Raw genomic sequence first — 57,671 nt, 5'->3', positions numbered from 1 at the left:
CGTAGAGCGCAGCTAAATCCGTCGTCAAATCTAACTGTAGGAAATGAAAGTTTTCATTTTGAATCTCAGGCGCTTGTGATTTATCAACGCCGTATACCGCACAGCCATTTTCTAAAAAAAGTCGTGCTTGAGCAAGCCCAATCCCTGAGCTGACACCTGTAATAAGTACCTTAGTCATTTACTTCAACCCAGTCAGTAGCTAGGACATCACACGGAGTTGGTGACCACATTGAAAAACCTTCACCTTCTCCTGACACATTGATCAAAAAGTATGGTGTCACTGGTAATGCCACACCATCTTGTTCAAGAGTATCAAAAAGCTGAACATAATTTTCAGCCCCTCCCCAACCAGTACGTACATATTTTTTCTTAGCCTTCAAACCAGGCAAAATTTCTTCAAAAGTCATTTTTCTCTCCTTGATAATTAATACCACTAGTATACCAAAAAACGAGCACCTAGGCTCGTTTTGGTTATCGTCTTAAGATTTTCTTGATTAAGGCTACAACTTTATGAAGTAGTGGGCGTGGGTAATAACGGAATGTTCCCATCTTGCGGACAATGTAGCCATTGAAGTTTTGTTTGAAACGTAACACACCGTCACTACCATCAAAAATTCCTTGAATACCAAGGAAAGTATAGAAATTAATTCCTCGTTTCAAAGATTCTGTCATCACGTGTTCTTGAAGTGCAACAGGAGCATAGAATTTGTTAAATTCAGTATATGAACCACTAAAAAGATAAACAGCTTCTTGCGGTGTGTAGACAAAGAGGCTACCTGCTAACACGACATCTTCTGAGCCATGTTTTGCAATTAATTCTTTAGCTTCATTGATTCGGACTTCAAAAGTTGCAATTTGCTTATCCAATTGTGCTTTTTGTTTGTTGACTTTGGCTGAGTTGACGCCGTTAGCGATTTTTTGATTTAAAACAGCTAATTCAGCAGCAATCTTATCATAGCTGTCCTGAAGATTTTTAAGATAATCTTGGAAATTAAGTGTTGCAATCATGAATTCACAATTCTCACCAAAACTATCGTAAAAAGCTTCATAATAATCTAAAGGTTTGTCCGTGTATTCTCGTCTAGCAGATGTTGATGCGGTAATGGCTTTAAAAATATAAAGCTCATCACGTTTCAAACGTCGTACTTTAATACCAAATGAATTGGTTTTATTGACTAGCGGACGACCTTTTTTACTAAAGGATTTTTTCAAAGTCTCTGGTGCTAGTCCTGTCAAATCCTTCACATAATGCCAATCAGGCTCACCACCAGGATAACCTGTTTGAAGCCCATCAAAATGATAACCAAGCTCAGTCAAACAAGTAATTAATCCTGGTCTTTCATCATCATTTGGCTTTCCGTGACTATCAAAACTTTGATAAGTATCATAAGGTTTAACGATAAGTTCAAAAGCACCATTTGCCTTGGCATAAGCCTTTAATTCTCTATAAAACTCTGAAAGATAAGCGGTGTCTGTTGAAGCTGGTCCAGAATTAATTTCCATATGAAGCCCACCGGTCATTGGCATGCTGTATAAAACACCTGCCACTTGAATAGCTCCATCAGCTTCTAAACCTAAAAAAGTAATATCAAAGCCACGCTTTTCAAGCAAATCAGCCATTTCGACTGATTGCATGAAAGAACGTTCTTTAAATGAGAGTGTGATTTGTTGATAATCATCTCTCGATAATATTTTTAACGTCATTTTATTAAAACTCGATTCTAAAAAATTCTATTTTTTACGCTCCAAAAATATCAAATAAAACTTAATTGAAAATTAATGGTTTATTTTCAGAATTTCCAGTATCTTTTCAATTTTCTTTTCATTTAAGAGCAACATAAATACCCAGTATCTACAAACTAAATTAGTTTTAGATACTGAGTATTTTTATTATCTATGCTGACAACAATTAACCGATTTGGCTACCGTTTGGTACGCTTGGATCAACTGTTAAAACAGTTAAGTTTCCATCATGTTCAGCTGAAAGAATCATACCTTGGCTGACAAGTCCCATCATTTTACGTGGTTTCAAGTTTGCAACGATTTGCAATTTTTTACCAACTAATTCTTGTTCATTTGGATAGAATTTCGCAATTCCTGAAAGGATTTGACGATCTTCGCCGTCACCAGCATCAAGACGGAATTTAAGAAGTTTTTCAGAACCTTCAACTTTAGAAACTTCTTTGACTTCAGCAACACGAATTTCAACTTTGTCAAAGTCATCAAATTTGATAGCTTTCTTTTCGTTTTTAAGTTCTACTTCAGTTGGATCCCATTCTTTTTCTTCTGCAACGACTGCGCCAGCGCCCATGTTAGCTTTGATGTAATCAATTTCAGCTTCCATATCAAGACGTGGGAAGATTGGTGTTCCTTTGGCAACAACTTTAACACCTTCTGGGAAACCAGCTAAAGTAAGATTTTCAAGGTCAAAGTTATTTCCAAGACCAAGTTGTTCCATGATTGCATTTGATGTTGTCATCATAAATGGTTGAATAAGGTGAGCTACCACACGAAGGCTAGCTGCCAAGTGAGCCATTACTGCTGCCAATTCATCACGTTTCGCTTCATCTTTAGCAAGCACCCAAGGAGCTGTTTCATCGATGTATTTGTTTGTACGTGAAATAATGCTCCACACAGCATCAAGGGCACGTGGATAGTCAACGGCATTCATTTGTTTATGATATTCAGCGATTTTTTCTGCTACAAGCGCAGCTAAATCAGCATCAAATTCTGTGACGTTTTCAACGTAAGCTGGAACATCACCACCAAAGTATTTATTAATCATGGCAACTGTACGGTTAAGAAGGTTACCAAGGTCATTTGCTAATTCGTAGTTAATACGTCCAACATAATCTTCCGGTGTAAATGTTCCATCAGAACCAACAGGAAGTGAACGCATGAGGTAATAACGAAGTGGATCAAGACCAAAGCGTTCTACCAACATTTCTGGGTAAACCACATTACCTTTAGATTTAGACATTTTACCGTCTTTCATGACAAACCAACCGTGGGCAATCAAGCGTTCAGGCAATTTCAAGTCTAACATCATCAACATAATTGGCCAGTAAATTGAGTGGAAACGAAGGATATCTTTACCAACCATGTGGAAGACTGTTCCACTCCAGAATTTATCAAAGTTTGCGTGATCTTCTTGACCATAACCAAGGGCAGTTGCATAGTTAAGAAGAGCATCAATCCATACGTAAACAACGTGTTTTGGATTTGAAGGAACTTTAACTCCCCATGTAAATGATGTACGGCTGACAGCCAAATCTTCAAGACCTGGTTCAATGAAGTTTTTAATGATTTCGTTCATACGACCATCTGGTTGGATGAAGTCTGGGTGTGCATGGAAGAATTCTACCAAGCGATCAGCGTATTTTCCAAGACGTAGGAAGTAAGATTCTTCAGAAACCCACTCAACTTCGTGTCCAGAAGGAGCGATACCACCGATAACTTTACCGTTTTCATCACGGAATACTTCTTCCAATTGGCTTTCTGTAAAGAATTCTTCATCTGAAACTGAGTACCAACCAGAATACTCACCTAAATAAATATCATCTTGTGCCAACAATTTTTCAAAAACTTCGGCAACAACTTTTTCGTGGTAATCATCAGTTGTACGGATGAATTTATCATATGAGATATCAAGCATTTTCCAAAGTTTTTTAACATCAGCAGCCATACCATCAACGTAAGCTTGTGGTGTAATGCCTGCTTCTTCAGCTTTTTGTTGGATTTTTTGTCCGTGTTCATCAAGCCCTGTCAAATAAAAGACATCATAGTTCATCATACGTTTGTAACGTGCCAAAACGTCACAAGCGATTGTAGTATAAGCTGAACCAATGTGGAGCTTACCTGATGGGTAGTAAATTGGTGTTGTAATGTAAAATGGTTGTTTACTAGTCATTTTCTTTCCTTTCAAATAGGAGCTAATGAAACTCCCTTATTGATAACACCTAATTATAACATAAAATTATAACTGATTATAGGTTAAATGATGAATCACACGAGAAAAAGCTGAGAATTTCATCTCAGCCTTTATCTCTTATTTTTCATTAGTAATCTCAAACTTAGTTAAGAAATTATCATCTTGCAATTCACCTTTGAAGTGATCACCAACACTAAGGAAAGGCAATTGGTCTGTGGTATCAGTTGTTGCCTTAACTTTATAAATCTCTCCTGATGAAGAAATGTAATAAACCGTTGAACCAGAAATCATTTGGCTAGCCAATTTATCAACAACACCTGTAATTTCCTTCACTTTTTTATCAGCTTTGCCAGAAGTACTTACAACACCAGAAAGAGCTGATGTGTCAGAATCTGTGAACTTAGCAATCAAGGTCTCAATATCATTATCAACCGTTACTTGTTGGTAATCCTCAGCATCAACAATGGCATAAGATTTAACCAAACCAGCGGCGTCTTTAAGAGATATTAGATAGTAAGCTTTGCCATCTAATTTAACTAAAGTTGGAGCTGTCGCTTCATAATGTTTTTCTTGAACTTCTCCTTCAGCTGATTCTTGTGCAGCTGATTCAGTGGCTGAAGCTAATTTATAATTGGTCACTTCACGTGTTCTCATATTGACTAGAATAAAGCCAAGATTTGAAGAATCCGCAGTTGCTGAGGTAATACCAGTGTAAAGATAGATATCAGAGCCAATAGAAATATAGTTATAGATATCCGTTGTCTTTTTAACGCCTGTTTGGCTAAAGACTGTATTCCAGAAACCTTTTTGATAAGTGTAGTAATCATCGACACGACTAATCACATTATCAGCAGAAAAGACACGGTCAACCCAGTCAGGAATGTCTTTAAGATCATAACGTTTGGTTTCACCAGTTACCGCATTAAGTAAAATAGCACCTGTTGGGTCGTTTGAGCTCAACATAAACTTAGGTTTATATGTTGTTGCAACATAATAAGGATTTCCTTTGTCATCCACTTCAAAAGATGGATCTCCAAAAATCACCGTTGGGTATTTCAAACGCAAATAGCGAAGGGTATCGCTAAAGAAATATTCAGAATCAGAATATTTCATGCCTTTATCAAGCTTGACTAATTCTGCTTTTCCTGTTGTCTGATTAACCTTGACGTAATAGCCGATTCCTTCTTTATGGTTGGTAAACCATTTCCAGAATGATTTGTATTCTAGAGGTGAGACGCGGTAAGGTTGCTCACCAATTGTAACCTGACGATAATCATCTGAAATACCAAATTGTGAGACTTTATCAATGGTTCCAAGATAAGTGTCACCAATTTTCTTAGCTGATGAACGGTCAAGCAAAGCCAAGTGAGAAATATCAGTCTCTGGGAAATCAGAAGTAAAATCAGCATCTTTGACCTTGATTACATTAGCATAACTTTTTGCTCTAAACAAACGAGAGTTAAGGAAAGTTGACGCACCAAGAATAAGTAAAATCGCCGCAATAGCAAAGCTGATAGCAGACAAAGCTTTTCCAAAAGCTGGTTTCGGTGCTGAAACTACTTTTCGAGCACGACTACCTGGCACTTGGAATGTTATTTGTTGGACTTTGCCACCAAGAGACAACAAAGCAATGACTCCAAAGGCTAAACACAAGCCCTCTAAAACAAAAAGCCAAAATTCCATGCTAAAAATATTAATGGGCGGTAAAAAAATCCAATAGCTGATTAGCATAACTAAAAGCCATAAAGCTATTAACCAATAGGATACCGTCTTTTTCATCACAATATCTCCTTTAATTTTGTTCTATCATTATAACACAATTAAACAATTTTACAGCTAAAAAACTAAGCAAGTCAGTTTTTAGGCTTTTCGACTAAGAAGAAAAGAGTAAATCATCGGCGCAATAATCATAATAGCAATGACTACTCCCATCACGTAAGGCAAAGCCACTTGAATAAAACTTTCAAGCAAGATAAGCAAACCACCAAGCACCCAAAGTTTACCTGCCATGCGGTGTGTCTTATGCCAATTTTTGTCATCAGACAACGTCCAAGGAATGCGAATACCGATGGTATGATTGCGATGTGTTTTTGGCAAATAATTTCCGAGGATTATAAAAATAATCCCCAAAAAAGCTGTCACAAGAGTCGGACTATTCTTCACCCAGCCAAGAGCATTCGCATAAATTGACCCTTGAACAATGAAACTTGAAGCTGGAACAATCCAAGCATAGAACTTTCTCATTTTAGCTGGAACCGTTACTTTCACAGACACCCTTTCAAGTGAGGCTAAAGCGATGATCTGAAAAAGCACAAATAAAATTGGGAAAGCAACAAGGGTAAAAAGCTTGCTACTATAGCCATCAGCCTGCCCATCAATTCCAAAATGGGTTGGTATTTGCTCTGGCAAAGCTTTCCAGAAAAATGCCCCAATCAAAGCTGGCAAAACAATCACAAAACTTGTTAATATAAGTTGTTTTTTATTCATTTTCATCTCCTGATCTCTCCTTTAAATCCGCAAACCAAGTCATAATATCTTCCAAAACAGAAGTACATAACTCATAGTAAATAAAATTCTTCTCACGCCTTTCAACCACTAAACCTGCTTTTTTCAAAATGCTCAGGTGATGCGAGATGGTTGCTCCAGCAAGATCGAAATGACTAGCAATTTCACCAGCTGTCAAAGATTTTTCCTTTAATAAGGTCAAAATCTCTCGGCGAATAGGATGCGCTAATGCTTTAAAGGTCCCAGCAAAGCTCATAACAACTCTCCTTTTTCGCTTTAAAAATCTATTTAGATGTTTTTCTAAATAGATTGTAGCACTTCTTTAGCAAACAAGGTAATATAAACCACTTTAAAACATAAAAATCGCAGGTAGACACATTTTTTGATAAAATAGATGATAACGATTAGATTTTTAGAAAGAAGCGACTCCTGATTTTAGCTAGGAGTCTGGTAGCTCATTATGAAACTTATTTCATGGAATATTGATTCTCTTAACGCTGCACTCACTAGTGATTCTGCACGCGCCGTTCTCTCACGTGCCGTCATCGATACATTGGTAGCTGAAGATGCTGATATCATCGCTATCCAAGAAACAAAATTATCAGCTAAAGGACCTACGAAAAAACATTTACAAATCCTTCAAGACTACTTCCCAGATTACGACATTTCTTGGCGTTCATCTGTTGAACCAGCCAGAAAAGGCTATGCTGGCACAATGTTTCTCTACAAAAATACCCTAACACCAAGTATTTCATTTCCTGAAATCGGTGCTCCGGATACCATGGATTGTGAAGGGCGCATCATCACCCTTGAATTTGACAATTTCTATGTCACGCAAGTCTATACGCCAAATGCTGGCGATGGTCTTAAACGATTAGCCGAACGTCAACTTTGGGATGAAAAATATGCTGACTACTTAGCAGAACTCGACCAAAAGAAACCAGTTTTAGCAACCGGTGATTATAATGTTGCCCACAATGAAATTGACCTTGCTAATCCAAATTCAAACCGCCGCTCTGCTGGATTTACCGATGAAGAGCGTGCTGGTTTCACCAACTTATTAGCCAAAGGTTTCACAGATACCTTCCGCTTTATTCATGGTGACATTCCAAATGTCTATAGCTGGTGGGCACAACGTAGCAAGACAAGTAAAATCAATAATACTGGCTGGCGCATTGACTACTGGCTAACTTCAAATCGCATTGCTGATAAAGTTACAAAATCTGAAATGATTGATTCCGGTACACGCCAAGACCACACACCAATTCTTTTAGAAATTGATTTATAGAAAAAAAGTCATCTAAGTTTCAATTAAGCTTAGATGACTTTTTCATTATTCAACTCCCTTTAGAGCTTCAACCATGTTAATGGTTTTAATTTTATGACTGATAATAAGTGTTGTAACAGCTGATGTCAACCATACCAAGACACTTGCGATTAGCAGCACTTGCCAAGTCACATAAGCTGTGTATTCAATACGAATAGTTGAAAATGTCGCTACATACCTTCTTAAGAACCAGATTCCCATTGGAATTCCCAATAACCAACCAATCGAAGTCGTCATCAAGTTTTCAATCATGGTAATCAATTGCAAATTTTTCTTAGAAAAACCAAGTACTTGCAAGGTAGCATAATCACGCATACGTTCAACAAAATTTAAAGAACCTAAGTTGTAAAGGACAACAATGACAAGCAACAAAGCAAAACCAATAATCATCAAAAAGACACTCATCAAACTATTTACAAAATCATAAGCATTCTTTTCTTGATCTGATTTATTAATGACCGATAGAATATTAGCATCATTTTTGATATCTGCTTTTGAGACTTCTTGGCCGACTAGCAATGTCTGTGGAGCAAATCTTCCACCAGCTTCTTCAAAGGTTTCTGATCTGATATAAGCACCTTGGTTTGTCTCACTAGTCACAATTCCCTTCACTTTAAATGAATAAGATTTACCATCTTGATATGGTTTTACTTCTAAGGTATCTCCTTTTTTAATGCCTGCTAATTCAGCAAAGCGATTTGTCACATAAATGCCACCTTTTCCAATCGATTTATCATCTGCTGTTTTCGCATTGACATAATCACCATTGCTGACAATAATCAAGAGACGATTATAACCATCATCTTTTGAGAAATGCGCTTGACTAATTTGCACCCCTTGGCCTTTATATGTTTTTTCAGCCAGATTATAGTTAGCTACGGTTAGGCGCTTAGCGTATGAAAAGTCATTGTTATAAGCTTTGTCCACCAAATGATTCATTGAAATCGGCATACCAACACCAGCAATGAGCAACATCATACTTCCAGCCACTCCGACAATTCCCATGAGCACCCTCACCCTGTTAATGAAAGCGTCACGAATCGCCCACTTACTCTCATCAGAAATTCGACGCCATAATGCAGGTATTTTCTCAAGAAAAACATGATGAACTTTCTTAGTCTTACCACGTAAGAAAATAGCTGGTAATCCCTTAATAACTTGACGCGAAGCCAAATAAGCTGACAACGTACAAATAAAAATAACAAGGACAATAACAGCTAAAGCAGACCAAGAATAGGCAATTTGCCAATGTGGCAAAGTAAACATAGTCTTTTGTGTTTCAAGAACAAAAAGTGACATCAAAAGAGATACTGCTGCGCCGACCAAAGCACCAAAGCTCCCCACTAATAAGCCAAATGAAATATAATGCCAAGTGATTTGTCCGTTGGAGTAACCCAAAGCCTTAATGACTGCAATTTCTTTGGTTTGACTCTCAATAAGACGTCGAATAGTGGTAAACATAGCAAGAACGGCAAGAAGAATAAAAATGAACGAAAACAGATACGATAAATTTCGAATTTGTCCGACACGTCCTGTCGCCTCAGACACCTCTGTTAATGTTTCCTGATTATAATAAGATAACAGATGCTCTCCTAAAATCTCCTCAAGATCATCTCTGATATCATCTTCTTTAGCATAAATCTCAAGAGCATTATAGCCTTTTTGATTGCTAGTGACTTTTGCCAAAGCTTTTTCTGACACATAACCGTAAGCATAGTTTTTAGAATTTGGCGCTAAATATTCAATGCTTCCCGTAAAATAAATCTTATCAGCCGATTCAACCAAGCCTTTAATCGGAAATTTAAACGTTCGATTAGCTAAAGAAAGCGTCAGCTCATCACCAAGCTTCAAATGATTTTTGTTAGCAAAATTTGTATCTAACCAAATGCCTTCTGAGTTATCATCAAATTTTTCCCCTTTATCAACAGTAATAACTTTTTCTGCTGAATCATTAAAGGTATTTAAATTGAGATATTTTTCCGAATCATCATCAAAATCAACTTTAGTCAATAAAGTGGTCTTAACATTAACTTTATCAACAGAAGGTAAAACTTTTATGTCTTCAATTTGATTTTTGGTAATGGTATCTGCTTGGAGCCATACCGTTGGCAAATGAGATTTTGAAATAAAATCGTCTAAACTTTTCTCTAAACCATGCCAAGCTCCTTGCAGCCCCACAAAAATTAGCACGCTTAATAAGGACATCAAAAACACTGAAAAGAATTGTTGCCAATGACGTCTGATATCCCTTCTGAGTTTTAAATTAAGATATTTCATCATTCTTCCAATCTATTCATTTTATTTGTCGACAATAGCATCAATCTTGCCATCTTTTAAATAAATGACCTTATCTGCATACTTTTCAAATTCAGCATTGTGCGTTACCATAACGACGGCAACGTCCTTATCAGCAGATGTTTCTTTTAACAGTTCAATAATTTTCTGTCCTGTCTTCGAATCAAGCGCACCTGTCGGCTCATCACACAAGAGAAGTTTTGGTTTCTTAGCTAAAGCTCTAGCGATGGACACGCGCTGCATTTCACCACCAGATAACTGGTTAGGAAAGTTATTTTTACGATGACTAAGTCCGACTTTTTCCAAATAGTGTTCAGATTGCTTTGCATTCTTCGTCAACTGAGCGGCGATACTGATATTTTCTAAAGCAGTTAAACTTGGAACAAGATTATAAAACTGAAAGACAAAGCCAACAACATCTTTACGATATTTTGATAGTTCTTTATCGTTAAGACCTGTCACATCCGTATCCTCAAATATAAAATTACCACTTGTCGCTTGATCCATACCACCGAGTAAATTTAACATAGTACTTTTTCCAGATCCAGAAGGACCCAAAATGATGGTAAACTTTCCTTTCTCAATTGAAAAAGAAACATCATCTAGAGCCTTAACCTCTTGATCTCCAACCTGATAAATCTTACTAATATTTTGAAATGTAATCATTTTTACTCCTAAAATTCTGTCAAAAACTTCACTTTTTCTTTCAATGACGGTTCTTTGTATTGTTCAATAATGCGTTTTGACACCGCTTCTCTGTTATTTGCAATGATTTCCTCTGCTTTAGCAACAGCTTCTTTAATCGGAACTACGATTGGCAAATCGTAGTGTTTGATAATTTTTTCCAAGCGTTCTTCTTGGCTGCCAGTTACTAGCTCAGGCTTTTTCCCAATTGCCATAAAGCCTTCTTGAATTTCAATATCAGATAATGTTCGATACTTTTCAGAAACCGGTCGATGACCATCAGGATCCATTTCAAATTCCACAGGTAAATGAACCACATCTGTGTACCACATTTTTGAGTGAATTTTAGCCACTTGGCCATAAGCATCCATATATTTGCGATAGAAATTTTTCCCAGGAATTCCTAAAATCGCTTTAGAAAGTCTATGAATAAATTTTGCTCCTGGATTCAATCCAATTTTTAAGCGTACCGTTCCGTAAATCCACTCATTAAGTACCGAACCATCTGAAATAAAGCTAGAATTTTCTTTGTATAGAATTGCTTCTTCTCGTATTCTCTCTTCAAATCTCTTTAATCCCAAAGTCATCAGCTCGGTTGCATTCATGTCTTGAAATCTCCTACCTGGATAAATTTCGGTTAGAATTTCACGAGCTGATAAGGCATTAATCAACGGTATCCCAGTTGCAATCGATAGAGCAGTTGCCGTTGTTGTTTTCCCAGTTGAATATGTTCCCGAAATAACCAGTCTAATTTCCCTTTTGTACATTTGTTATTCTCCTAAATCAGGTAATTGATGAGCAATTTTACTTGAAATACAAATGCGATTTTTTGTATCAGCACCAGACATTTCAAAAATTTTCCAATTATGGCCTTTCATATCAATTAACTTGTTTTTTCTGATTTTTCCTAATAATTCAATCTCATCGACAGGAATCGGATGAGCTAACTCAGCAGTCACATTTTTCATCCACAATGTCTGACTACAATCTCTATCAATATTATCAGCGTGATAAGCTAACATCTCAGCCATTTGTGAAAATACAATCAACAATTCTAATAAAGAATAGCAATGAGAAAAATTAGCCGATATTCCTTTATAATCAACTAATTGACTATTTGCTCTATTTGCCTTACAAAAGATTGAACATTTATCTGCCGTATCAAGCGTATCTAGGAAACTAATATCGTAAATATCATGTTGAATATTTTTTAAATGATTACTAATAAATCCTTCAAAACCTTCTCCTGCACCAGCTACTTTTCCTGAAGAATCAATATTTTTAAAAGTCACACTAACTTTCATGTCTAGAATCAAAACATTAAATAAGGCATAATCATTTTCAGTAACTGAGCTCTTTAAAATGAGGGGAATTTCATTTAAATTCTCAATTGGCTTCATACCAGACTTGATTTCAAATTTAGTCAAGAAATAACTACTTGAATCTTCTCCGATAGATTCCAAATACTTTTCAGCCAATAAGCTAGCTAAAATAACACCATCCAGAGTACTCAAATGCGGTTGTACTTCTTGCTGTGACTTACTTGACCAAGTACCACTGTGACTAATTGAACCAAATAGATTATCATCAATCTTAGTTACACCATATAGAGTTCTCTTGTGCCCATCACCAAAATATCTTTGGCGATGATCACCTAACAATGCATCAACATTTGCCATCCATCTTCTCCTTTTTCCATTTTTCCTTTACGTATTAATCATACAAAAACAATAAAAAACAGACATCCGTAATTTACGAATATCTGTTTACCTTTTTGGTTCCGTATTATACTAATTTTAATTTAACAGCTTCGCGCACTGCCCCAACTCGACCTGTAACATTTAATTTTGTACAAATATTGGTCACATGGGTATCAACCGTTCGACGGCTAATAAATAATTCCTTAGCAATTTGTGCATTAGAATATTCTTCAGCAATCAAGCTCAAAATTTTTAGCTCAACTTCTGTCAACAAATGATTTTCCTGACCTTCCAATAAAGTATCTGGAATCACACAATTACCGTTAGCAACATTGATAATGGTGCTTGTTAAGTCTGTACATGACGTTTCTTTTGGCAAAAATGCCTTAACTCCGAGCTCATTTGCGCGCTTATGCAAGATTGGCTCATAAAAACCTGAAATCAGAATAATCTTTGGAAATTCAATATGCATTTGCTTTAATTGTTCAATCAAGTCAAACCCGTGAATGTCTTTTAACATCAAATCCATGATTAAAACATCCACTTTCTTACACAGCAAACAAAGTTTTAACTCTTCTACCTCTGTAAATGCCCCAACAATATCAAACTTTTCTACTTGAGATAACTGTGTGCAAATGCCTTGTAAAACCAACTCATGGTCATCAATCACTGCTATTCTTATCATTTTTATCTCCTTTCGGCAATAGCATCCTTACTCTCGTTGGTGATTTTTCAATCTGTAACTCTCCGCCAAGAAGAACTAGTTTTTCAGCAATCACATTAAGTCCAAAATGACTTTTATGATCATCAGATCGTTCAATAAATTCTCCATCATCTACTACTTCAACCACAACCTGTTCAGCGGTCTCAAAAAGAGATAATTTAATTTGCTTAGCATTACCATGCATAATACTATTAGTAATTAATTCCTTGATCGATCGCAAAATGAAATTGCTCACACGACTTTCAAAAGGCAAACGCTCAAAAGCTAGTTCATGTTCAATCAGAACAGGTTCTTCTTTTTGGAATTTATTCAAAAGTTCTAAAATTGCATTTTTTAATCCTAATTCCTTGATCATCAGAGGATAAATGTTAGAACACAATTCACGCAATTCAAAAACCACATCGTCTAAAGTATTTAAGACTTCACCTTTATTGATGTTGTCTTCAGATTCTATTTGTTTCTTATGGTAAATAACTTCTTGAATAATGGTGTCATGAATAGTGATGGCAATGTCCTCACGTTCCATCTCAACAGCAGAAAAAATCGTCTGCCTATCCAAGCGATAGTTCAATTGTTTTGCCATATCCATAAAATCTTTGATGATAGGTAGGGAACAAAGAAGAAATAAAAAACAATAAATGGCCACGAACCATACTGGCATAAATTGCATCATAACCGCAAAAGATACCATGACAAAAGTTGATACAATAGCTACCAGAATATATACCACAGGTAAAGGCAGATGCGTTCTCGTCATCGTTAAGCGATTGACGATTAAATGATTGACAGCCCCAGTTATTGGGAGAAATAACAAAGGAATGGTACATGAGAAAGGAAGGTCATACGGTAATGGAAAAATATAGCCAATAAATAAAGGAATTAAACTAAGTATGGTTAATAATATAAGATTAACCTTCTGCAAAAGAAAAGATGAGTAATCCTTTACCAAAGAAAGAGCAGCTAAAATCAGTAAAAACGAAAAGCTAACGTAAAACACCCCATTAGATAAGTATTTAACAACAATCAATGGAAGAGAAAATTGCTCAACCAAAGCAAAAATCAGCATGGTTATCAGTGAATATAAAATAACAATTCTTGAAAACACAGATAATTTTGTTGCTGCTTCTTTTAGCACACTTGCTCGCCAAAAAACATCAATGAAAAAAGGCAATAAAGTAATATAGGAAACCACAAAGAAGCGTCCCAAAGTATTGCCCATACTTGAAGGAATCAACGAGCTCAGAAAAAAGGCTGTCGCAATTAAAAACAAACTATAGCGTCTACTCGTCTTACTCGACTTATCTTTTTTCAAAGGTAGTATTGCCCAGACCAGTAAAACCAAAGCTATGCTCTCAAAAATGACAAATAAAGAATCAAAAGACTTCTTTTCCTTAAAAGAAATACGCTTTTCTTGCTGATTATCTTCAACAAGAATTGATTTTGCCTGCTCAACAATCAACCACTTATTTAACAAAGCATTTTCTTTACTATCTTGGTGACCAATTTTTAAAATCATATCACCTTCCGTAAGAGCTGATTTCTTAGCTAAACCACCATTATGAATGTCCGTTACTACCCAATGTCCATTTTTAAAATCAGCTTCAATCCCCAAATAATGATGCTGACTTGTAAAAATAGCATAATAGACTCCAATCACTAAAAATAAAATCAAAGCCATTCTCAAGCAAAATTTCTTAGCACTCCCAAGCATCACTTCTCTCCTTTACCATAGTAATCCCCGAAAAACTTATAATATGGGACTATTATAGCAAAAAATACTGCTACAAAAGCTAAAAACTTAAAAAATTCTGATTTTTTTAAAAAATGATAATAAAAAATCCTGAGATAGACTCAGGAGATAGTTCTTAGTTTTTCAATAAATCGGCGTATGATTTTCGGTGTCCGAGTTGTAGTACTTGACCATCTTTAACTAAAACAGGTCGCTTAATCAACATGCCATCAGATGCTAACAAGTCAGCAGCTTCATCAAGGGTTAACTGATCAACTTTATCTTTCAAACCAAATGCTCGATACGCTTGACCACTTGTATTGAAAAAGTTTTTAATTGTGAATGAAGAAGTCTCAATCCATGACTTAATTTGCTCCGCTGTCGGAGTATCAACAGTCACATCAATCGCTTCAAATTCTGCACCTAATTCTTCTAATTCAGCCTTAGCACGACGACATGTGCTACATTTAGGGTATTCATAAAAAGTAAACATTTTTTACTCCTTTGCTAACAAGTGATAGTTTCCCTCATTATATCAAATAAATACAAAAAGAGCCGAGATTTAATCTCAGCTCATCTTAATTATTTCTTAGCAATTAAACGAACACGTACGATATTGTCGCTCGCTTCAAAGTTAGCTACCAAGTGATCAACTTTGGCTTTATCTGTTTCATCAAGATCAAGAAGGGTATAAGCATAATCACCTTTTGAACGGTTGATGATATTATCAATGTTAATGCCAAGTTCAGATACCGCTGTTGAAATTTTAGCCACGATATTTGGAACATTTTTATTAATAAGAGTAATACGATATGGTGCTGTCAAAGCTTGATGGACATTAGGGAAATTAACTGAATTAGTGATTTCACCTGTTTCCATAAATTGACGAATGGTTTTACCAGCCATAATCGCACAGTTCAACTCAGCTTCTGCTGTAGAACCACCCACGTGAGGGAAAACAGTGATTTTATCTTTGTTGAGCAATTCTTCAGTACCGAAGTCAGTGATATAGCGTTTAACCACACCAGCTTCAATAGCTTCAAATAATGCTGCATTGTCAACCAATTCACCACGCGCAAAGTTAATAACGACAGTTCCCTTTTGCATCAATCCAAAAGCTTCACTATCAAATGTATTACGAGTTTCATCTGTCAATGGTACGTGAACAGTAATGTAGTCACAGTTAGCAAAAATTTCTTTGACATCATCTACACGTTTAACATGGTGAGAAATGTTCCAAGCTGTTTCAATAGAAACATATGGGTCATAGCCCAAGACATTCATCCCAAGGCGTTGTGCATAGTTGGCAATACGACCACCGATTGCTCCAAGTCCAATAACACCAAGTGTTTTACCTGAGATTTCATTACCAGCAAATTGTTTTTTACCAGCTTCGACTTGTTTTGGAACGTCATCACCTGAAAGAGTATTTACCCAAGCATTAGCAGCAATATAATCACGTGCTGACATCAAAATTGAAGCAAGTACTGCTTCTTTAACCGCATTAGCATTAGCTCCTGGTGTGTTAAAGACCACAATCCCTGCAGCTGTTGCATCAGCAATTGGAATATTATTTGTTCCAGCACCGGCACGCGCAATTGCTTTCAGATTTTTCGGAAATTCAATCCCATGAAGGTTTTGACTACGAAGAATGAAAGCATCTGGATTTTCTGCTAAATCACCATCAATTTGGAAATGATTTCCTAATTCTTTAAGACCTACTTGATTAATATTATTAAATGTTTTAACACTGTATACCATATTTTCCCCTTTACACCAAAAGTCTGGGATAAAATCTCAGACTTAATGGCTTATATCGCTATAAAAGAAACACGTTTATTATCCTAACCTACAAAATCCACAGAAATCTTATTTATTTTCTGCTTCAAATTTTTTCATGAATTCAATCAAATCAAGCACACCTTGGCGTGGGAATGCGTTATAAAGACTTGCACGCATACCACCAACTGAACGGTGACCTTTAATATTTTTGAATCCAAGTGGTGTTGCCTCAGCAACAAACTTAGCATCAAGTTCTTTACTTGGTGTCACAAATGGAATGTTAGCCACTGAACGTTCTGCTGGATTCTTAACAGGATTTGTATAAAAATCTGATTGATCGATGAAATCATACAAAAGACCTGATTTTTCACGGTTAGCAGCTTCCATCTTATCAACGCCACCAAATGCTTTTACCCATTCAAAGACGAGTTTTGCAATATAAATACTGTATGCTGGTGGTGTATTGTAAAGTGATCCCGCTTCTGCTTGGATACGATAATCAAGCATAGCAGAAAGCGTTGGTTCGTCGTTCAAGAAGTCTTCACGAACAATAACAACTGTAACACCAGCAGGGCCAATATTCTTTTGAGCACCAGCATAAATCAAAGCAAAATCTTCGACATTATAGCGAACAGCTAAAATATTTGAAGACATATCAGCAACGATTGGCACACCATTAGTGTCAGGAAGGTCATAGATTGAAGTTCCTTCAATAGTGTTGTTTGTTGTGATATGAACATAAGCAGCTTCTGGATCAATATCTTTTGGATCAAACGTAGGAATATGATCGTATACAGTATCTTCTGACGAGGCTAGGAGCAAGGGTTCAAAAGGAACGGATTTGGACAATTTAACAGCTTCAGCATAAGCTTTTTTACCCCATGATCCACCAACTAGATAATATGCCTTACGTCCCTTAGCTAGGTTCAAAGGAAGCATAGTGAATTGTGTAGATGCTCCACCTTGAAGGAACATTACTTTGTAATTATCAGGAATTGCCATCAATTCACGCAATAATTTTTCAGCTTCTTTAATGATATTATCAAACTCTTTGGAACGGTGGGACATTTCTAAAACACTCATGCCGCTACCTTGGTAGTCAAGCATTTCACGCTGTGCTTGTTCAAGCACTGGTTTTGGTAACACTGCAGGACCTGCAGAGAAATTGTAAATTGTCATAAAAATACCTCCGTATAATGGTATAAATTATATCACAATTTTCTGAATTTTGTAAAGATTTTTACGGATTTTTATCCAAAATATTTATAAACAATCATGTTATAATAGTAAATAACAAACATTAAGGAGAAAAAATGATTATCAAAGAATTTTGTGCTGAAAATACAACACTGCTCAACAAACTCGACTCATCAGTTAAACGTGTTGAACTTTGTGATAATTTAGCTGTTGGTGGGACAACTCCTTCATATGGTGTCATCAAAGAAACTGCACGCTATCTTCATGAAAAAGAAATCTCACTAGCAACAATGATTCGCCCCCGTGGTGGCAACTTCGTCTACAACGATAGTGAACTTCGTATCATGGAAGACGATATTCTTCGTGCAGCAGAACTAGAAAGCGACAGCTTAGTGCTTGGATTGCTAACTGAAGACAATCATATTGATATTGAAGGCATTGAACAACTCCTTCCATCAACACAAGGATTGCCACTTGTATTTCACATGGCATTTGACCAAATTCCTTTAGAAAATCAAAAGGAAGCTATTGACCAACTCGTTGAACTTGGTTTTGTCCGTATCTTAACGCACGGTTCTTCAGTAGCTAATGATATTTTTGAAAATGTCAGCCATCTTAAAGAACTTGTTGACTATGCCAATGGACGAATCGAAATTATGATTGGTGGCGGCGTTACGGCTGATAATTACCAAGAACTAATTGAAAAAACTGGTGCCCAAGCAGCACATGGCACTAAAATTTGTTAATAGTGATTCAACACCTTGAATAGCAAGGTGTTTTTTTCTGCCAAAAAATCCGAATTCTACTGAACTCGGATTTTCCATCACATTTATTTTTACTTTGAAGATATCTTTATTGCCTAAACGGCATCTCCTCCACGTTCACCTGTACGAATTCGGATGACTTCTTCAATGGGAAGAATGAAGATTTTCCCATCTCCAACTTCCCCAGTGTGAACGGCTTTGCGGATAATATCCACAATTTCGTCAACCGCAGCATCATGAGTAACAATTTCAACTTTAACTTTTGCAAGTAATGTTGGCACAATTTTTTGACCACGAACATATTCTGCAAAGCCACGTTGATTACCATATCCTAAAACTTGGCTGACGGTCATTCCCTTTGTAAAACCAGCCTTTGATAAGGCATCTTTCAGATCTTCTAGACGATCTGGACGGATAATAGCCTCGATTTTTTTCATAATGTACACCCTTTCTAAACTTCTCTATTGTTATTAGTTTAACTCAGTTTTTTATTTTCAACAAGTCAAACGCTGTTACTTATGAATCCAAGCCCATGAATGTTGGATAGGCTGTTTCTTCATGTTCACTATCATCAAGACCAATAGCTTCTGCACGATCTTCAACGCGAATACTTGTAAAGATTGAAATAACCTTAACAATGACAAATGTTGCAACTGCTGACCAAACAATTGTGAAGATGATAGCTGCAATTGTTACTAAGAAAAGGTGGCCATTTCCATAAATTAAACCAAAGTTATGTTTATCAAGAGCAAGCTCTGGTGTAGTGAAGAGTCCTGTTACCAATCCACCAAAGATACCACCGATACCGTGACAACCAAAGGCATCAAGAGCATCATCATAACCAAATTTACTTTTAAGAACTGAAATAGCGAAATAACAAATTGGACTTACGAAAAGACCAATTAGAAGTGAACTCCAAGTTGAAACAAAACCTGCACCAGGTGTGATAGCGACAAGTCCTGCAACCAAACCAGTTGAAGCACCTACAAGTGAGAATTTACCAGTCAATGTTTTTTCAATAAGCAACCAAGAAAGCATTGCTGCCGCTGCTGAAATATGAGTTGTTACAAAGGCATGAACAGCAAGTCCATCAGCTGCTAAAGCTGAACCTGCGTTAAATCCAAACCAACCGAACCATAGTAGACCAGCACCTAAGAAAACAAATGGAACATTGTGAGGACGGTATTCTAAACGATCATAATCACGACGTTTTCCAAGAAGAATAGCTAGAACTAAACCAGATACCCCTGAAGTGATGTGGACAACGTCACCACCGGCAAAGTCGATTGTACCCCATTGAGCCAAAAGTCCTTCGTCCCAAACCATATGAGCAAATGGGAAGTAGACTACCAAAAGCCATAGAACAACGAAAATAACTAGTGGTGTAAATCTCATACGTCCTGCTGCTGCCCCTGTTAAAATGGCAACTGTGATGATTGGGAACATCATTTGGAAAGCAGCAAACAAAGCATCCGGAATTGCTAGACCTCGTGTACTAGCTGAATCACTAACACCATTGAAAAATAGATGAGAGAAGTTACCAATAAGACTTCCGCTTCCACCAAATGAAAGGGAGTAACCACAAATCATCCACATTACAGAACCAACCGCAATAGGAATCGCACACATCATCATGGTGTTGATGACATTTTTACGTCTTCCTAAACCACCGTAGAAGAAGGCTAAGCCAGGTGTCATTAAGAAGACTAGGCCAGCACAGATAATCATAAAAGCAATACTTCCTGCATCCATATCAAAAACTCCTTTTATTTTCTAAGGTTTTAATTTTTAAAACCAAACTCAAAATCTCTAACATCGCGTTAGATTTTTATGTTAGATAATATAACACTATTTTTTGGACAAGTAAAGGTTTTTTGGACAAATTTTCTGAATTTTTTAATTTTATGACAAGTGATGTCAGAGAAATATGCTAGTCTAAATCGCACAAAAAAGCCTTATTTTAAAAGCTTTTAGCAACATTTACAGAAAACATACGATGTTAGCTTTCGCTCATTTTTCATTATAACTATCAATGTTATATTTTCTTACATCTATTTGTAAACAAACTAAAAAATCAGACAAAATGCCTGATTTTTTCAATGAATCATATCAAATACCATGATAAGCATTATAAACTTCTTGACGATTTAAGCCATACGTTTTGGCAACCTTCTTAATGGCTTGATTTGGTTTTTCACCAGCCTCAACTAGGCTAGACACAAGCTCTGCTGGTTTTAAGTCTTCTGCAGCAACTTCAGTTAAAACAGCTTGATCCTGACCAGAAACAATTAACAAACACTCACCTTTTAAGGGATTCTCAGCAATATACTCCAAGAGTTCTGAAATAGAACCACGTTGATATTCTTCGTAAAGTTTTGTCAATTCACGAACCAAAACAACTTGTCTGTCACCATAGACAGCTAACATGTTCTCTAAGGTATCTGACACGCGATAAGGTGATTCATAAAAGATTTGCGTTTCAGGATAGGCTTTTTTACTCTCAAAAAAGTCTTTTTGTTGTCCTGATTTTCGTGGTAAGAACCCATAAAAGATATGTGGCTGTGGTGCAAGTCCACTAGCAATTAACGCCGTAATCCCTGCTGAAGCCCCTGGAAGAGCCACAACAGTAATATCTTCAGCAATGGCTGCTTTTACCAAATCATGTCCTGGATCTGAAATTGATGGCATTCCAGCATCTGATACCTGAGCCAAATTTTTTCCAGACTTCAAAAGTTCTAGCAACTCTGGAATTTTTTCATAAGCATTATGCTCATGAAAGCTAATTTGCTTAACAGTAATATCAAAATGCTTCAATAAAAGACCTGTATTTCGAGTATCTTCAGCACAGACAAAATCTGCTGCTTTCAACGTTTCTACTGCACGAAACGTCATGTCTTGCAGATTACCAATTGGTGTTGGCACAAGATACAAGGTTCCATAGTCAGTCTGCCCCTTGAAACTTTTTTGTACTTTCATAACAGACGATTACTCCCTATCTAAGACTTCCATACAGAACATGCATTCTTCATCATTTTCACGACGTTGTCCGTAATAGTCATTACAGATATGGAAACCATCGTGATAAATGCTTTCAATATATTTTTTACCTTGTTTAGAAGATTTAACAGGTGTTTCTTGTTCAAGTTGAGAAAGACGTGTACGTAGTTTATCGTTCTCAAGTCGAAGAGCTGTATTTTCTTCTAGCAAAGATTGTACTTGTTTTTTCATGGCTTCAATTTCAGCCAAGGTAATCATTAAATTTTGTGAAAAACCATCAAAGGCATCAAATAATTCTTTTTTATCCACGTACTTTGACCTCCTCTAAAGCATAAGTTAAAAGAGTGTGTCGTTCAGGTAATCTTACCTTAACTGTGTCAGAAAAGACATCGATTCCCACAACTACTCCTAATCCATCAACCGTTTCAATTTCTGCTCCCAAATCAGGGAATTTCTCCTTAGAGGTTTTGTAAAACTCATCTTCAAAGCTCAAACAGCACATTAAACGACCGCAGATACCTGCTGTCTTACCCGTGCTAAGTGACATGCCTTGATTTTTGACCATTTTGATTGATACTGGTGGAAATTCTCCCAGAAAGCTAGCACAGCAAAGGGCACGGCCACAAGGCCCCACACCACCGTACACTTTAGCTTCTTCACGACTATTAATCTGACGAAGTTCAATACGTGTTTTAAAGTGAGCAGCCAAATCACGTAAAAGCTGACGAAAGTCCACACGATCTTCTGCACAAAATGTAATTAAGACATAACTTCTTTCTAAAGGAAAGACAATATCAATCACTTTCATTTTAAGTTGATTGGCTTCGATTAACTCATTCACCTTATCAAAAGAATTCATGGCTAATTCTAGATTTTCTTGATAAGCTTGAAAATCTTTTTCGTTAGCCGGACGAAGCACCTTATCCATCTCAGCAGGCAATTTGACGTCATCCATTTCTTCATTGGCTGTAACTGCCTGAGCTAATCGACAGCCTTTTTTATTTTTGATAACGAGATAGTCACCAACTTGATAATTTTGATTTGGCAAAACATAGACAACGTTGCCTGTTTCTTCGTACTTTACACTCAATACTTCTGTCATGAAATCACCATATATTCTAGCACATTTTGAAAGCTCACATTACACTTCCACATCTGCTGTGCCCTATAACTTTTCTCTAAATAATCTAAACTTTCTTTTTGGTTAAATTGCTTTGCTAAAAACAAAGGCAAGAGTTGGAAAACCAGTTCCTGTTCTGACTTTTCAAGAGCAGCCTGAACCAAACGACCTGTTTCCAGATAAGCTGTCGCCTTATCTTTAAATAGTATTGAGATAAAGCGTTCACAGGTCTGAAGGAGCTCTAAAATCTTCTTATCAGCCATCAACTCATCTAAGTGAGCTGGTGTTTTAGCTAACTCTGCTAAGATATCAGCCTGAGTTTTTAGAATGCCAGCTTTTTCAGCTTGTTCCACTAAGAGCTTCTTATTTTTTGGAAAACGAAAAACTTGTGTTCGACTCTTAATAGTTGGAAGGACCTTGCTTTCATCGCTAGTAAGCAAAATCATGTAAGATGAGCTTTGTGGTTCTTCGATGAATTTCAAAAGGCTGTTAGCAGCATTGATATGCATCTTTTCACAATCTTGAATGATGAAAACTTGCGATTTTCCTTCAAATCCTGAACGTGAAAAATCACGCATCATCTCACGAATGGTATCTGTTTTAATGATTTGTCCTGTTGGCTTGACGATTTTTACATCTGAAAAATCATTATCCTCAATCAATTGACATTCACGGCATTTACCACAAGGTCTTCCTTCTTGCAAATTCTCACAGAAACGACTTTTAGCAAGATAGAGCGCAAAATCAAAGCTGGCAAAATCCCCTGAAAAAAGATAGGCGTGGTTCATCCTATCTGATTTTAAAATCTGATTAAAGTCTTTAAAAAGTTGGGGTTGCAAGCACTCTAAATCCATTTTAATTCCTTTACTCTTATTTAGCTTAGTTTCTCAAGAATTACTTGTGTCGCTTCTGCAACAACTTGATCTAATTCACGTGAAGCATCAATCGTCACAATACGTTCTTCTGTCTGAGCTAAAGCTAGATATCCTTGTCTAACACGCTTATGCATGTCTAATTTTTCCAAATCAAGACGATTCACTTCTCGGTCAGCATTTTTAGCAATTCGGGCTAAGCCAATTTCTGATTCAACATCAAAATAAAGCGTCAAATCAGGCTTTCTACCATCTGTTGAGAAGTCATTTAACTTAGCAATAATTTCTTTATCAAGACCACGTCCTGCGCCTTGATAAGCTACTGAACTATCAATAAAACGATCAATCAAGACCACCTTACCAGCCTCTAAAGCTGGCAACACTTTTTCTACATAGTGTTGACGTCTTGCTGCCATATAAAGTAGCAACTCTGTCTTACTGTCCATCGCAACGTGCTTAACATCCAAAATAACATCACGAATGCGTTCTGCAATTTCAACACCACCTGGTTCACGTGTGGTCACAATATCGTAGCCCTTTTCTTGCAAAACTGGAAGAACTTTTTCTAAGACTGTAGTTTTTCCAGCACCATCTGGACCTTCAAATGTAATGATTATACCGTTTTTCATGAAAATTCCTTAAAATTTATTATACTTCTATTCTATCAAAAATCGTACAAAAAAGCACTGCTAATCTTAGCAATGCTTCCATAATTCCTTTAATCAATGACTTTAGCTGAGGTTAACTCAATTGCATCAACTTGAATACCTTGATTGATTAATTTTTCACGCAAATCAGTAACATCTGCTTTGCCATCAATTTGAATCTCAATAACTACTTTACCTGATTTACGTGTTGCAACTACTGTACGTTTGATGTTAAGGTTATCTGCTGAAATAGTGTCAACAATTTTCGCTAACGTTCCAACTGTATCTTCAGCAGTAATGATAACACGAATCCCTTCTTCACCATATCCTGATACTTCTAGGAAAGCTTTAAAAACATCTTTTTCTGTAATCACGCCATAAACTTGTCCGGATTCAACAACTGGCAAAATTCCGACATGATTTTTCATCATCGCGTAGACAGCATCCTCAAGACTAGCATAAGGTGATACTGTAATAACATCTCGAATCATAATGTCACGAATTTTTGTTTTATTTAACAAATAATTCATTTCATAAATTGACAAAGAAGTCGCTTTTGATGGACTAGCTTCTGCCATTGTTCTTTCAGTAACAATGCCGACTAATCGATCATTTTCAATAACTGGTAAGCGGCGTAATCCTTGTTCTCTCATCATATCAGCTGCATGGGCAACTGTTGTATCGGGTGATACATAGACAACTTTTCTTGTCATAAAATCTTTAACTGCCATAATTAATCTCCGCTTATTTTTCTTATATTTATTATATCACAAACTGCAAACGATTCCTAAAAAGCTAAACAGTCATAAAAAAGAGTAGACATATTTGCCTACCCTTCCTCAAAAAAACTGATAAAAGTCTATCTTATCCACCAAGATAAGCTTTTCGAACTTCTTCAGATTCTAATAATTCTTTACCTGTTCCAGAAAAAACAACTTTTCCTGTTTCTAAAACGTAACCACGATCAGCAATCGCCAACGCTTTGTTAGCGTTTTGTTCAATTAGCAAGACTGTTGTTCCTTGTTTTTGAATATCTTGAATAATATCAAAAATTTCTTGGATAAAGATTGGTGCAAGTCCCATTGATGGTTCATCGAGCAAGAGCAATTTAGGTTGACTCATCAAAGCACGTCCCATTGCAAGCATTTGTTGTTCACCACCTGAAAGTGTGGCAGCATCTTGCATTTTACGTTCTTCAAGACGTGGGAAGCGATCAAAGACTTTCTTCAAGTTCTTTTGATTTTCTTCACGATCGTTGCGCAAGAAAGCTCCCAATTCAAGGTTTTCAAGAACAGTCAATCCAGGAAAGACGTGACGTCCTTCAGGAACTTGTGACAAACCATTAGCAACAATTCGACGGGCAGGTTCTTTTTGAATTTCTTGGCCAAGAAATTCAATTTTACCAGCACTTGGTCGAACCAATCCTGAAATTGTACGAAGAATTGAAGTTTTACCAGCACCATTGGCACCAATAAGAGTCACAACTTCCCCTTCATTAACTTCAAAAGAAACATCTTTTACAGCTTGGATAACGCCGTAGTGTACTGATAAATTATCAACTTTTAACATTGCCATTATCCTTCACCTCCAAGATAAGCTTCGATTACGCGTTGATTATTTTTAATTTCATCAGGAGTACCATGAGCGATTAGGCGTCCATATTCAAGAACATAAATGCGCTCAGTAACTTCCATAACAAGGCTCATATCATGTTCAATCAGCATGATAGTGATATTAAATTCTTCTTTAATTTTACGGATGAGTTGTGTCAATTCTGCTGTTTCTTGTGGGTTCATACCAGCAGCAGGTTCATCCAAAAAGAGAATTTTAGGTTCTGTAGCAAGGGCACGGACAATTTCCAAACGACGTTGTTGTCCGTATGGAAGGTTTTTAGCCAAAGTTTCTGCATCACCATCAAGATCAAAAATAGCAAGTAGTTTCATTGCTTTTTGGTGCAATTTTTCTTCGCTACTGTAAAATTTTGGTAAACGAAGGAAACTTGCCAAAAGATGTGGATTATTTTGATTAGCCATACCAACAAGTACATTTTCCAAAACGGTCATATCTTTAAAGAGACGGATATTTTGGAAAGTACGTGATAAGCCAAGTGATGCAATTTTATAGGGTTTCTTACCGTTCAATAATGTTCCATCTAGAGAAACTGAGCCTTCACTTGGTTCGTAAACACCTGTCAAAAGGTTAAAAAGCGTTGTTTTTCCAGCACCATTTGGCCCGATTAATCCAACTAGCTCTCCTTCATCAAGATGCATGGTAACATCACCAACGGCTGTCAAACCACCGAAGTTTTTAGTTAGATTTTTAACATCAAGCAATGCCATTAGTGATTACCTCCTTTGCCTTTATTAAAGAATCGTGACAAGGTAAATTCTTTTGTCCCCAATAGTCCACCTGGACGGAAAATCATGACTAAAATCAAAGCAAGTGAGTAAATGATCATACGTAGGTTTGACACATTTTGTAAGAACATATTCAAAATACCCAAAACAATAGCCGCAAGGATGGTACCTGTAATTGATCCAAGACCACCAAGAACAGCGATAATCAAATAATCAATGGATTTCATAATTGTGAAATCTTTTGGTACAACTGTTCCAATGTAACCAACGTAAAGTGAACCAGCAATCGCAGAAATAATTGCCCCCATAACGAAAATCATAACTTTCATTTTCGTTACGTTAACTCCCATAGCTTCTGCAGCAATTTCATCTTCACGCACAGCAATTACCTGACGACCAGTTGATGAACGCAAAAAGTTCAAAATCAAAACTGTGATACCAGCCACAAAAATGAAGATAACAGGCCAAGATGTATATGGCAAAATCCCTGTCAAACCAGCGGCACCGTTTGTCACTTCACCACCATTGACAATAAAGATACGAATAATTTCAGCCATACCAAGTGTTGCAATGGCAAGGTAGTCACCTTTCAAACGAAGAGTCGGTACACCAAAAACAAGGGCTACAAGAACAGCAATCACAACACCAACTAGCATCGAGAAGTAGAAGCCACCATATGTTGGATTTTGTTGCGTAATAATAGCTGTCGCATAAGCACCAATCGCCATGAAACCAGCTTGTCCTAGCGTAAACTGACCTGAGAAACCAAGTACCAAGTTTGTACCAAGTCCCATCAAAATACTAATACCAATCCCCATTAAAATTTGGATATAGTAAAGGTTTAAAATATTTGTTTTTGTTAATACTTCTATAATTCCAAAAAGAACTACAATAAGTGCAAGCCAAGAAAGGTTAAGTTTTAGATTCTTTTTCATTTTCTACACCTTCTCTTTCACATTTTTACCGAGAATACCAGCTGGTCTTACCAAAAGAATAATGATTAAGACAGCATAAACAATAGCATCGCGGTAGCTTGAGAGGTTAACTGAAATTGATAATGTCTCTAAAATACCAATAACAAATCCACCAAGCGCAGCACCTGGAATAATACCAATACCACCAAGAACGGCAGCGACAAAGGCTTTGATACCAGGAGTCATCCCCATAAGTGGCTCAATTGAATTGTAGTAAAGTCCAATCAAAACACCAGCGGCACCAGCTAACGCTGAACCAAGTGCGAAAGTGAAACTGATTGTTGAATTAACATTAATCCCCATCAATTCAGCTGCATCACTATCAACAGAAACGGCACGCATAGCTTTACCCATTTTTGTCTTTTTAACAATTAACTGCAAAGCAACCATCAAGACAAGAGAAACAACCAAAATCAACAATTGAATATTTGTTACCGTAACAGGACCAAGCTTGTAGCTAACAATATCAATTGCTTGCGGGAATGAACGTGTATTAGCACCGACCAAGAAAACCATACCGTATTCAAGGAAGAATGACACACCGATAGCTGTAATCAAGGCAGCAATACGAGTTGAGTGACGCAACGGACGATAAGCTAAGAATTCAATTACCATTCCGATAAAGGCTGTCGCAACCATTGTCACAATAAGCGCAAGCCAGAAATTCATATGAAGCGTACTAATAGCATAGTAGCCGATAAAAGCACCCAACATATAGATATCACCATGCGCAAAGTTAATTAATTTAATAATCCCATAAACCATGGTATAACCTAAAGCAAGTAGAGCATAAATACTACCTAGAATAATACCATTAACCAGTTGTTGGGGAAGTTGTTCTAAAAACATAAAATTACCAAACTTTCTAGTCAAATGATCAAAAAACTAACGACAAAAGAGCTTAGTTTTTCTTAATTTCAACAGCATCTGCTGAAACTTCAGCACCATCTTTCATAATAACCATCAAAGCTGTTTTGATTGGATTGTGTTTCTTGTCGATAGTCATCTTACCAGTCACACCATCAAAATCTTTTAATTTAGCAAGGTTATTAGCAATATCAATTGAAGTTTTCGCACCTTCTGCTGCTTTTGCAATCATATAAACTGAATCATAAGAAAGTGCGGCAAACATATTTGGTTCTGAACCGTATTTTGCTTTATAAGCTTTAATAAAATCATTTGCTTTACCTGAAAGGGCTGTTTTTGTTGAATAACCAGATACGTAGTAAACACTATTAGCATTAGCTTTACCAGCCAAATCAGCAAAGCTATCATCATTGAAACCATCAGGTCCAAGAATTGGAACACTGATTCCCATATCACGCGCTTGTTTTGTGATAATACCAGTTTCTGTATAATAACCAGGCATAACAATAGCATCATAATCCAAGTTTTTAAATTTCGTCAAAGCTGATTGGAAATCCTTATCCCCTGAAGCAAAGGTAGCTGTTGTAACAATGTCGCCTTGATATTTTTTCTTGAACTCCTCAGCAATTCCTTTAGCATAGTCACTTGAATTGTCGTAATAAAGAACGACCTTTTTAGCATTCAAATTACTGTAAGCATATTGAGCTAAAACCTGACCTTGGAAGCTATCTTGGAAAGTCGTACGGAAAACATATTTTTTAACACCATCAACAGTATCAAGTGTTAAATCATCTTGAGTTCCGCTTGGTGTCAACAAAGGAACACCAGTTTTTTGTGCGTTCAAACTTGCTGCAGCAACAGCACCTGATGTCGCAGGACCAATCATGGCATTAACTTGACTTTGAATAGCCAAGTTTGTTGCAGCTGTTGAAGCTTCCGCATTTTCTGACTTGTTATCTTTTGTCACAAGTTCGATTTTTTTCCCATCAACGCCGCCAGCTTTATTAATCTCTTGAACAGCAAGTTTAATCCCGTTGTTTTCTGCATTACCATAAGCAGCAACTGTACCAGTCAACTCAAGGTTAACACCGACTTTAATCGTATCGCCGATTGTTGTACCAGTAGCATTTGCAGTAACATCTGGAGATTTACTACAAGCCGCTAAAGCAATTGAGGCTAAAAAAGTTAGTGCCGTTAACACAATCTTTTTATGCATAAGACATTCTCTCCTTAATTTTCTAATTAAAAAAGTTAAGTCAAAGAATACTGAATTATCTGAAAATTTACACTATTCTTCGCCCACTTCTTTCGTACCCAAATGTGTATTATATCAAAAATGTGACAAATTGCCCACAAAATCTTGATTAATATTATCGAGTTCTGACAAAGAAACTGCTTTCACAAATTTTAAAGTTGAAATTTCCTCAACAATATCTGCTGCTTCTTCCTTATTAACATATAAAAGCTGATAATGCATTTTTCGAGAATGGTAAAGAACATCGCCATACTTGTTTAATTTTCTCGCATCGCGATTATAGTATAAATAAACGATAATTCCCTGACGTTCCTGTTTCTTAAACATCTCTCTTTCCTCCCTTACTACAATGTTGATGGTGTGATTTATGTGGAGCCAATGGCAAACCAGTATCTACAAAAATCATTGGTGAAATGACTGATGAAATCTCTTGTGTTAACTCTGCTAAAATCTTTTGGACAGCCACTTCATTTTGTCTTAATAAGCTAACTGTTTGATCCAAATCAAGCGCTCTTTTTTCTTCTAATAGCTGATGACGAAGATCTTTTACCTCAGGACGAAAAGCAGCATAATCTTTGACTTCTTCGTAAGATTGCTTTAAAGCCTGAAAATGAGAAATTCTCCCCTGTAAAGCCTTATCAGCTAAAAATGTCTTTTGAATCGCTAAATAAGATTTCACAGAATCTAAAGCTAAAAAAGCTTGAGCAACCTCATCGATTGCTTCATCAATTTCAAATAATTGTTCATCAATTGCCAACATAAATCGATTATACCATATTTGATATCAAATGTATCCCTACCCTGCTTACAGCAAAAAAGGGAGTGAGACAGAAATCAGTAGTTTCGCAGAAACTTGATTTCGTCGTCTCACTCCCGCAAAGTTGAGTAGAGTTGTAAAAGCTGATTTATCAGCGTATTGGAACCCGCTCAACTACTGCGTCTTGTATATAAAGAAAGAAGCTGAACACTTTTGTCTCAGCCTCTACTTATTTATTAACAAATTAGTTCAATTCGTTGTTGACCATGATTTCATCGATAAAGCCGTATTCAAGAGTTTCTTGAGCGCTCATCCAGTTATCACGTTCAGCATCTGCGTGAACTTTTTCCAATGTTTGGCCTGAATTATCAGCCAAAATTTGTTCCAAGTTTTGACGTGTTTTCAAAAGGTGTTCAGCAGCAATTGCCATATCACTTTGTTGAGTACCGCCACCAGTACCACCCATTGGTTGGTGAATCATGTATTCTGCATTTGGTAACATGAATCGTTTACCCTTTGTACCTGATGAAGCAATGATTGTACCCATTGATGCTGCCATCCCCATAACGATAGTTTGAACATCTGATTTAATGAAGTTCATTGTATCTACAATAGCAAGACCAGCTGAAACTGATCCACCAGGAGTATTAACATAAAGGTAAATATCTTTTGTATTATCTTGCGCATCAAGGAACAACAATTGAGCAATGATAGAGTTTGCCATATTGTCTTCAACTGGTCCAGTCAACATGATAATACGATCTTTCAAAAGACGTGAGTAAATATCATATGAGCGTTCACCGCGGCTTGTTTGTTCAATAACTACAGGAATCATATCTTTTCTCCTTTACTAGGCTAGAAAATAATAGGCATAACATCTCAAAACTATTTTTCTGGCCTCTGTTTTAAATATTAACCTGAGACTATTATAGTCAAATGGTCAAAAAAGGTCAAATAAAAAATTTTAATATTCGACTTTTTCCTGAAGTAAAATAAATCGACTGCTTTTTTTCGGTTGATAAATGGCTAATAGAACACCGATAAAAATCAAGCCTGTTCCTAAAAATGCTAAACCGCTCAGCCATTCGCCAAAGAAAAGAAAGGCAAAGACTGCTACAAAAATAGGCTCTAGAGCAAACATGACACTTGTGAATTCTGCACTAACATAAGATTGAACAGTTGTTTGCATCACCCAACCATAAGCTGAGCATAGCAAAGCTAGTCCTAAAACAGAAAACCAAACTGTGCTTGAATGAGGTAAAACAGGCGTTTCAAGTGAAAATGTTCCTATTAAAGCATATAAACTAGAGAAACCTAATTGCCAAATTCCTAAACTCATCGCATCTACCTTATCAACAAAGGTTTTAGAAAGAATAATGTATAAAGCATATAAAGCTGCAGATAACAAACACATCGCAGCACCAAAATTTAATTGCGATAAATCAGCACCAGTTAAGAGATAAAGGCCAAGTAAAACAATAAGAATCGCTACTATTGTCTTTACATTTGGCAGTTTTCGAGTCATGATAGCTTGAAAAATAGGGACAATAACCACTGTAGTGGAAGCCAAAAAACCTGCTGTTGAAGCAGAGGTATCAATAACACCAACAACTAAAAAATAAAAGACTGCAAATAATAGAGCTCCTGCTAAAGCACTACAAGTCATTAATTTCCAAGAAAAAGTTTTTTGTAAACGTCGATAAAAAATCAAAATCAAAGCCAAAAAAGCCAAACCACAACGGAGAGCTACTAATTCTATGGCTGGAATTTCAGATGCACCAAGTGCCATGAAAATATAGGACATCCCCCATGCGAGAGGCACAGTAGCTGAAAATAGTTGAGCATATTTTTTTATCATAAATTTCACCTCTCAATTCCTAATATCATGTTTTTATTATAAGTTGATATTGGATATAAGTAAAATTAAAGTATATAATAGAAACATAAGTTTTACTTATTGGAGGTGCTGCAATGATTTCAAAATACGCTATTTTCTGCTCGGTTATTGAATCGGGTTCTTTTACCAAAACAGCCAACCTATTAAACTACTCACAAAGTGCTGTCAGTCAAACCATCAAAAATCTAGAAAAAGAAATTGGAACGTGTTTATTAACTCGGGGTCATGAAGGCGTCAAGTTAACAAAAGATGGTCAAGCACTCTATCCCTACTTCCAACAAATTGTCCAAAGTGAAAAACAGTTAACTAAAAAAATTGACGAATTACAAGGCCTGAATAAAGCTGAGATACGCATTGGTATTTTTACTTCAGCCAGCCGAAATTTTATTTTACCATTTATTAAAGAATTCAAAGCTAAGCATCCGGCAGTGAATTTTGTCCTCAAACAGGGAGATTATACAAGTATTCACCAGTGGCTTGATACTGGGCAAGTGGATTTAGGCTTCACGCACATCGATTATGTTGGTCAATTGCAATCTCAAATCCTTTATCAAGACTGTCTTTATGCAGTTCTACCAAGCAAACATCCTTTGGCAAAACAAAGCGAAGTTTCTCTTTCTGATTTGGCTAAAACTGAGTTAATTTTACTTGATGAAGGTGAAAACAGTTTAACACGCGCAGCTTTTGCTAAAGCAAACATCACCCCAACATTCACCTACGAAATTTACGATGACTATACCATCTTGGAGATGATTCGACAAGATTTAGGAGCTAGCCTCCTTTACGAAAACTTCCTTGATGGCCTAGCTCTAGAAGATTTAACCGTTCGTCACATTACTGAAAAACCATTTCGGACTATCGTTCTAGCTTGGAAAAACTGGCAGACTCTTCCTTTAGCTGCTCAAGAATTTGCCAAAAATATTTCTAACCATATTCATGATTAAAAAAGGTTTGCGTTCTCAACCGAACGCAAACCTTTTTATTGTTAATTAAGCAGTAAGCTTAGCTTTATTTTGTACCAAACAAACGGTCACCAGCGTCACCAAGACCTGGTACGATGTAACCATTTTCGTTAAGTTTTTCATCAAGAGCAGCTGTGTAGATATCGATATCTGGGTGAGCTTCTTGAAGAGCTTTAACACCTTCTGGAGCAGCAACAAGACAGATAAATTTGATGTTAGCTGCACCGCGTTTTTTAAGAGAGTCAACTGCCAAGATTGCAGAACCGCCTGTAGCAAGCATTGGGTCTACAACAAAAATTTGACGTTGATCGATATCTTCTGGTAATTTCACAAGATACTCAACTGGTTGCAAAGTTTCTTCGTCACGGTACATACCAATGTGACCAACTTTAGCCGCTGGAATAAGGCTCAAGAAACCATCAACCATACCGATACCAGCACGTAGGATAGGAACAATCGCTAATTTTTTACCAGTCAATTGTTTTTGAGTTGTTTTTGTGATAGGTGTTTCAATTTCAACATCTTCCAAAGGAAGGTCGCGAGAAACTTCATAACCCATAAGCATCGCGATTTCGTTAACCAATTCGCGGAAATCTTTAGTTGAAGTTGTTGTACGACGTAAAATTGACAATTTGTGTTGGATTAGCGGATGTGAGATAACTTGGAATTTTCCCATGATTGTACTCCTTTATACTGAATTTAGTTTAACCTTACCAATTATAGCAGAAAATAAGGAAATTTGCTAAAATTTTATGACGAATGTCACATTTTTTAGCAAAAATTGCCAAAAGCATCACAAAAAAGCAGGCGTCAGCCAGCTTTTTCTTATTTTCCAAAAGCCTTAGCAATGCGCTCGCTAGCTTCCTTAATGGTTTCAAAAGGCGTTGCTACATTTAAGCGTGCAAAAGTTTTTCCTTCTTTACCAAAATGTGCGCCATCATTTAAAACCACTTTTGCTTCCTTTTGTAGTTTCTCATCCAGTTGTGGTTGTTCAATGCCATAAGCAGAAAAATCTAACCAAACCAAGTAAGTCCCTTCTGGTTTCATAACCTTGATTTTCGTATTTTTTTCAAAATAGTCGACAAGATAATCGATATTTTTTTCAACCACTTTTTTGAGTTCTTCTAACCAAGGTTTGCCGTAAGTAAAGGCGGTTTCTGTAGTAATCATACCAATTGTTGGAACTTCATGCTGATTATTAGCCAGTTGAACACGTTGAAATTTTCGTCGTAAAGTCGGATTTTGAATAATCACGAAACTATTCTTAGTTCCTGCAATATTAAAAGTCTTCGTCGCTGACGATAAAACCAAGGTAAAGTCTTTAAAACTATCATCAACTGTATTGAAAGAATGATGAGTATGACCAAAAAGGGCTAAATCTTGATGAATTTCATCTGAAACCAAAATAACACCGTGTTTTTTGCAAAGCTGACCAATTTTTTGCAATTCAACCTTTGACCAAACACGTCCACCAGGATTATGCGGACTGCAAAAGACATAAAGTTTAACCTGATTTTCCACAATGTCTTTTTCCAACTGCTCAAAATCAATTTCAAAATGCCCATTTTTAATCAGCAATGAATTTTCAACCAACTTACGATCATTAAGGCGAATAGTACGAGCAAAGGGATAATAGACTGGCGAATTAATCAAGACAGCATCGCCTTTTTCTGTAAAAGCTTGAATAGCGACCGAAATGGCTGGGACAACACCATCAATAAAAGAAATATCTTCCTTTTTGATCTCATAGCCATGCTCATTTTTTTCCCAATCAATCACGGATTGATAGAGAGAATCTTTAAAATAATTATAGCCAAAGATATGTTCCTGACCATAATCAATGATGGCCTGTTTAATTTCTGGAACAGGTAAGAAATCCATGTCAGCTACCCACAATTGAAGCAAATCTGGATTTTTTTCTGAGCTTTGCCATTTATAAGTAAACTGATTTAGACGATTGGGTCTACTTGTAAAATCATATTTTCCCATATTACCCCTCCAAAGCATTTTTCAAATCTTCAATCAAATCTTCAACGTCTTCAATACCGATTGACAAACGTAATAAATCATTAGTCAAACCGTAAGAAAGACGAACATCTTCAGGAATATCAGCGTGCGTTTGCGTTCTTGGATAAGTGATTAGACTTTCTACACCTCCAAGACTTTCTGCAAATGTGATAATCTCTAGATGATTAATGATATTAGGAATTTTCGTTTCATCTACCACTTTAAATGAAATCATACCACCTTTTCCAGTGTAAAGCACCTCTTTGACAGCTGATGAATTTTTCAAAAAGGCGACAATTTCGTGAGCATTTTCTGTGGCTTTTTCCATACGAAGTTTAAGAGTCTTGAGACCTCGCATTAACATATAGGAATCAAAAGGAGAAAGGGTAGGTCCTGTAGTATTCAGATTATAAAAAAGTTTGTCATAAATAGCTTTATCACTGGTAATCACAACACCTGCAAGAACATCATTGTGACCAGCTAAGTATTTTGTGGCTGAATGAACCACGATATCAGCTCCAAGAGCAATTGGATTTTGATAAATCGGACTATAAAATGTGTTATCAACGACTAATTTAGCTCCATTGGCATGTGCAACTTCTGCAACTTTCACAATGTCAAATTCAATCATCAAAGGGTTCGTCGGTGTTTCAAGGTAAACGATATCCGTCTCTTCAGAAATTGCAGCTATAAGGTCAGTTTCTGAATTAGCATAGGTAAACTCAAAACGTCCTTCTTTTTCCTTGTCATTAAACCAACGGAAAGACCCACCGTACAAATCACGCGCAGCTACTACTTTTGCTCCAACGGGAAAAATTTCAAGCGCTAAAACAATAGCGCTCATACCTGATGAAGTCGCTAAGGCATAATCTGCTTTTTCAATCGCTGCCAGTGTTTTTTCAAGGGTAGCGCGTGTTGGATTTTTCGTTCTTGTATAATCAAATCCTGTTGATTTTCCAAATTCAGGATGTTGATAAGTCGTTGAAAAATGAATCGGTGCTGCAAGAGCTCCCGTTGCTTCATCCGACTTGATCCCAGCATGAGCTAAAATAGTAGCCAATCTACAGTCACTTTTCATAATAGTCCCCCTTCTCATCTCATATACGATCTGTCAAAAATTTATAGACCTTATTCTAACATTTATTTTCTAAAATGCATGCCTTTTAGCTATTCTAATTCTTGATACTTAGCTATAAGAAAAAACTATAGCTAAAAAGAAAGTGATGTTTTAAAAGCTGATTTATCAGCATATTAGAAATCAGTCAACACTATGCCTTGCTTATTATAACTACATAAAAAAAGAAGCTGAGAACTTTTGTCTCAGCCTCTTTCACGAGTCTAGAAATTAAAAGCAAATTTAGCCCTATGGACTGTTTTTTACTCTAGATGGAATTTTTGACGCAATGCTTTTGCTCGACTTCCAATTAATTTATCTAAGAGATGAGTTGCCAAAGCTAAGAAGCCGTAAACAGCAACACCAAGCGCTCCCATGAGAACTAGATAAATCACACTACCAATACGAGTCGTTGGACTGATAATAAAGTGAAGTCCAAAAGTACCTAAAGCAACAACCACTCCCATGATGGCTGTTAAAATAGTCACCAAAAGAATGCCTCGCCATAATGCCTTGCGGTTAAAGTGTGTTACTTGATGAATTTGATTGAACATCAGAACAATTGGAATCATCAAACCAATAGCCGTTGATAAAAGTGGACCATAAGCTTTAAATAAAAAGATAAATGGCACTTGCAAAACAATTTTCACAACTAAACCATAAGCAAAATAGTGAATCGCTTTACGGTTTTCAAAAAGAGCTTGTAACATTGGTGCTAACAAACTATAAAGTGCCAAGAAAATCACTTGAATCAAAGCGCCAACAAACAACCATAATGCATCGTTATTTGGTGCACCATAGAAAAGAGTGTAGAGAGGTTGAGCCAAAATAATAGCTCCCATCATAGCTGGAAAAAGCACCATGCACAGCATTTGTAAACTATTAATCACCAAATGCGCTGCAGCTTTTTTATCTTTGTTAACAAAGTTTTCTGTCAAAAGCGGAATTCCTGCACCACCAATTGCTGTTGCCAAAGAAATCAAAATCATCGTAACCTTATTTGGGTTACTTGATAAGTAAGCATACAAAATTTGCAATTCTTTCAGACTATGTGACGTAAAGAGTTTCATTGAATTAATGAAAGACCATTGGTCAACAAGTTGGAACAATTGAATCGCTGCTCCAGTGATGATAAATGGAATTGCTTCTTTTACGGTTTCGATGATAATCGCATTAGCATCGATATCAATCTCTTCATTTTCCTTAGATAAAATAGCCTGTAGTTTTCCTTCTTTCCAAAGGAAGAAAATGAGCACCATCACACTGGCAATCATTCCGATAAAGGCTGCAAACGTCGATTGTACAACGGCTGAGACATAGTCGCCAGAGCCAATCTTCATAATCATAAAGGCTGTGAGCAACATCCAAATCACTCGAATCACTTGTTCAGCAATTTGGCTCATGGCATAAGGTTTTAAGTTGTTAAAACCTTGAAAGAATCCACGAAGAACACTCATCGATGGGAAAATCAATACCGCCCAAGATAAGCTTTTCATAACGCGAACTAAATCTTCGCCACCGCCACTCCAAGCGGCTTGAAGTGGTGCTCCAAGATACATAATCGCTGCAAAAATTAAGCCAAGTAATAAGGTTAATTTTAAGATTTTGCGTAAAAGGTAATAGCTGGTTTCTTCTTGTCCAAGAGTATTATACTTAGAAACTTGCTTAGCAATGGCTACAGGAATCCCAGCCGTTGAAATTAATAGGAATACAGCATAAATGTTATAGCCCATTCCAAAAAGAGCATTAGCTTGTTCACTGTGTGTGCCCATCCATGCATACCACGGAATAATATAGAAGGCACCCAAGAGACGACTGATGAAGTTTGAAGCTGTTAACCAAGCAGCTCCGCGCACCATCTGCTGTTGCTGTGTCACATTTGTTTTGTTTTCAGACATAGTATTCTTCCTAATTTTAAAATAAGCGTTACTTTTTATTATAAACTTTTGCCTGTGACTTGTAAAACAAGGACATTAAGTCTAAAATAGAGAGTATGATTACACTTGAAAAAACCCTCGACATTTTGAAAAAAGATCATAATTTCCGTGAAGTGATCTTCCATAATCATTACAGTCTTAATTGGGCAGAAAATCCTACTTTTTCTAAAATTAGTTTTGATAGCCGCGATGTGGACAGTTCAACACTATTCTTTGCCAAAGGTGCGACCTTTAAAAAAGAATATCTTGAGCAAGCTATCCAAAAAGGCTTACCTTTCTACGTCAGCCAAGTTGACTATGAACTAGATATTCCTGCTATTATCGTTACAGATATTAAAAAAGCGATGAGCTTGATTGCGATGGAATTCTACGGTCATCCTGAAGAAAAACTAAAAATCATTGCCTTTACTGGAACTAAAGGGAAAACAACTGCGGCTTACTTTACTTACAACATTTTGAAACAAAGTCACAAACCAGCTATGTTTTCAACTATGAATACAACCCTCGATGGTGAAACATCCTTCAAATCAAAACTAACAACACCAGAAAGTCTTGATCTCTTCAAAATGATGGCGACAGCCGTTGATAATGGTATGACTCACCTTATCATGGAAGTTTCTAGTCAAGCCTACCTTGTTGACCGTGTCTATGGTCTAACTTTTGATGTCGGTGCTTTTCTTAACATTAGTCCAGACCACATCGGGCCAATTGAACACCCAACCTTTGAAGATTATTTCTACCACAAACGCTTGTTGATGGCTAACAGTAAAGCCGTTGTTGTTAATGCAGGCATGGATCATTTTAAAGTAGTTGCTGAGCAAGTAGCTGATCTTCCTCATGATTTTTATGGTAAGGGTTCTGATAACACTATTGAAAATGGCAGAGCGTTTGATTTTGACGCGACTGGTAAACTCGCTGGTCATTATGACATCCAACTTATTGGCTCATTTAACCAAGAAAATGCCATGGCAGCTGGTCTTGCTTGTCTTCGCTTAGGAACAAGTCCTTCTGACATCAAAAAAGGAATCGCTGAAACAAGTGTTCCTGGTCGTATGGAAGTTATTACGCAAGCAAATGGTGCTAAAGTTTTCGTCGATTACGCGCACAATGGTGATAGTCTTGAAAAACTATTGTCAGTTGTTGAAGAACACCAAACTGGAACATTACATTTGATTCTAGGAGCTACTGGTAATAAAGGTGAAAGTCGCCGCGCTGACTTTGCTCGTGTGATTAACGCTCACCCAAATCTTCAAGTCATCCTAACTGCTGATGACCCTAATTACGAAGATCCACAAGCAATCGCTGAAGAAATTGCAAGCCAAGTTACTCGTCCGCTAGCTATTCAAGTAGACCGCGAAAAAGCTATTGCAAAAGCTATGGCAGCTACTACAAATGAAAATGACGCTGTTATTATCGCTGGTAAGGGTGCTGACGCTTACCAAATCGTAAACGGTGAACGCACAGCCTATGCTGGTGACTTGAACATCGCTAAAAAATACCTTAATTAGAACGGTTACAATTATTATTTCGAATCATTCTAATTAATTAAAATATTGTTTAATTTTTATAAAAATTTTTCAAAAAAAGGCTTTTCAGAGGCCTTTTTTCTTGTTACAATGAAAAAACAATTCTCAATTTTTGAGACTTGTTGCAACTATCATTTTCACAAGAAAGGAGGTCTGTCATGTCAGAAATTCGTGCTGAAAACATTTCTATCTCTTATGATGATAAAGCAGTGATTCAAGACTTGTCGACTCAAATTGCTAACGGCAAAATCACAACAATCATTGGAGCTAATGGCTGCGGTAAATCAACCTTACTAAAAGCCTTAACACGTATTCAGGCAGTAAAAGCAGGTCAAATTTTGATTGATGGTAAAGCTATTGCTGATTTACCAACTAAGGAAATTGCTAAAAAAATAGCTTTGCTCCCACAAGTACTTGAAGCTACTGAAGGCATTACCGTTTATGAGCTTGTTTCATATGGTCGTTTTCCTCATCAAAAGTATTTCGGACAGTTAAGTAACGATGATAAAGTTAAAATCAACAGGGCAATGGAAATGACAAAAATCACTGACCTTGCCAATGAAAAAGTCGATGCTCTCTCAGGAGGTCAGCGCCAACGTATTTGGATTGCTATGGCATTAGCCCAAGATACAGAGACAATTTTTCTTGATGAACCTACAACTTACCTAGATATGAATCATCAATTGGAAATCTTAGAATTACTCAAAAAACTCAATCAAGAAACCCGTAAAACTATCATTATGGTCTTACATGATTTGAATTTATCGGCACGTTTTTCAGATAACTTAATTGCCATGAAAAGCGGTGCTATTCAATATCACGGTCAGGTTGAAGAGATTATGACAACTGATATTTTAAGAGATATTTTTAGCATCGAGGCACAGATCGTTCAAGATCCGATTCACAACTGTCCTATTTTGCTGACTTATCAGCTCACATAAATATCAGGAGAACTTAGACATGAAAAAGTTTTTTGTCGCTTTAACAACATTTCTAGCAACACTTATGCTGGTTGCTTGTCAAAATAACTCATCAACTTCAGATAGTACAGAACTATCAAGCATGCCTAAAATAACAGGATTTTCTTACCAGGGGGATATTCCTAAAAATCCTAAAAAAGTTGTCAACTTTGCTTACTCTTATACTGGCTATCTTCTTGAATTAGGAGTTAATGTGTCTAGTTATTCACTAGATTTAGAAAAAAATAGCCCTGCTTTTGGTGATCAATTGAAAGACGCAGTTCAGCTAACTTCAGATGACACTGAAGCTATTGCTGCTCAGGAACCAGACCTCATCATTGCTTTTTCAACTGATGAGCACCTCAAAGAACTAAAAGAGATTGCTCCTGTTTTGGTTATTGAATATTGTAAAAGTGATTACTTAGAAATGATGACAAACCTAGGAAAAGTCTTTGGTAAAGAAGACAAAGCTAAAAAATGGCTTGATAACTGGAAAACTAAAACAGCCAAAGCTAAAGAAGAGCTATCACAATACCTTGATCCATCAACAAGCTTTACTGTTATGGATTTCTATGATAAAAATATCTACCTCTACGGTAATAACTGGGGACGTGGTGGAGAATTAATTTATGACTCACTAGGTTATACAGCCCCAGAAAAAGTAAAAAACGATGTCTTCACGGCTGGTTGGTTTGGTATTTCACAAGAAGTTCTTGCCAATTATACTGGTGACTATCTTGTTTTCAATGTTAGCAAAGATACCAAAAAAGCCGCTGCTTCACTAAAAGAAAGTGATGTTTGGAAAAATATCCCAGCTGTTAAAAATCAAAAAGCTCTTGAAGTTGACGAAAATCTCTTCTACTTCTCTGACCCAATGTCACTCGACAAACAATTGGAAGCTTTTGTATCAGCTGTCAAAAAAGCTAACAGCTAATAAAATTCACCCATTTCTCTGAAAAAGGAAATACAATGAAACAACCGTACCTTCTTATTCAGAAAAATAAGCCAAGTCGAACTTGGCTTGTTTTTTTCAGCATCAGTATCTTTTTTCTTCTAGGCTGGTACTTAAGTCTACGTTTTGGTGCTGTTTCTTATTCAAATCAGCAAGTCTTGAGTGTTTTGAAAACACCGCTAACTGATTCTAGTTTGCAAGATGTCATTTTTGATTTACGTTTGCCAAGATCAATCGCTGCTATTTTAGTTGGAGCAGCTATGGCACAAGCAGGTAGTATTATCCAAGGAGTTACTCGAAATCCTATTGCTGATCCGGGACTCCTCGGTATTAATGCTGGAGCTGGATTAGCCTTGATTGCTGGTTATGCTATTTTCGGTAGCATGCACTACAGTCTAACACTCTTACTTTGTCTGCTTGGAGCAGGTATTGCTGCTTGTCTGATTTTCGGCATTGCCTATCATCCCCAAAAGGGATATCAGCAAGTTCGACTTATTTTAGCAGGGGCCATGATTTCAACTCTTTTTTCATCTCTTGGACAAGCCTTAACACTATATTTTGATTTATCAAAAGCAGTGATTGGTTGGCAAGCAGGTGGACTAGCGCAGACTAATTGGAGAATGCTTGCAATTATTGCACCTTTCATTATTATTGGTTTGCTACTAGCACAGCTATTGGCTCACCAGTTGACCATTTTAGGTCTCAATGAAACAGTCGCTAAATCGTTAGGACAGAGAACACTTACTGTCACTATTAGTCTTCTCAGCATTGTCCTGATTTTATCTGCTGCTGCCGTCGCTCTTGTTGGAAGTCTTGCTTTTGTCGGGCTTATCATTCCTCATTTTATCAAAATGTTTGTGGCGAGAGATTATCGCATAATTCTTCCATTGACTGCATTTGCTGGTAGCACTTTTATGCTTTGGGTGGATTTAGTATGCCGTACCATCAACCCACCAGCTGAAACTCCTCTTAGTGCTATTATCAGTATCGTTGGGCTACCTTGCTTTCTTTGGTTAGTCCGAAAGGGGGAACATCTATGAAATTTCAAGCAAAATGGATTAGCCAATTCGCTTTTCTTCTCCTTATTTTGCTGCTCGTTTTTCTCTGTTCCTTGTCAATAGGCTATGCTAATACATCTTTTCTTAAAGTCATCGAGGTCTTTTTAGGAAAATCAGATGCCACCATGACATTAATTATTTGGAAAATCAGACTTCCTCGAATTTTAGCCTGCATGATTGGTGGTGGCTCACTTGCCATGGCAGGCGTCTTGCTACAAACACTTACTAAAAATCCACTGGCCGACTCTGGGATTTTAGGTATTAATGCTGGGGCTGGATTGGTCATTGCGATAATGGTAGGTGTCTTAGATATCACAAATCCAGCTAGCCTTGCACTAATGCCTTTCTTAGCTATACTTGGTGCTCTGTTAACCATCTGCACAGTATACGCCGTTTCTTATCAAAGGCATCAACCGATTCGTCCAACACGATTAATCATCTCAGGAGTGGGAATATCAAGCTTACTCTCAGGTATCATGGTCTCCATTATTGCTAATCTTGACATTGGTAAAACTGACTATATTGTCTCATGGTTAAGTGGTAAGGTAACTGGTGGCAACTGGCAAACCTTGGTGATTTTTACACCTTTATTAGTCATCACTTGGGGAATTATTTACTGGCGCAGTTATCGTCTTAACATGATGATGTTCAGTGAAGAAACAAGCATTGCACTTGGACTTAATATAAAAAATGAGCGCCTTTGGACACTCATCTTATCAACAACTTTAGCCGCACTTAGTGTGGTTTTAGTTGGTAATATTACTTTTGTCGGACTACTAGCTGGCCATATCACACACCGCTTACTTGGCAACGATCACCGCCTCATCTTACCAGCTAGTATGCTCATTGGAATGATACTACTTCTCATCGCAGATACTATTGGGCGTAGCTTACTTGTTGGAACAGGTATTCCAACGGGAATCATCATCTCAATAATTGGTGCACCTTATTTCCTTTATCTCATGATAAAAACGGCATAAACTGTCCACTGGACAGTTTTTTTAATCTTTACTTGTAAAAACTAGAGTTTCTTTATCAAAGCTCATATTTAATTGGTATTTGCCTTGATCATTTTTTCGGATATAATCCAATTTTTCCAAAGCTTCCACAAAAATATCAGGTCGTTTTTGTACGACTTCGTCTTTTCTAGCAAATTTCAAAAGAAAAGTTGTCATGTATTTCAAGGCGTACTGTGGATTAACATCTCCAAGTAAGTCAAATAAAGGCTCTTGCGCTTCAGACATTGGTAAATTATCAGCTAATTTGAAAAAATAATTTGCAAGCGTTAATTCGCTTCTAGCAATACTTGTTTTTTCAACAAGTACCAAATCGTTAGTTTGATTTGTCAGACGTGTCTCAAAAGATAATGCCATCAAATCATCATAGATTGGACTTTGATCATCCACAAAAATCTGACTGTCTAAATCAATATTTTCTAGAGAATTGAGCAAGTCAAAACCAATCGTATAGCGTTTATTGTCACGAATAATATAACCCGCTTGAACATATTCTTCAATCAAGCGATCAATCTTTGACATATCTTGAAAATTGGCTTTGATTTGACGTAAGGTCACATCATCTGTCTGGTAAAGAAAATTAGCCAAATCCTTAAAAAAAGTTTGACGTGTTAATTTATCTGGATTAAAAATCTTAATCATATAATTCTCCTAAATACTGTAAATACTCTGATTGTGATAGCTGACTTGGATTCGTCCCTGCTTGATTTAACGGTACAGCAAGACCAAGCTGCTCATAGTAAGACTGCCAAAAATCAGAAATCGTATGCTTATCATCCCCAAATTGCATTGGAATGGTTTCAAAAATCGGTAAAATTTCTGCGATATACTGTGAACAATAATAGCAACCATTATCCGGATAAAAACTATCATTATAGGGCTTACCAAGTAAAGCCTCCGCAGCAGACAAAACTTGGTCAGAATTAATGTCAGAGTAACGATAAACCGAAATAACCTGCTCATGTGTCTTCAAAACCTCTTTAAGGCTTTCTTTTGCTACACCCTTAACCTTTGTCGCATGATAAATCATCTGATTAAAATAAATACCAACGTGACAATATTGTCCTGTTGCTTCCTGAATAGCTTGCGACATCTCTTGGTTTCCACGCATAAAGAGTAAATCACCAGCTTGCAATTCTTGTAATTTCATATGTTCATTGTAACAAAAAAGATGATGTCCTGCTATAACGAAGTAAATCTCGCCTCTAACAAGCTTTTATCTTTGAAGAATTTTTTAGGTCTGTGCTATAATGCCAGTATGAAAATACTTATCCCTAACGCCAAAGAACTAAACACTAACCAAGATGCCTTTTCGAATCAATCCTTAGAAAAGAAAAGTAAAGAAATTCTCAAAACAATAATAGATTTTTCCGTAGAAAATCTAGTTAACTTTTACAAAATCAATGCTAATAAAGCTGATCAAGAATGGCTACGCTGGCAACGAATTGCTAATGAAGATGCCAAATATTATCCCGCTTGGATGCTATATGATGGTCTCATGTACCGTTACTTAAAACGTCATCAAGTCAGTCAAGCTGAACAAAACTACCTAGATGAGCACCTTCGTATCGCAACAGCATTTTATGGCCTTGTCAGACCAACAGACTTAATTGCCCCACATCGGCTAGATTTTCAAGGCAATCTCAAAATCAATGGTACCTCATTGAAACAATTCTGGCGAAAATCATATGATGAACAAGTTCAAGAAGATGACCTTATCATTTCACTCCTATCATCAGAATTCGAACAAGTCTTTTCACCAAGTATTCGTAAACGCATGATTAAAATTGTCTTTATGGAAAATCGATCTGGCAAATTAAAAATCCACTCAACTATTTCTAAAAAAGGACGTGGCCGTCTGGTCTCTCTCATGGCTGAACAACAAATTAAAACGATTGATGCCATCAAAACATTAACTTTCGATGGTTTCACATTTGCCAAAGACCATTCAGACGACAAAACACTCACCTTTATCCGAAATGGGGAATAAAAAAGACGACTAACAAATGTCGCCTTTTTTATTTTATGTTGCCAATTAATTAAGCGTTGAAGCTTTCAGTCAATTGTGGGACAACTTGTTTTTTACGTGAAACAGCACCAGCAAGGAATGCGTGGTTGTTTTCAAGTTTGAAGTTGAAGGCAGCTTCAACTTTATCCATGTTAGCACCAAGTGCCAAGATTTCTGAGTTTGAGTTAAGGATATCAGTAATCATAAGAACAAAGTCAGAGTAACCGTTAGCAGAGATTGCAGCTGTCATAGCAGCTTCGATTTCTGATTGACGTTCAAGAACTTCGTTGATGTCAACTGTGTTAACTTGTGCAACACGAACTTGGTTTCCGTTAAGTTCGAATGATTTAGCATCTATGTCGATCAATTCTTCAGCAGATTTTGTTGCCAAGTTTGTACCAGCTTTAAGCAATGCCAAACCATATTCCTCAAGGTTAACACCTGCGATTTCTGCCAAGTCAGCAGCAACAGCTGGGTCAGTTGCGTGAGTTGTTGGTGATTTAAGAAGAAGTGTATCTGAAATCAAACCAGACAAAAGCAATCCAGCCATTTCTTTAGGAATAACAACATTGTTTTCTTTGTATAGACGGTAAACAATTGATGAAGCTGAACCAACTGGTTCCAAACGCATGTAAAGTGGGTTAGCAGTTTCAAAGTTAGAAACACGGTGGTGGTCAATCACTTCAACAACTTCAACATCGCGGATATCTGAGATTGATTGTTGGAATTCATTGTGGTCTGTCAAAATAACTTGGTCAGCACCTTCAGCTTTTGCTGATTCAACAACGCGTGGTGCTTCTACACCAAAGTAGTTCAATGCAAAAGTTGTTTCTTCGTTTGGAGTTCCAAGAGCAACAGCTTCAGCATCTACACCAAGTTCACGTTTCAAGTATGCATATGCGATTGATGAACCAAGCGCATCAGAGTCTGGATTTTGGTGACCAAAAACTAAAATTTTAGACATGTTTTTTACCTCATAATAATTATTTATTCTTATTTTAGCAAAATTTAAGGGAGATAGCAAAACTAGCAGACGCTTTTCCCGCATTATTCCTGCAAAAAAGCACCTTTATCAGCAACTCTCAGCAGTTGATGATAAAAATACTTTCATTTTTATTCATTTTCTTTTATCTCTTTTGCAGAATCATCATGAGTATTTTCTGAAATAGTGGCACTAGTTTCTGAAGCTTTTTCAGATATATCATCCTTCTTACCATACTTTTCCTGTTCTAAAGCAAGGCGCAAAAGACGTTCTTCTTCCTCACGATTTTCTTGATTTCTGATAGCTTCTTGTCTCTTACGATAAGCCATAAATTTTCGACTATTATCCACAATATGTAGATTTTTAATGCCTTTAGCAAGCAAGCGCCAAATAAAAGTAATTAGTGACTCAAGTAAGAGTAACAATTCAATCACAACAACACCTAGCAAACTCCAGGCCATAAATAGTGTCACTAGTAGCTGTGAAAAAATCTTTTTAAGATTCCCTAAATCATTATTGTGAATGGATAAAGTTTCCAAGAAAAGGTTAAGAATGCCTTGTAAAAGACCAGATTTAACAGATTTATCACTGTTCAAATCCATTTCTTCTTGGCTAGGCATCACCAAAACAATATCACCATCTTGGATATAATCAACTCTATCCCCTAATGTGATATCAAAATCAAATAAGTCACGCGCTAACTTTTTGATTTTGCCATCTTGCGTTAAATAAACGAACTGATCGTCAAATTTTAAAACTTTGTAACTGTTCATAGTGTCCACCTTTTGATAGAGCTTATCAAAGATTCATCTTAATGTCAATAGTCATACTGTCTAGTGATTAATACGTTTCATGTATTCCGTATAAGACTCAGTGTGCATAAGGTCTTTTGCATTTTGGACACGTTCTTTCGTTGGCGGTTTGACGCCTTCAAGAGTATAAGGAATTCCCAATTCACGCCACTTGAATTCACCCAAGGTATGATAAGGCAAAATTTCAAATTTATCCACGTTTTTTAACGTCTCAACAAATTTCCCTAGCTCAATTAAGTCTTCATCAAAATCGGTCAATCCTGGAACCAAGACATGACGAATCCAGACTGGAACACCCTTATCAGACAAATAACGAGCAAAAGCTAGAATATTAGTATTGGGTTGACGTGTTACAACAATGTGTTGTTTAGGATTGATTTCTTTTAAATCTAAAAGAACTAAATCCGTCACAGCTAGTAACTTATCCACAATTTCGTGATATTCAGGCGTATCTCGGAACGTAAAACCACACGTATCAAGCGTGCAATGAATTCCTAATTCTTTAGCCTTGGTAAAAAGGGCTGTTACAAACTCAATTTGCAACATGGCTTCACCACCTGAAACGGTAATCCCACCATTTTCACCCCAAAAATGTCTATAACGCAACGCTTCTGCTAAAACATCATCAACAGTGCGTTCACGAGATTTATTACTTTCCAAAGCCCAAGTATCTGGGTTATGGCAATATTGGCAACGCATCTTACAACCTTGCATAAAAATGACAAAGCGAATACCAGGACCATCTACAGAACCAAAACTTTCTGTCGAATGAACCATTCCTGTCACTTTTCCGTAATCTATTTCAGCCATTTTCTATCATCCTTTGTAACCGTTTTTCTAATTTTCATTATACCATTTTCCAAAGAAAAAAGACTAAGTCGAACTTAGTCTTCTTCAATACTCTGTTCTATATCAGAAAAAACAACTTTTAATTTTGTCACTCGACCATCTTTTACTTTATCATTTGTCAAAGCAATATGTTTTTCTTTTGAATCAACTTCAAACGTTTCACGACTATCCTGACTTGGAATGTTACCAACACCTGTCAAATAGAATCCGGCAATGGTATCAACGTCATCACTATCTAAATCAAGATCAAAGTAATCATTGAAATCATTCAAAGTCATTGTTCCTGAAACAATGTAAGTATGCTCTCCAATTTCACGGACAAATTGTTCTGATTTATCGGTTTCATCATCAATTTCACCAACAATTTCTTCAAGAAGGTCCTCAAGTGTAACAATCCCTGCAACTCCACCGTATTCATCAAGCAAGATCGCCATTTGATTTTGAGTGTTTCGTAATTGACGTAACAAATCATCAACGAAAATAGTTTCTGGGACAAACAAAGGTTCTTGCAAAATTTTACGTAAAACAATATTGTCAAATCCATCACGGAAACCAGCATCAAGCAGACGTTTCGTATGAAGAACACCAATAATCTTATCCTTGTCATCATCATAGACCGGGATACGTGAGAAGTGTTTTTTCAAAATTTCTTGGATATTTTCTTGAGTATCATCATTAATATCAATCATGAAAGCATCCGTTCTTGGTACCATGACTTCACGCGCCATCAATTCGTCAAGTGAGAAGACCCCCTGAAGCATTTCAATTTCTTCTGCATCCAATGTTTCCTCACTATTTGACAACATGTATTCAATCTCATCACGAGTCATTTTTTCATCAGCATCATCAAACTGCATTGGTGTGATACGTGACAAAAGGTTGGTTGAAGCTGACAACAACCACACAAAAGGGCTAACAATTTTACCAATAAGGATAATCACTGGAGCTGAAACAACCGCTAAATTTTCCTTAAGGTTCATTGCGATACGTTTTGGATAAAGTTCTCCAAGAACAATTGAGATGTAAGTCAAAAAGACAAGAGAAATCACACTACCAGCCGTTTTTGCCCACACAAAACCACCAAACCAAGAGGCAATCACACTACCAAGTGAAGCAGACAAACTAGCCCCTTGCAAAAGACCAATAAAGGTAATACCAACCTGAATGGTTGATAAAAAGTTATTTGGTTTTTCTAGAACAGACAAAAGACGGATATATTTTTTATCTCCTTCTTCTGCTTTTTGTTCAACACGTGAACGATTTAAAGAAACAAGTGCCATCTCAGATGCTGAGAAAAAGGCATTAAACAAAGTCAAAATTAATAATAAAACAAATTGAAAAACTAAATTCTGACTCGGGTCTTCCATATAAATCTTACTCCTCTTCTATATCGGTAGGCATTCTAGCCTACATCTATTCTTATACAGTGACTACATTATAGCATATTTTCTATGTAAAGTATCAAACAAATACTATTACTTTCTTCTATTAAATAAAAAAGCCCAGTTCTTTGAACTGAGCTCCTTTTTCCTTTTACTTCAAAGTAAGAACTGTATCACCAGCTTGTAAGTTTGTACCAGGTGTTGGTTTGATCACAAAGTCATTAAAGACATGTGAATTGGTTACTGTGACGATAACGGTATCATCTAGGCCTGCTTTTTGAATTACTGGATCCCAGAATTCGATTAATTTATCTCCTTTTTTAACATGTTCACCTTCAACAACGTAAGAAACAAAACCAGTTCCTTTTAGTTTAACCGTTCCAATACCGATGTGAATCAATAAGACGATACCATTTTCTGAGACAAGACCAACAGCATGGCGAGTCGTAAAGACTTGACGAACCATAGCATCAAATGGAGCATAAATACAACCGTCGCTAGGCTTAATAGCAAAACCTTTACCGAGACCTTCACTGGCAAAGATTGGATCAGCTACTTGTGACAAAGCAAGAAGTTCACCAAAAATTGGAGCAGAGATGCTAAGACCACCATCAGTTTCAACTTTATCATCGATGAATTCATGACCCCAAGTACGTTCAAGTTCTTCAACAATTTCAGCGTGTTTTTCTTCGGTTAATTTGACACGGAAGAAGAAAACAAGACTACTTAGAACAATCAAAACAAATGGCAAAGCAAAAACATGAAGTTTGAAAGAAATAGCTCCCGCTTTTGTAATAGAATCAGCTGTAGCACCTGTTGTCATACCAGCTGCAACTGCTGCTGCACCGATAACAAGGTTTGAAATCGCACCACCAAATTTATCCAACAAAGGACGAACTGACAAAGTCAAAGCTTCATCACGATGGCCAAGTTTCCATTGACCATATTCAACACAGTCTGTGATAATCATCAAGACAACAAGGAAAACAAGTGGTTGTGGAATAAAGAACAACTCAGCAGCAATTAAAACCAAAGCAAGTGAAGTTCCAGCTACAGAGAATAATCCAATACCACAAAGCATGACCGCAATACATGCAAAGAAAAGATTACGTCGATTCAATTTTCCAGCCAACTGTGGGAAAAGCGACACTGAAAGCAAACCAACAATAGTGTTAATAGTTCCCAAAATAGAAAATTGAGCAGCGTGCCCTAAAATGTAAGTAAAGTAATACAATTCAGAAGCATTTAAAATACTAATACCAGTTGTATACAAAACATATGATAAAGCAATAGCCATCAATTGGTCGTTCTTAGTCAAAACTTTAAGAACATCTTTAAAGCCTGTTTTTTCAGTATTTTTACGAAGGTCTGATTCAATTTCATCTGTTCCGAAAGCAACAGCCAATACAGTCAAAACACCTAGTAAAGCAACGATAAAGGCAAACCAGAACCAACCACGATTATCACCAGCACCACCGTTACGATTTAGTGAGAAGAAGAGAACGATTGGCATAATGACAACACCAACAATATTTGCACCGATTGTTGAACCGATACGAGCAAAGGTTGCTGTTTTTTCACGTTCTTCTGAGCTAAATGACAGAGCTGGAACCATTGACCAAAAGCCAATATCTTTAAAAGAATAAAAAATATCCATCGTGATATAGATAAAGGCAAAGATAATCAAGTAAAGCACTGGATTAGTCTTATTGAGCCCTCCCATATCTGTAAATAAAATCAATAAAGCAATTGAACTAATTGTTCCACCAGCTACTACCCAAGGCTTGAATTTACCCCAGCGTGTCTTAGTATTGTCAATCATGTTTCCAATAAAAGGATCAATAATCAATTCAACAATACGCAAACCAGCAATAATCTGAGTAATATATAAAACCATGCGATTATTTTGCGCCGCATCACCCGTATTAAATAAGTGTGAGGTAATAAAGGTGATAAAGTATGTTGATAGGGTCGCGTAAAAAATATCATGACCAAATGCACCAAAAGCATATGAAATGCGTGAGGTAGCTGCAGATTTTTTCAAATCTTTACTTGAATGAGTCGCTTGATTCATAAAAATCTCCTTCTTCTAACAACTTTGTTTTTTGATTACAAGAATATAGTAAACGCTTTCCTGGATAAAGTCAATGAGTTTTAGTAAAGTTTTACTAACTTTTAGTTTATATTCTCAAACTATTTCAGAAATAAATATCTAAATTTTCTGAAAAATGTTATAATAACTATCAAACAGATTACGGAGGTTCCTCATGACTCAAATTGTTTTAAAAAACGTCACCCTTAAACGACAGAACAAAACTCTTTTAAATAACCTAACTTGGGAAGTTAATAAAGGAGAACACTGGGCAATCTTAGGTCTCAATGGTTCAGGTAAAACATCTCTTCTCAAACTCATCACTGCAGAATACTGGACAAGCGACGGTAGTGTTGAAGTTCTGGGAAATAAATTTGGAGGAACAGATATTAGCAACATGCGTACAAAAATTGGTATCGTCGGCTCATTCATCGCTGAGCGACTATCTCCACACATGCTTGCTGAAAAAATCGTCCTAACTGGGAAATACAAGTCAAGCATTCTCTACACTCAATATGGCGAAAAAGAACTCAATGAAGCTAAGCAAATGTTGATTTCAATTGGTGGTGAACACCTTCTTGGCCGTATCTACGCTAGCCTTTCACAAGGTGAAAAACAACTACTTCTTATTGCACGTAGTTTGATGGAAGAACCTGAAATTTTAATTCTTGATGAAGCAACTAGTGGACTTGACCTTTTTGCACGTGAAAAATTGCTTCGACAAATTGAACAAATCACCAATCTTCCAAAAGCTCCAACAATTCTCTACGTCACACACCACGCAGAAGAAATTACTCGCTCATTTACCCACGTTCTACTTCTCAAAAAAGGGAATATCATTGCCCAAGGTCCAAAAGACCAAGTCCTAACAGAAGATATCTTATCTGATTTTTATGATCAAACCGTATCAATTGTCCCTCTTGGTGATGAACGTATTTACATCAAACCTGAATTTAAATAACGAAAAACCTCTATGACCTTAATCATAGAGGTTTTACTTATTAACGTAATTTTTCAATCATAACCAAAAATGGTGGTTGGTGAATTTGGTTCAAAGGTTTATATAGCATTGTTGCAAATTCTTTTTGATCAAGTGCTGACACAAAATCAAGCACTGCATCTTTTTCCATGTCGCCACCTTCATGACCATAGTAAATCATAATGGCTAAACGTCCACCAATTTCAAGACGTTCTAGAATTTTTTCAATCGCCACAAGCGTTGTGTCAGGTTTTGTAATGACAGTCTTATCCGCACTTGGCAGATAGCCAAGATTGAAAATAGCTGCGCGAATTGGCTCATTAACGTATTGGTCAAGATTTTGATGACCATCAAGAATTAATTGAGCATTTGAAATAGCTTGTTTTTCTAAACGTTCTTGTGTGCTTTTTAAAGCTTGTTCTTGCACATCAAAGGCATAAACTTTTTTAGCCTTTTGCGCCAGAAAAGCTGTGTCATTCCCATTTCCCATTGTCGCATCAACGGCTACCGCGTTACTATCCAACACTTCAGCCAAAAAATCATGTGACAAATGCAAAGGACGTTTAATCATGATTTAGACTCCTCTTCTAATTTACAGCCTTGATAAGAACCGCGGCGTTCCATTTCTTTATCAATAGCGTTCAAAACTTCCCATTTTTTAAGACTCCACATTGGACCGATAAGCATATCGCGCGGAGCATCACCTGTAATACGATGAATGATGATATTTTTAGGAATGATTTCCAATTGATCACAAATAATATTGACATATTCATCCATGCTAAGGAGTTTTAAGCGTCCTTCATGGTAATCACGTTGCATTTTGGTACTTGTCATCAAGTGAAGCAAATGCAGTTTAATCCCATCAATCTCATTATCTGTCACACAACGTCTAACATTTTCAAGCATCATCTCATGCGTCTCACCAGGCAAACCATTAATCAAGTGAGAAACAATTTCCACTTTTGGTGCCAGTTCACGCAGACGCTTTACAGTTTTGACAAACAAGTCATAGGTGTGTGCGCGATTGATAATCTTAGAAGTTTCATCATAAGTCGTCTGCAAACCAAGTTCGACAGTCACATGCATACGCTCAGACAACTCAGCGATATAAGCAACTGTCTCATCAGGTAAACAATCAGGACGTGTTCCAATATTAATCCCAACAACACCTGGTTCATTAATTGCTTGCTCGTAACGCTCACGAATCACTTCTACTGTATCATGGGTGTTAGTGAAGTTTTGAAAATAAACTAAGTATTTTTTAACATCCGGCCACTTGCGGTGCATGAAATCTATTTCTTTATAAAATTGATCACGGATTGGGGCATCTGGAGCTACAATCGCATCACCAGAACCTGATACCGTACAGAAGGTACAGCCGCCATGTGCTACTGTTCCATCACGGTTTGGGCAGTCAAATCCTGCATCAATAGGAACTTTAAATATTTTTTCTCCAAAAATCTCGCGATAATAATCATTTAGAGTATTGTAACGTTTTTTCATAGCTTTTATTATAACACTTTCTACTTATCAGACAAACTCTAGTCACCTTAAAAAGACGACCAAGTGGTCGCCCTTAGCTATTAATTTAATCTTGTTTATCTTGGAAACGCCATTCAAATCGTTTTTGATCATAAATTGGATAGACAGCTGCTGAAATAGCAATAGCTAATAACCAACCACCTAAGATATCTGATGGATAATGAACGCCTAGATAAATACGTGAAATAGCTGTTGTCAAAGCAATTACTAAAACCAAAATTTGTAAACAGCGTTTTGCCAAGGTTTTCGTCAAATGTTGTTCAATAATAATCATCAAACTAATGGCTACAATCATCGTTGACGCTGCATGCCAACTTGGGAAAGATGGGCCTAGTGGTTTCTTAACCAAATACTCAAGACTTGGTCTCGGACGATTATAGAGATATTTGAAAATTGTTGACATAACTCCCATCAAGACCAAATTACCTGATAAAAAGAGAGCTTCTGTTTTCCAATTCTTTTTGAAATAAAAGACTGCTGAGATAGCAAATGTATAAATAAAAACCAAAGCTTCATGACCAAAATTCGTCACTGCTTTGAAAAATGTACTCAAGTGATTTGGCAAATCCCCACGCACACTTGTTTGAATACTTGAATCGATACTTACTAGTACCTCAGGATAAAACTTAACAATATAGCCTAATATCATAAAAAGAACAAGAAATGATGAGGCAATTGAAAAGTAAGTTTGTTTGTGTTTCATTCTAATACCTTTCACAACAATTTAGTGCTGTAGTACTATTATAACCTAGTTAATTTTTTTATCCCAGTCATATCCTTTAAAATCTGTGGCAAAATTGTGGCAGTACATTTCTAGATAGCTAAAAAGGCTAGAAACAAGTCGTTTCTAGCCTTTTGGATATTTATTATTTAACCATTGGTTTTAAAAAGCTCCATAGGATAAAGAAGGCTACTGAAAAAATAAGCCCTTCAATTAAGTTGAATGGGACAACCATCGCAAAGAGGTAATTTCCCAAACCTAGGATAGCTGAAATGTCAAAATTAGCAAATTGTGCGTAAAGTGGTACCGCATAGATATAATTTAAGACCAACATTGCCACGGTCAAGCCGAGCGTTCCCACAACTGAAGCCAAAACGTAGTTTTTTAAACTTGGTTTGCGATTCCAGATGAAAGCCATAGCTAACAAGAAAACACCTAAAGCAACCACATTCATTGGCATACCAATCAGAGTTGCAATGCCGCCGTTGTTTAGCATCAACTTCAAAAGTGTTCGCAAAATCAAAATTCCAAGTGCGCTTTGCAAATCAATCATCACAAGACCAATTAAAACTGGCAAAATAGAAAAATCAAATTGCAAGAAGCTAGCTGATGGAATCAATGGGAATTGCAAATACATCAACAAGAACGAAAGCGTCGATAAAATAGCAATATGCGCCAACTTACGCGTATTAGTCATAGTTTCAGGCATAAAAAAGTTCCTCCAATTTTCTCAAATTGAAAGAAGGCGTTCGAGTATAGAGCTCTACATAAAAACGAGCTAAACTCTTGGTCTTCTCCCATCCAGACTTTACTGTCGGTTCTGGAATCTCACCAGATCAACTGCAAGTGCAGCTCGCGGACTTTCAAATTGCTCTCGTTCTCTTACCAAACTAAGTTGTTTGACCTTTTGCTTTAGTCTAGACGACAACCCACAGACATAACTGATGTTAGGAAAAGGAAGTCAAGGACGAATTAAAGCAAAAGGCAGACAACGAGAGGCAACACCGCCGGTCGGGAATCTCACCCTGCCCTGAAGACACTCTTAGCATATCAAAAAAACGCCGCCACTGCAATGATTTCAGCTCAAAAAGCTTATAATAAAGCAAAAAAACAACTATTTCTAGTTGTTTTTCATTTATTTTAATTTATCATGCGCGTATGTGTGACTTAATTCCAAATTTGGAAATGCTTGCTGACGTAGGGCCTCGTAAACAATCATGCAAACAGTATTTGACAAATTCAAGCTGCGAACGTGTTCATCATTCATTGGAATGCGGAGCGCTTTTTCAGGATTTGCTCGCATAAATTCTTCTGGTAACCCTTTATCTTCACGACCGAAAAGGAAATAGTGATGTTTGCCATCATTGTATTGCTCGTCTGAATAAACTTTTTCAGCGAATTTACTAATCAAATGAACTTGTCCATCACATTTTTCCATAAATTCATCTAAGCTATCATAAAAAGTCACATCAAGTTTATCCCAGTAATCAAGGCCGGCACGTTTCATCTTACGGTCATCAATTGGAAATCCCATCGGACGGATAATGTGTAATGGGGTATTAGTCGCAGCACAAGTTCTGGCAATATTTCCTGTATTTTGTGGAATTTGTGGTTGAAAAAGAACGACATGATTGACAGCCTTAGTAGCTTCTTCTTGGTAATCAAGTTCTTCGATATTCATAACGATTCCTCTCAGTTTTTTGACATAAAAATAAACCACACTGCCCGGAGTCAAGCTCAGCAAACAGCGTGGTTGGCGGCGATTCATTAACTTAAATCATAACAGGTTTGATTTAAACTAACGAATTCTTGTAAATTATTATAACACTTTAACATGCAAAGTCAACGTATTTAACGCGAAAATGTCACGTTTTTACAGCTTTTTTCGTGCTTTTTTTATTGTAAGCCTTTTTTTAGATACAAACTTCATCGCTTATTTCAAAAAATTTAGAGATAGTATTTTTAAAAATACATTCTTTAGAATTCATCATTAATTTGTTATCTATAATTTTTATATTTCCCATATTTTAAGAATTCTATTTTTGTAGAAATGTTAGTCATCATTGCTTGCTAAAATTTGTGCTCCTTTTGGCAATATTTCTTTTAGTTTTTTTCTTGAAAAAAGTTTTTGATTTTCCTCATCATTTAGTAGCAGTTCAGGATTTTCTTTTAAAAACATGCGGTCAGCTTCTAACTGCGAAATTTTTGGTGGCCAAGCATCGTTTTGTGCTTTAAAAAGAATATCATCAGCTGAACGTTGTCCGTTTAAATATTCTTTTAAATCATCAGCTTGGATTTCAAAAATTCGACGAACAGAAGCAATACCAAGTTCAAAAACGGTGAAGTATTTTTCATCTTTGGACTAGGATTTAGTAATTTTATATCAGAA

60 protein-coding genes and 1 riboswitch (1 of these 61 running past the window's edge) are annotated in these 57,671 nt (G+C 36.6%); of the genes, 10 read left to right on the top strand and 50 right to left on the bottom strand.

Features of this window, described 5'->3' with window-relative positions; genetic code table 11:
- From BLP98_RS00295 to BLP98_RS00265, 7 genes are all read right to left on the bottom strand, one after another.
- Positions 1-178: the beginning of a 3-oxoacyl-ACP reductase gene (locus BLP98_RS00295; protein WP_074481372.1), read on the bottom strand. The gene continues 521 nt to the left of window position 1, outside the view; 178 of the gene's 699 nt are visible here — the first part of the coding sequence; its start codon is at positions 176-178; its stop codon lies beyond the left edge, outside the window.
- Complete coding sequence (locus BLP98_RS00290; protein WP_074481371.1) at positions 171-407, bottom strand: DUF2829 domain-containing protein; 237 nt, start codon at positions 405-407, stop codon at positions 171-173. Before BLP98_RS00290 ends, BLP98_RS00295 begins: the two co-directional genes overlap by 8 nt.
- A gap of 64 nt (positions 408-471) precedes the next feature.
- A complete protein-coding gene (locus tag BLP98_RS00285) occupies positions 472-1,704 on the bottom strand; it encodes an aminoacyltransferase (protein WP_074481370.1) in 1,233 nt (410 codons plus the stop codon).
- Positions 1,705-1,909: 205 nt separating this feature from the next.
- On the bottom strand, positions 1,910-3,910 hold the full coding sequence (metG, locus tag BLP98_RS00280; RefSeq protein WP_074481369.1) for a methionine--tRNA ligase: 2,001 nt from the start codon (positions 3,908-3,910) through the stop codon (positions 1,910-1,912).
- 138 nt (positions 3,911-4,048) lie between these two features.
- Positions 4,049-5,710: a hypothetical protein gene (locus tag BLP98_RS00275; RefSeq protein WP_081341145.1), complete on the bottom strand. Its 1,662-nt coding sequence runs from the start codon at positions 5,708-5,710 to the stop codon at positions 4,049-4,051.
- Positions 5,711-5,791: 81 nt separating this feature from the next.
- Positions 5,792-6,418, bottom strand: a complete 627-nt coding sequence (locus tag BLP98_RS00270; RefSeq protein ID WP_234792768.1) for an SdpI family protein — start codon at positions 6,416-6,418, stop codon at positions 5,792-5,794.
- Positions 6,411-6,692, bottom strand: a complete 282-nt coding sequence (locus BLP98_RS00265) for an autorepressor SdpR family transcription factor (protein ID WP_074481366.1) — start codon at positions 6,690-6,692, stop codon at positions 6,411-6,413. The genes BLP98_RS00270 and BLP98_RS00265 overlap by 8 nt, the downstream gene beginning before the upstream one ends.
- A 204-nt stretch (positions 6,693-6,896) precedes the next feature.
- Between BLP98_RS00265 and BLP98_RS00260 the strand changes: the two genes are divergently transcribed.
- Entirely contained in the window at positions 6,897-7,724 is an 828-nt protein-coding gene (locus BLP98_RS00260) for an exodeoxyribonuclease III (RefSeq protein WP_074481365.1), read from the top strand.
- Between the two features lie 45 nt (positions 7,725-7,769).
- Here the strand turns inward: BLP98_RS00260 and BLP98_RS00255 are convergent, their stop codons facing one another.
- The 9 genes from BLP98_RS00255 to serC all read right to left on the bottom strand — a co-directional run bounded on the left by BLP98_RS00255 (position 7,770) and on the right by serC (position 17,856).
- On the bottom strand, positions 7,770-10,040 hold the full coding sequence (locus BLP98_RS00255; RefSeq protein WP_074481364.1) for an ABC transporter permease: 2,271 nt from the start codon (positions 10,038-10,040) through the stop codon (positions 7,770-7,772).
- Between the two features lie 21 nt (positions 10,041-10,061).
- Entirely contained in the window at positions 10,062-10,724 is a 663-nt protein-coding gene (locus BLP98_RS00250) for an ABC transporter ATP-binding protein (protein ID WP_074481363.1), read from the bottom strand.
- A gap of 8 nt (positions 10,725-10,732) precedes the next feature.
- Positions 10,733-11,509, bottom strand: coding sequence for an AAA family ATPase (locus BLP98_RS00245; protein ID WP_074481362.1), 777 nt, complete (start codon positions 11,507-11,509; stop codon positions 10,733-10,735).
- Positions 11,510-11,512: 3 nt separating this feature from the next.
- Positions 11,513-12,421, bottom strand: coding sequence for an AvrD family protein (locus tag BLP98_RS00240; protein ID WP_074481361.1), 909 nt, complete (start codon positions 12,419-12,421; stop codon positions 11,513-11,515).
- A 106-nt stretch (positions 12,422-12,527) separates the two neighbouring features.
- Positions 12,528-13,127 (bottom strand): response regulator transcription factor, encoded by a 600-nt coding sequence (locus tag BLP98_RS00235; protein ID WP_074481360.1) that lies wholly within the window; start codon positions 13,125-13,127, stop codon positions 12,528-12,530.
- Positions 13,105-14,877, bottom strand: a complete 1,773-nt coding sequence (locus BLP98_RS00230; RefSeq protein WP_074481359.1) for a sensor histidine kinase — start codon at positions 14,875-14,877, stop codon at positions 13,105-13,107. The genes BLP98_RS00235 and BLP98_RS00230 overlap by 23 nt, the downstream gene beginning before the upstream one ends.
- A 154-nt stretch (positions 14,878-15,031) precedes the next feature.
- Positions 15,032-15,388, bottom strand: a complete 357-nt coding sequence (locus BLP98_RS00225; protein WP_074481358.1) for an arsenate reductase family protein — start codon at positions 15,386-15,388, stop codon at positions 15,032-15,034.
- 89 nt (positions 15,389-15,477) lie between these two features.
- Complete coding sequence (locus BLP98_RS00220) at positions 15,478-16,656, bottom strand: 3-phosphoglycerate dehydrogenase family protein (RefSeq protein ID WP_074481357.1); 1,179 nt, start codon at positions 16,654-16,656, stop codon at positions 15,478-15,480.
- A gap of 108 nt (positions 16,657-16,764) precedes the next feature.
- Positions 16,765-17,856: a 3-phosphoserine/phosphohydroxythreonine transaminase gene (gene serC, locus BLP98_RS00215; RefSeq protein ID WP_039696452.1), complete on the bottom strand. Its 1,092-nt coding sequence runs from the start codon at positions 17,854-17,856 to the stop codon at positions 16,765-16,767.
- A 134-nt stretch (positions 17,857-17,990) separates the two neighbouring features.
- On the opposite strand from serC, the gene BLP98_RS00210 reads away from it, so the two are divergent.
- Complete coding sequence (locus BLP98_RS00210; RefSeq protein ID WP_074481356.1) at positions 17,991-18,620, top strand: copper homeostasis protein CutC; 630 nt, start codon at positions 17,991-17,993, stop codon at positions 18,618-18,620.
- Between the two features lie 113 nt (positions 18,621-18,733).
- On the opposite strand, the gene BLP98_RS00205 is transcribed toward BLP98_RS00210, so the two are convergent.
- From BLP98_RS00205 to BLP98_RS00125, 17 genes are all read right to left on the bottom strand, one after another.
- Positions 18,734-19,075 carry a P-II family nitrogen regulator gene (locus tag BLP98_RS00205; RefSeq protein ID WP_074481355.1) on the bottom strand — a complete coding sequence of 114 codons (342 nt, stop codon included), beginning with the start codon at positions 19,073-19,075 and terminating at the stop codon, positions 18,734-18,736.
- A gap of 79 nt (positions 19,076-19,154) precedes the next feature.
- Complete coding sequence (locus BLP98_RS00200; RefSeq protein WP_074481354.1) at positions 19,155-20,390, bottom strand: ammonium transporter; 1,236 nt, start codon at positions 20,388-20,390, stop codon at positions 19,155-19,157.
- Positions 20,391-20,747: 357 nt separating this feature from the next.
- Positions 20,748-21,614: a 16S rRNA (cytidine(1402)-2'-O)-methyltransferase gene (gene rsmI, locus BLP98_RS00195; RefSeq protein WP_074481353.1), complete on the bottom strand. Its 867-nt coding sequence runs from the start codon at positions 21,612-21,614 to the stop codon at positions 20,748-20,750.
- A 9-nt stretch (positions 21,615-21,623) separates the two neighbouring features.
- Positions 21,624-21,944 (bottom strand): DNA replication initiation control protein YabA, encoded by a 321-nt coding sequence (yabA, locus tag BLP98_RS00190; protein WP_058814171.1) that lies wholly within the window; start codon positions 21,942-21,944, stop codon positions 21,624-21,626.
- Positions 21,937-22,737, bottom strand: a complete 801-nt coding sequence (locus BLP98_RS00185; protein WP_074481352.1) for a PSP1 domain-containing protein — start codon at positions 22,735-22,737, stop codon at positions 21,937-21,939. The genes yabA and BLP98_RS00185 overlap by 8 nt, the downstream gene beginning before the upstream one ends.
- Positions 22,734-23,609, bottom strand: coding sequence for a DNA polymerase III subunit delta' (locus tag BLP98_RS00180; protein WP_074481351.1), 876 nt, complete (start codon positions 23,607-23,609; stop codon positions 22,734-22,736). The genes BLP98_RS00185 and BLP98_RS00180 overlap by 4 nt, the downstream gene beginning before the upstream one ends.
- A gap of 20 nt (positions 23,610-23,629) precedes the next feature.
- The gene (gene tmk, locus BLP98_RS00175; protein WP_074481350.1) at positions 23,630-24,256 is read right to left on the bottom strand and encodes a dTMP kinase; all 627 of its coding nucleotides are present in this window, start codon (positions 24,254-24,256) and stop codon (positions 23,630-23,632) included.
- Between the two features lie 89 nt (positions 24,257-24,345).
- Positions 24,346-25,005, bottom strand: coding sequence for a CBS domain-containing protein (locus BLP98_RS00170; protein ID WP_074481349.1), 660 nt, complete (start codon positions 25,003-25,005; stop codon positions 24,346-24,348).
- 133 nt (positions 25,006-25,138) lie between these two features.
- Positions 25,139-25,849, bottom strand: a complete 711-nt coding sequence (locus BLP98_RS00165) for an ABC transporter ATP-binding protein (protein WP_074481348.1) — start codon at positions 25,847-25,849, stop codon at positions 25,139-25,141.
- Complete coding sequence (locus BLP98_RS00160) at positions 25,849-26,613, bottom strand: ABC transporter ATP-binding protein (protein ID WP_074481347.1); 765 nt, start codon at positions 26,611-26,613, stop codon at positions 25,849-25,851. Before BLP98_RS00160 ends, BLP98_RS00165 begins: the two co-directional genes overlap by 1 nt.
- Entirely contained in the window at positions 26,613-27,566 is a 954-nt protein-coding gene (locus BLP98_RS00155; RefSeq protein WP_074481346.1) for a branched-chain amino acid ABC transporter permease, read from the bottom strand. Before BLP98_RS00155 ends, BLP98_RS00160 begins: the two co-directional genes overlap by 1 nt.
- Positions 27,567-27,569: 3 nt before the next feature.
- Entirely contained in the window at positions 27,570-28,454 is an 885-nt protein-coding gene (locus BLP98_RS00150) for a branched-chain amino acid ABC transporter permease (protein ID WP_074481345.1), read from the bottom strand.
- A 52-nt stretch (positions 28,455-28,506) separates the two neighbouring features.
- On the bottom strand, positions 28,507-29,688 hold the full coding sequence (locus BLP98_RS00145; protein WP_074481344.1) for an ABC transporter substrate-binding protein: 1,182 nt from the start codon (positions 29,686-29,688) through the stop codon (positions 28,507-28,509).
- 114 nt (positions 29,689-29,802) lie between these two features.
- The gene (locus tag BLP98_RS00140) at positions 29,803-30,054 is read right to left on the bottom strand and encodes a DUF2129 domain-containing protein (RefSeq protein WP_074481343.1); all 252 of its coding nucleotides are present in this window, start codon (positions 30,052-30,054) and stop codon (positions 29,803-29,805) included.
- Positions 30,047-30,487 carry a YlbF/YmcA family competence regulator gene (locus BLP98_RS00135; RefSeq protein ID WP_074481342.1) on the bottom strand — a complete coding sequence of 147 codons (441 nt, stop codon included), beginning with the start codon at positions 30,485-30,487 and terminating at the stop codon, positions 30,047-30,049. Before BLP98_RS00135 ends, BLP98_RS00140 begins: the two co-directional genes overlap by 8 nt.
- A gap of 241 nt (positions 30,488-30,728) precedes the next feature.
- Complete coding sequence (locus BLP98_RS00130; protein WP_074481341.1) at positions 30,729-31,319, bottom strand: ATP-dependent Clp protease proteolytic subunit; 591 nt, start codon at positions 31,317-31,319, stop codon at positions 30,729-30,731.
- Between the two features lie 129 nt (positions 31,320-31,448).
- Complete coding sequence (locus tag BLP98_RS00125) at positions 31,449-32,342, bottom strand: DMT family transporter (RefSeq protein WP_074481340.1); 894 nt, start codon at positions 32,340-32,342, stop codon at positions 31,449-31,451.
- Positions 32,343-32,455: 113 nt separating this feature from the next.
- Between BLP98_RS00125 and BLP98_RS00120 the strand changes: the two genes are divergently transcribed.
- Positions 32,456-33,325 carry a LysR family transcriptional regulator gene (locus tag BLP98_RS00120; protein WP_074481339.1) on the top strand — a complete coding sequence of 290 codons (870 nt, stop codon included), beginning with the start codon at positions 32,456-32,458 and terminating at the stop codon, positions 33,323-33,325.
- Between the two features lie 64 nt (positions 33,326-33,389).
- Here the strand turns inward: BLP98_RS00120 and upp are convergent, their stop codons facing one another.
- From upp to BLP98_RS00100, 4 genes are all read right to left on the bottom strand, one after another.
- The gene (upp, locus tag BLP98_RS00115) at positions 33,390-34,019 is read right to left on the bottom strand and encodes a uracil phosphoribosyltransferase (protein WP_021142946.1); all 630 of its coding nucleotides are present in this window, start codon (positions 34,017-34,019) and stop codon (positions 33,390-33,392) included.
- A 149-nt stretch (positions 34,020-34,168) separates the two neighbouring features.
- The gene (locus tag BLP98_RS00110) at positions 34,169-35,332 is read right to left on the bottom strand and encodes a MalY/PatB family protein (protein ID WP_074481338.1); all 1,164 of its coding nucleotides are present in this window, start codon (positions 35,330-35,332) and stop codon (positions 34,169-34,171) included.
- Position 35,333: 1 nt separating this feature from the next.
- A complete protein-coding gene (locus tag BLP98_RS00105) occupies positions 35,334-36,428 on the bottom strand; it encodes a cystathionine gamma-synthase (RefSeq protein ID WP_074481337.1) in 1,095 nt (364 codons plus the stop codon).
- 299 nt (positions 36,429-36,727) lie between these two features.
- The gene (locus BLP98_RS00100) at positions 36,728-38,362 is read right to left on the bottom strand and encodes a putative polysaccharide biosynthesis protein (RefSeq protein ID WP_074481336.1); all 1,635 of its coding nucleotides are present in this window, start codon (positions 38,360-38,362) and stop codon (positions 36,728-36,730) included.
- Between the two features lie 95 nt (positions 38,363-38,457).
- On the opposite strand from BLP98_RS00100, the gene BLP98_RS00095 reads away from it, so the two are divergent.
- The 5 genes from BLP98_RS00095 (at position 38,458) to BLP98_RS00075 (ending at position 43,876) form a co-directional block, all read left to right on the top strand.
- Entirely contained in the window at positions 38,458-39,909 is a 1,452-nt protein-coding gene (locus BLP98_RS00095; RefSeq protein WP_074481335.1) for a UDP-N-acetylmuramoyl-L-alanyl-D-glutamate--L-lysine ligase, read from the top strand.
- 176 nt (positions 39,910-40,085) lie between these two features.
- Entirely contained in the window at positions 40,086-40,868 is a 783-nt protein-coding gene (locus BLP98_RS00090; protein ID WP_074481334.1) for an ABC transporter ATP-binding protein, read from the top strand.
- A 19-nt stretch (positions 40,869-40,887) separates the two neighbouring features.
- Entirely contained in the window at positions 40,888-41,820 is a 933-nt protein-coding gene (locus BLP98_RS00085) for an ABC transporter substrate-binding protein (protein ID WP_074481333.1), read from the top strand.
- 35 nt (positions 41,821-41,855) lie between these two features.
- Entirely contained in the window at positions 41,856-42,878 is a 1,023-nt protein-coding gene (locus tag BLP98_RS00080; protein WP_074481332.1) for a FecCD family ABC transporter permease, read from the top strand.
- A complete protein-coding gene (locus BLP98_RS00075) occupies positions 42,875-43,876 on the top strand; it encodes a FecCD family ABC transporter permease (protein ID WP_074481331.1) in 1,002 nt (333 codons plus the stop codon). Before BLP98_RS00080 ends, BLP98_RS00075 begins: the two co-directional genes overlap by 4 nt.
- A gap of 21 nt (positions 43,877-43,897) precedes the next feature.
- On the opposite strand, the gene BLP98_RS00070 is transcribed toward BLP98_RS00075, so the two are convergent.
- On the bottom strand, positions 43,898-44,554 hold the full coding sequence (locus BLP98_RS00070; RefSeq protein WP_074481330.1) for a DUF1803 domain-containing protein: 657 nt from the start codon (positions 44,552-44,554) through the stop codon (positions 43,898-43,900).
- Complete coding sequence (locus BLP98_RS00065) at positions 44,547-45,062, bottom strand: YiiX/YebB-like N1pC/P60 family cysteine hydrolase (protein WP_074481329.1); 516 nt, start codon at positions 45,060-45,062, stop codon at positions 44,547-44,549. The genes BLP98_RS00070 and BLP98_RS00065 overlap by 8 nt, the downstream gene beginning before the upstream one ends.
- Before the next feature lie 108 nt (positions 45,063-45,170).
- On the opposite strand from BLP98_RS00065, the gene yaaA reads away from it, so the two are divergent.
- Positions 45,171-45,902: a peroxide stress protein YaaA gene (yaaA, locus tag BLP98_RS00060; protein ID WP_074481328.1), complete on the top strand. Its 732-nt coding sequence runs from the start codon at positions 45,171-45,173 to the stop codon at positions 45,900-45,902.
- Positions 45,903-45,951: 49 nt separating this feature from the next.
- On the opposite strand, the gene BLP98_RS00055 is transcribed toward yaaA, so the two are convergent.
- From BLP98_RS00055 to BLP98_RS00035, 5 genes are all read right to left on the bottom strand, one after another.
- Positions 45,952-46,884 carry a manganese-dependent inorganic pyrophosphatase gene (locus BLP98_RS00055; protein WP_074481327.1) on the bottom strand — a complete coding sequence of 311 codons (933 nt, stop codon included), beginning with the start codon at positions 46,882-46,884 and terminating at the stop codon, positions 45,952-45,954.
- Between the two features lie 149 nt (positions 46,885-47,033).
- Positions 47,034-47,675, bottom strand: coding sequence for a hypothetical protein (locus tag BLP98_RS00050; RefSeq protein WP_074481326.1), 642 nt, complete (start codon positions 47,673-47,675; stop codon positions 47,034-47,036).
- A gap of 60 nt (positions 47,676-47,735) precedes the next feature.
- Positions 47,736-48,524, bottom strand: coding sequence for a pyruvate formate-lyase-activating protein (gene pflA, locus BLP98_RS00045; protein ID WP_074481325.1), 789 nt, complete (start codon positions 48,522-48,524; stop codon positions 47,736-47,738).
- A 74-nt stretch (positions 48,525-48,598) separates the two neighbouring features.
- Positions 48,599-49,930 (bottom strand): hemolysin family protein, encoded by a 1,332-nt coding sequence (locus BLP98_RS00040; RefSeq protein ID WP_074481324.1) that lies wholly within the window; start codon positions 49,928-49,930, stop codon positions 48,599-48,601.
- 166 nt (positions 49,931-50,096) lie between these two features.
- On the bottom strand, positions 50,097-52,019 hold the full coding sequence (locus tag BLP98_RS00035; protein ID WP_074481323.1) for a sugar MFS transporter: 1,923 nt from the start codon (positions 52,017-52,019) through the stop codon (positions 50,097-50,099).
- Positions 52,020-52,212: 193 nt separating this feature from the next.
- On the opposite strand from BLP98_RS00035, the gene BLP98_RS00030 reads away from it, so the two are divergent.
- Positions 52,213-52,998: an ABC transporter ATP-binding protein gene (locus tag BLP98_RS00030; RefSeq protein ID WP_074481322.1), complete on the top strand. Its 786-nt coding sequence runs from the start codon at positions 52,213-52,215 to the stop codon at positions 52,996-52,998.
- A 40-nt stretch (positions 52,999-53,038) separates the two neighbouring features.
- Here the strand turns inward: BLP98_RS00030 and BLP98_RS00025 are convergent, their stop codons facing one another.
- The 6 genes from BLP98_RS00025 to BLP98_RS09620 form a co-directional block, all read right to left on the bottom strand.
- Complete coding sequence (locus BLP98_RS00025) at positions 53,039-53,587, bottom strand: tRNA 5-(aminomethyl)-2-thiouridylate-methyltransferase MnmM (protein WP_074481321.1); 549 nt, start codon at positions 53,585-53,587, stop codon at positions 53,039-53,041.
- Positions 53,584-54,522: a tRNA modification radical SAM protein MnmL/YtqA gene (locus tag BLP98_RS00020; RefSeq protein WP_074481320.1), complete on the bottom strand. Its 939-nt coding sequence runs from the start codon at positions 54,520-54,522 to the stop codon at positions 53,584-53,586. The genes BLP98_RS00025 and BLP98_RS00020 overlap by 4 nt, the downstream gene beginning before the upstream one ends.
- Before the next feature lie 85 nt (positions 54,523-54,607).
- Positions 54,608-55,264, bottom strand: coding sequence for a phosphatase PAP2 family protein (locus BLP98_RS00015; protein ID WP_074481319.1), 657 nt, complete (start codon positions 55,262-55,264; stop codon positions 54,608-54,610).
- Positions 55,265-55,427: 163 nt separating this feature from the next.
- Positions 55,428-55,991 (bottom strand): ECF transporter S component, encoded by a 564-nt coding sequence (locus BLP98_RS00010; RefSeq protein WP_074481318.1) that lies wholly within the window; start codon positions 55,989-55,991, stop codon positions 55,428-55,430.
- Positions 55,992-56,067: 76 nt separating this feature from the next.
- Positions 56,068-56,324, bottom strand: a riboswitch (FMN riboswitch).
- Between the two features lie 93 nt (positions 56,325-56,417).
- Positions 56,418-56,963, bottom strand: a complete 546-nt coding sequence (locus tag BLP98_RS00005) for a tRNA (cytidine(34)-2'-O)-methyltransferase (protein WP_074481317.1) — start codon at positions 56,961-56,963, stop codon at positions 56,418-56,420.
- 372 nt (positions 56,964-57,335) lie between these two features.
- Positions 57,336-57,461: a hypothetical protein gene (locus BLP98_RS09620; RefSeq protein ID WP_267888197.1), complete on the bottom strand. Its 126-nt coding sequence runs from the start codon at positions 57,459-57,461 to the stop codon at positions 57,336-57,338.
- Between the last annotated feature and the right edge of the window lie 210 nt (positions 57,462-57,671).

Source organism: Streptococcus equinus (genome assembly GCF_900104225.1).
Classification (GTDB): domain Bacteria; phylum Bacillota; class Bacilli; order Lactobacillales; family Streptococcaceae; genus Streptococcus; species Streptococcus equinus_D.
Note: the sequence above shows the minus strand (reverse complement) of the source record. Positions and strands in the feature narration are given on the sequence as shown.

Excerpts from the sequence above, each read along its gene's own strand:
- BLP98_RS00030 (WP_074481322.1), top strand. The coding sequence starts at position 52,213 with ATGACTCAAATTGTTTTAAAAAACGTCACCCTTAAACGACAGAACAAA.
- BLP98_RS00095 (WP_074481335.1), top strand. The coding sequence starts at position 38,458 with ATGATTACACTTGAAAAAACCCTCGACATTTTGAAAAAAGATCATAAT.
- serC (WP_039696452.1), bottom strand. The coding sequence starts at position 17,856 with ATGACAATTTACAATTTCTCTGCAGGTCCTGCAGTGTTACCAAAACCA.
- BLP98_RS00205 (WP_074481355.1), bottom strand. The coding sequence starts at position 19,075 with ATGAAAAAAATCGAGGCTATTATCCGTCCAGATCGTCTAGAAGATCTG.
- tmk (WP_074481350.1), bottom strand. The coding sequence starts at position 24,256 with ATGAAAAACGGTATAATCATTACATTTGAAGGTCCAGATGGTGCTGGA.
- BLP98_RS00290 (WP_074481371.1), bottom strand. The coding sequence starts at position 407 with ATGACTTTTGAAGAAATTTTGCCTGGTTTGAAGGCTAAGAAAAAATAT.
- BLP98_RS00015 (WP_074481319.1), bottom strand. The coding sequence starts at position 55,264 with ATGAAACACAAACAAACTTACTTTTCAATTGCCTCATCATTTCTTGTT.
- BLP98_RS00225 (WP_074481358.1), bottom strand. The coding sequence starts at position 15,388 with ATGTTTACTTTTTATGAATACCCTAAATGTAGCACATGTCGTCGTGCT.
- BLP98_RS00005 (WP_074481317.1), bottom strand. The coding sequence starts at position 56,963 with ATGAATATCGAAGAACTTGATTACCAAGAAGAAGCTACTAAGGCTGTC.
- BLP98_RS00105 (WP_074481337.1), bottom strand. The coding sequence starts at position 36,428 with ATGAAAAGTGACTGTAGATTGGCTACTATTTTAGCTCATGCTGGGATC.
- BLP98_RS00145 (WP_074481344.1), bottom strand. The coding sequence starts at position 29,688 with ATGCATAAAAAGATTGTGTTAACGGCACTAACTTTTTTAGCCTCAATT.
- BLP98_RS00010 (WP_074481318.1), bottom strand. The coding sequence starts at position 55,991 with ATGCCTGAAACTATGACTAATACGCGTAAGTTGGCGCATATTGCTATT.
- BLP98_RS00250 (WP_074481363.1), bottom strand. The coding sequence starts at position 10,724 with ATGATTACATTTCAAAATATTAGTAAGATTTATCAGGTTGGAGATCAA.
- upp (WP_021142946.1), bottom strand. The coding sequence starts at position 34,019 with ATGGGAAAATTCCAAGTTATCTCACATCCGCTAATCCAACACAAATTG.
- BLP98_RS00120 (WP_074481339.1), top strand. The coding sequence starts at position 32,456 with ATGATTTCAAAATACGCTATTTTCTGCTCGGTTATTGAATCGGGTTCT.
- BLP98_RS00210 (WP_074481356.1), top strand. The coding sequence starts at position 17,991 with ATGATTATCAAAGAATTTTGTGCTGAAAATACAACACTGCTCAACAAA.
- BLP98_RS00020 (WP_074481320.1), bottom strand. The coding sequence starts at position 54,522 with ATGAAAAAACGTTACAATACTCTAAATGATTATTATCGCGAGATTTTT.
- BLP98_RS00200 (WP_074481354.1), bottom strand. The coding sequence starts at position 20,390 with ATGGATGCAGGAAGTATTGCTTTTATGATTATCTGTGCTGGCCTAGTC.
- BLP98_RS00255 (WP_074481364.1), bottom strand. The coding sequence starts at position 10,040 with ATGAAATATCTTAATTTAAAACTCAGAAGGGATATCAGACGTCATTGG.
- metG (WP_074481369.1), bottom strand. The coding sequence starts at position 3,910 with ATGACTAGTAAACAACCATTTTACATTACAACACCAATTTACTACCCA.
- BLP98_RS00180 (WP_074481351.1), bottom strand. The coding sequence starts at position 23,609 with ATGGATTTAGAGTGCTTGCAACCCCAACTTTTTAAAGACTTTAATCAG.
- BLP98_RS00130 (WP_074481341.1), bottom strand. The coding sequence starts at position 31,319 with ATGATTCCTGTAGTTATTGAACAAACAAGCCGCGGTGAACGCTCATAT.
- BLP98_RS09620 (WP_267888197.1), bottom strand. The coding sequence starts at position 57,461 with ATGTTTTTAAAAGAAAATCCTGAACTGCTACTAAATGATGAGGAAAAT.
- BLP98_RS00170 (WP_074481349.1), bottom strand. The coding sequence starts at position 25,005 with ATGGCAGTTAAAGATTTTATGACAAGAAAAGTTGTCTATGTATCACCC.
- BLP98_RS00245 (WP_074481362.1), bottom strand. The coding sequence starts at position 11,509 with ATGTACAAAAGGGAAATTAGACTGGTTATTTCGGGAACATATTCAACT.
- BLP98_RS00150 (WP_074481345.1), bottom strand. The coding sequence starts at position 28,454 with ATGTTTTTAGAACAACTTCCCCAACAACTGGTTAATGGTATTATTCTA.
- BLP98_RS00025 (WP_074481321.1), bottom strand. The coding sequence starts at position 53,587 with ATGATTAAACGTCCTTTGCATTTGTCACATGATTTTTTGGCTGAAGTG.
- BLP98_RS00125 (WP_074481340.1), bottom strand. The coding sequence starts at position 32,342 with ATGATAAAAAAATATGCTCAACTATTTTCAGCTACTGTGCCTCTCGCA.
- BLP98_RS00185 (WP_074481352.1), bottom strand. The coding sequence starts at position 22,737 with ATGACAGAAGTATTGAGTGTAAAGTACGAAGAAACAGGCAACGTTGTC.
- BLP98_RS00155 (WP_074481346.1), bottom strand. The coding sequence starts at position 27,566 with ATGAAAAAGAATCTAAAACTTAACCTTTCTTGGCTTGCACTTATTGTA.
- BLP98_RS00275 (WP_081341145.1), bottom strand. The coding sequence starts at position 5,710 with ATGAAAAAGACGGTATCCTATTGGTTAATAGCTTTATGGCTTTTAGTT.
- BLP98_RS00285 (WP_074481370.1), bottom strand. The coding sequence starts at position 1,704 with ATGACGTTAAAAATATTATCGAGAGATGATTATCAACAAATCACACTC.
- BLP98_RS00235 (WP_074481360.1), bottom strand. The coding sequence starts at position 13,127 with ATGATAAGAATAGCAGTGATTGATGACCATGAGTTGGTTTTACAAGGC.
- pflA (WP_074481325.1), bottom strand. The coding sequence starts at position 48,524 with ATGGCTGAAATAGATTACGGAAAAGTGACAGGAATGGTTCATTCGACA.
- BLP98_RS00135 (WP_074481342.1), bottom strand. The coding sequence starts at position 30,487 with ATGTTGGCAATTGATGAACAATTATTTGAAATTGATGAAGCAATCGAT.
- BLP98_RS00035 (WP_074481323.1), bottom strand. The coding sequence starts at position 52,019 with ATGAATCAAGCGACTCATTCAAGTAAAGATTTGAAAAAATCTGCAGCT.
- BLP98_RS00055 (WP_074481327.1), bottom strand. The coding sequence starts at position 46,884 with ATGTCTAAAATTTTAGTTTTTGGTCACCAAAATCCAGACTCTGATGCG.
- BLP98_RS00140 (WP_074481343.1), bottom strand. The coding sequence starts at position 30,054 with ATGTTTAAGAAACAGGAACGTCAGGGAATTATCGTTTATTTATACTAT.
- BLP98_RS00090 (WP_074481334.1), top strand. The coding sequence starts at position 40,086 with ATGTCAGAAATTCGTGCTGAAAACATTTCTATCTCTTATGATGATAAA.
- BLP98_RS00240 (WP_074481361.1), bottom strand. The coding sequence starts at position 12,421 with ATGGCAAATGTTGATGCATTGTTAGGTGATCATCGCCAAAGATATTTT.
- BLP98_RS00270 (WP_234792768.1), bottom strand. The coding sequence starts at position 6,418 with ATGAATAAAAAACAACTTATATTAACAAGTTTTGTGATTGTTTTGCCA.
- BLP98_RS00075 (WP_074481331.1), top strand. The coding sequence starts at position 42,875 with ATGAAATTTCAAGCAAAATGGATTAGCCAATTCGCTTTTCTTCTCCTT.
- BLP98_RS00230 (WP_074481359.1), bottom strand. The coding sequence starts at position 14,877 with ATGCTTGGGAGTGCTAAGAAATTTTGCTTGAGAATGGCTTTGATTTTA.
- BLP98_RS00260 (WP_074481365.1), top strand. The coding sequence starts at position 6,897 with ATGAAACTTATTTCATGGAATATTGATTCTCTTAACGCTGCACTCACT.
- BLP98_RS00100 (WP_074481336.1), bottom strand. The coding sequence starts at position 38,362 with ATGTCTGAAAACAAAACAAATGTGACACAGCAACAGCAGATGGTGCGC.
- BLP98_RS00110 (WP_074481338.1), bottom strand. The coding sequence starts at position 35,332 with ATGGGAAAATATGATTTTACAAGTAGACCCAATCGTCTAAATCAGTTT.
- BLP98_RS00050 (WP_074481326.1), bottom strand. The coding sequence starts at position 47,675 with ATGAACAGTTACAAAGTTTTAAAATTTGACGATCAGTTCGTTTATTTA.
- BLP98_RS00040 (WP_074481324.1), bottom strand. The coding sequence starts at position 49,930 with ATGGAAGACCCGAGTCAGAATTTAGTTTTTCAATTTGTTTTATTATTA.
- BLP98_RS00070 (WP_074481330.1), bottom strand. The coding sequence starts at position 44,554 with ATGATTAAGATTTTTAATCCAGATAAATTAACACGTCAAACTTTTTTT.
- BLP98_RS00165 (WP_074481348.1), bottom strand. The coding sequence starts at position 25,849 with ATGGCAATGTTAAAAGTTGATAATTTATCAGTACACTACGGCGTTATC.
- BLP98_RS00265 (WP_074481366.1), bottom strand. The coding sequence starts at position 6,692 with ATGAGCTTTGCTGGGACCTTTAAAGCATTAGCGCATCCTATTCGCCGA.
- rsmI (WP_074481353.1), bottom strand. The coding sequence starts at position 21,614 with ATGAAAGTACAAAAAAGTTTCAAGGGGCAGACTGACTATGGAACCTTG.
- BLP98_RS00080 (WP_074481332.1), top strand. The coding sequence starts at position 41,856 with ATGAAACAACCGTACCTTCTTATTCAGAAAAATAAGCCAAGTCGAACT.
- BLP98_RS00160 (WP_074481347.1), bottom strand. The coding sequence starts at position 26,613 with ATGGCATTGCTTGATGTTAAAAATCTAACTAAAAACTTCGGTGGTTTG.
- BLP98_RS00065 (WP_074481329.1), bottom strand. The coding sequence starts at position 45,062 with ATGAAATTACAAGAATTGCAAGCTGGTGATTTACTCTTTATGCGTGGA.
- BLP98_RS00220 (WP_074481357.1), bottom strand. The coding sequence starts at position 16,656 with ATGGTATACAGTGTTAAAACATTTAATAATATTAATCAAGTAGGTCTT.
- BLP98_RS00085 (WP_074481333.1), top strand. The coding sequence starts at position 40,888 with ATGAAAAAGTTTTTTGTCGCTTTAACAACATTTCTAGCAACACTTATG.
- yaaA (WP_074481328.1), top strand. The coding sequence starts at position 45,171 with ATGAAAATACTTATCCCTAACGCCAAAGAACTAAACACTAACCAAGAT.